Genomic DNA, 55,426 nt, shown 5'->3' with positions numbered 1-55,426 from the left:
AAAGAAGGAGAGCGCTTCTTTAGGCTGATTTTCACTTATGCGAGAAGGGCTGAGCAAGGTGTCTCCGCTTTTCCATTCGTAAGAAAGTTTTAATAGAATTGATATAGCACTGAAACTTATTCAGGGGATGTTTCGTATATAATAGATAATAGGGGGAGATGTAGGTTTGGCTAAGAAGAAAACGACGTTCGTCTGTCAGGAATGCGGCAATGAATCTCCGAAATGGATGGGGAAGTGCCCGGCCTGCGGGCGATGGAACACTCTCGTAGAAGAAGTGGCGATTACCGGGAAGAGCAGCCGCCACACTTTCCAGACAACTAACGAAACGAAATCGAAACCGGAAAAGATCTCTTCCATCGAATTGAAAGAAGAATCGCGGATAGAAACAGCAATGCCTGAACTGAACAGGGTGCTTGGGGGCGGTATTGTCGGAGGGTCGCTGGTTTTGATAGGCGGCGATCCGGGTATTGGGAAGTCAACTCTATTGTTGCAAGTTTCCTCTCAATTAGCAGACAAAGACCTTCCTGTGCTGTATATCTCCGGAGAAGAATCAGCGAAACAGACGAAACTGCGTGCAGATCGTCTTGGCATAACCTCGGACCAGCTTTATATTCTTCCAGAGACGAATCTCGCCCACATTGTCACGCATATAGAAAGTGTAGAGCCGAAATTTCTGGTCGTGGATTCCATCCAGACTGTTTATAAAGAAGAGGTGACTTCCGCACCCGGAAGTGTGTCTCAAGTACGTGAATGTACGAGTGAATTGATGAGAATCGCCAAAACGAAAGGGATCCCTGTATTCATCGTCGGCCACGTTACGAAAGAAGGGTCGATTGCCGGTCCTCGCCTCCTGGAACATATGGTGGATGCTGTCCTTTATTTCGAGGGGGAACAGCATAATACGTTTCGTATTGTGAGAAGTGTGAAAAACCGCTTCGGGGGCACCCACGAAATGGGGATTTTCGAAATGAAAGAAGCGGGGCTGGAGGAGGTGCTGAATCCTTCAGAAATATTTTTAGAAGAACGGTCGAAAGGCACGGCGGGGTCTACTGTTGTTGCTTCCATGGAAGGAACAAGACCTGTGCTCGTAGAGATTCAGGCATTGATTTCACCCACTGCTTTCGGTAACCCGAGGCGAATGGCGACAGGCCTTGATCATAGCCGGGTACCGCTGCTTATGGCTGTTTTAGAGAAGAGAGCCGGATTACTTCTGCAAAACTATGATGCTTATGTGAAAGTAGCCGGAGGCGTGAAGCTGGATGAGCCGGCAATCGATTTAGGTGTGGCTATCAGTATTGCTTCAAGTTTCAGAGATCAGGTGCCAAAGGCGTCGGATGTATTGATAGGAGAAGTAGGGCTGACCGGAGAGATAAGACGTGTCTCACGTATCGAACAGCGCGTTCAGGAGGCTGCGAAACTCGGATTTTCCCGTGCCGTCATCCCTTCAAAGAATCTGGAAGGATGGACAGCACCTGAAGGGATCGAAGTGATCGGTGTGGAAACGATCAAGGAAGCGATGCAGATTACATTGGAAAACTGAAATGAGGGTACTGGTGACTTTCCGGTGCCGCTCCTTTTGGAATATAGATGTCCTATCGGGAATTGATAGGGAAATTTCAAAAAGAAGTATGGATGATTTTTTATTAGGGTCATAATGATTAGAGGAGGTGAGAAAAGTGTTAAGACGTGTAGTGCAATTATGTCTTATTATTACGGGGGGTACTGTAGGTTATTTATACCTTCCGGAAATTTTCACGATGTTCGGGTGGGCTTTTGAGCCATGGCTACAGGAAATAATCGGAGCTGTTGTCGGTGCACTCATATTGTTCTTATTAACTTTTTGGCTTGTGTCTCCGATTGTGAGACTTTTGAAATGGGCGGAAGATTCCCTAGTGGGAGCGCCAGTCGGCGAATTATTGTTCGGAAGCCTTGGTCTTATCGTCGGTTTGCTGGTAGCTTATTTGATCAATACGCTCTTACTTGATATCGAGATTCGTATCATCAGTCAGTTGCTTCCGATTTTCGTAACGATTCTTCTCGGGTATTTCGGATTCCAGGTAGGATTCAAACGGAAAGATGAATTCATCAACCTTCTAACAGTGACGCGTCGGGAAAAAGAAGAAGATTTGAAGCAAGCGACACGTCAGGAAGAAGAGAAGGAGACTTCTGCTCTGATTCCGAAGAAAAAGATACTGGATACAAGTGTCATCATCGACGGGAGAATCGCAGATATCTGCGACACCAATTTTTTGGAGGGAACGATTGTCATTCCGCATTTCGTGCTCGAAGAATTGCAGCATATTGCTGATTCTTCCGATGGACTGAAACGGAACCGTGGTCGACGGGGACTTGATATTCTTAACCGTCTGCAACGGGAAGTTCCTGTGAACGTCGAGATGTATGACGGAGACTTCGAGGATATCCAGGAAGTGGATAGCAAGCTGGTCAAACTTGCAAAGGTCATGGATGGGATTGTGGTGACGAATGATTTCAACCTCAACAAAGTCTGTGAATTCCAGGGAGTGCAGGTGCTGAACATCAATGACCTCGCCAATGCTGTGAAACCGGTCGTACTTCCGGGAGAAGAGATGAGGGTGCAGGTCATCAAAGACGGGAAAGAACAGAATCAAGGTGTCGCTTATCTGGATGACGGCACAATGATCGTCGTCGAAGAAGGAAAAGGGTTTATCGGGGATACGATTGATGTCATCGTCACAAGTGTCTTGCAGACCTCTGCCGGTCGTATGATCTTCGCAAAACCGAAATCCCTTGAAAAAGCACTATAAAAAAGGTATAAACGAATAAGAGAACTATAAAAGTGATAACATCAGGTTATCGCTTTTATTTTGTGAAAGAAGCTAAGAAAACATAAGTGATAGAGTATCAACTATGTCCAGTTCCAACGTTTCTTAGAATCGATGCTCGGGGGAGACAGATGACGAATTATACAGTAGTGATAGTAGCAGCAGGTCAGGGCAAACGAATGAACGCAGGGCGCAACAAACAGTTCCTCATGATAGGGGAGCGTCCTTTGATTGTACATACCCTCCAGGCTTTTACGAAAGATAAGGAGTGCCGGGAGATTATCCTTGTGACCAATGAGTCGGACGAAGAGGATATGAGAGGGTTGATGAACCGGTATAAGTTGCCGAAGATAAAGCTTGTACACGGAGGAAAGGAACGCCAGGATAGTGTCTATCAGGGGCTGCTGGCAGTATCGGATCCTCATCTCCCTGTACTTATTCACGACGGAGCACGGCCTTTCGTCAAAAAGGAGAACGTACACGAGCTCGTGAAGAGGATTCAGGAAGATCAGGCGGCACTTTTAGCGGTTCCGGTAACCGATACGGTGAAACAGATGAAAGACGGCAAATTGCAAACACTGAATCGTGATCAGCTATGGGCGGCTCAGACACCTCAGGGGTTTTCCTATGATTTAATTAAAAGAGCCCATGAAAAAGCCCAGAAAGACGGGTTTTATGCAACCGATGACGCCGCTTTAGCTGAAAGTTTCGGGTACGATGTATCGATTGTGCACGGTAGCTATGACAATATAAAAATAACGACACCGGAAGATTTACAGAAAGCGACGGCTTACGTGAATAAGTAATACGGGAGGTGCTGATTCAGGATGAGAATCGGTCAAGGATTCGACGTACACCAGCTCACAGAAGGAAGAAAATGTATCATCGGAGGAGTGGACATTCCTTATGAAAAAGGGCTGGCCGGCCACTCGGATGCAGATGTGCTACTGCATGCTATCACCGATGCGATACTCGGCGCGATAGGGGAAGGGGACATAGGGAAACATTTTCCTGATACGGACCGTGCCTTCAAAGATGCGGATTCCAGGAAATTGCTCCAGGAAGCATGGAAGATAGTAGAAGAGAAAGGATTCACTCTTGGCAACCTCGATGCGACAGTGATCGCCCAGGCGCCTAAGATGGCTCCTTATATCTCGGAGATGAGAGAAACGATAGCCGGACTCTTGAACGTAGAAGTGTCCCAGGTGAATGTGAAAGCGACAACGACGGAGAAACTCGGTTTTCCGGGACGCTCCGAAGGAATAGCTTCCCAGGCCGTTGTCCTATTGCAAAACGGTCCACAATAGGGAAGAAAACGTGGTAGAATATAAGAAAAGCGGAATCACCCCGCTTAGAAACCTTAGTCATAAGTAGCCTCGGCTTCTTTTGGGTGGGGTTTCCCAAAAAAGGCGTGGCTACTTATGGCTCCGGTTTCTGGGTGAAGCAGCTGGATCTGATGAAGAGCCAGAAAGCCCACTTATGTTATGGACTTCCGGGCTTCATAACTGGACCTGAAAAAAGGCGAGGCTAAGTACGACTCCGGTCCCCGGGCTTCTGGTAAAGAATGGACAAGCCCGTGGATGCAAACCAAGCAATACCGATAGTGAATTCATATATTTCTTTTAAATAGACGCACGGAAACTGAGGAAGGGGAATAAGCATGACTAATGAAGTAAGAGTACGGTATGCGCCGAGTCCTACCGGCTACCTGCATATCGGAAACGCAAGAACAGCTCTGTTCAATTACCTATATGCCAAACACAACAACGGCACATTCATCATCCGCATCGAAGACACGGATGCCAAAAGAAACGTCGAAGGTGGAGAACAAAGTCAGCTGGACTATCTCCAGTGGCTCGGCATCGAATGGGATGAAGGAGCCGGACGCGGCGGCGATTACGGCCCGTATCACCAGATGCAACGCCTTCATATTTACGAAGAATATGTGGAAGAGTTACTTAAGAAAGATCTCGCGTACAAATGCTATATGACAACAGAGGAACTCGAAGAAGAGCGGGAAGCACAAAGAGCCCGCGGGGAAGTTCCTAAATACTCAGGAGCGCACAGCAATCTGACGAAAGAAGAACAGGAACAGTTCGAAGCCGAAGGCAGAGAGCCGAGCATCCGTATTCGTGTACCAGAGAACAAGACGTATACATTTACGGACATTGTCCGCGGAGATATCTCCTTCGATGCCAGCGACTTCGGAGACTGGGTCATTGTGAAGAAGAATGGCACGCCGACGTATAACTTTGCTGCGGCCATCGATGATTACCTTATGAAAATTTCCCACGTCCTGCGCGGGGAAGAGCACATCTCCAATACACCGAAACAGATGATGGTGTATGAAGCGTTCGGATGGACGCCTCCACAGTTCGGACACATGACACTTATCCTGAACGAAGATCGGAAAAAGCTCAGTAAGCGTGACAACCATATCCTGCAGTTCATCAGTCAGTATCATGAGCGCGGCTATTTACCGGAATCGTTGTTCAACTTCATCACGTTGCTCGGATGGTCGCCGGTAGGGGAAGAAGAACTCTTCTCCAAAGCGGAACTGATCGATATTTTCGACCAGGATCGTCTATCTACATCTCCGGCAGTATTCGACCCTGCTAAACTGAAGTGGATGAACAATCAGTACATCAAAGAGCTGACATTCGAGGAAATTCTCGATATGACTATTCCTCACCTGGAGAAAGCGGGAAGAATATCAGAGAAGCGCTCCGAAGAAGAACAGAAATGGGCGGAAGAGCTTATCCGTCTGTATCAGCCGCAGTTGAATTACGGAGCGGAGATCGTAGAGCTTACGGAACTTTTCTTCAAAGAGACCATCGACTACGACGAAGAAGCGATGGAAGTTCTGAGCGGGGAACAAGTACCGGAAGTGCTCGAAGCATTCAAGCGTAATCTTGATCAGCTTGAAGACTTCACGCCGGAGAACATCAAACCGCAGATGAAAGCCGTCCAAAAAGAAACAGGACACAAAGGCAAGAAATTGTTCATGCCGATCCGCGTTGCGACGACGGGCCAGACGCATGGACCGGAACTTCCGAATGCGATTCACCTGCTCGGATACGAAACGGTTTCTGCTCGCCTGGAGAATGTACTGGATAAATTGAAATAAAGCAAAGCGAGGACGGGGAGAAGTAGGAAGCAGTTTTTCACACAGAGAGAACCGGAGTGGCTGAGACCGGTTTTGAGAAACGTTTCTGAAATGCACCCCGGAGCCTTCCGTCGAAGTGAGTAGACGAAGCGGTCACTTCCCGTTATCGAAGAAAGAGAGAAAGAAGATCGTTTCTTTCAAACAGAGTGGAACCACGTGGGAGCGTCTCTGTGCTTAGGGCACAGAGGCGCTTTTTTTACTAAGTCAGGTAAAAGGAGGAAGTATCATGGGGATGTTCAAAATGTTCAAAGAAGATGTAGACGTCGTCTTCGACCAGGACCCGGCTGCCCGCTCCTATCTGGAAGTGATTCTTACGTATGCCGGCCTGCATGCGATCTGGTCCCATAGAATCGCTCATGGATTTTATAAGCGTAAATTCTTTTTCATCGCAAGAGTCATATCCCAGATCAGCCGTTTTTTCACCGGTATCGAAATCCATCCGGGTGCCACCATCGGCAGACGGTTCTTCATTGATCACGGGATGGGAGTAGTGGTTGGAGAAACGTGTGAAATCGGCGATAACGTCACGATCTTCCAGGGGGTCACACTCGGCGGTACAGGAAAAGAAAAAGGGAAACGTCACCCTACCCTTGATGATAACGTGCTGGTAGCGACGGGAGCGAAAGTGCTCGGTTCTATTACGATCGGAGAGAATTCCAAAGTAGGAGCCGGTTCTGTCGTACTGCATGAAGTACCGGAAAATTCGACAGTAGTCGGTATCCCTGGGCGTGTGGTTGTCCAGAACGGAAAGAAAGTGGAGAAAGCGAGAGAAGACCTGGACCATCACAAATTGCCGGACCCTGTTTACGACAGGCTTAATGAAATGGAAGAGGAAATCAAACAGATGTGCGAAGAGCTGAATATCGAAAGAAAAAGGAGTGACGATCATGAGCATACAAATTTATAATACCCTGACGAGACAAAAGGAAGCATTCACCCCCATCGAAGAAGGCAAGGTGAAGATGTATGTGTGCGGGCCTACCGTATACAACTATATTCACATCGGAAACGCAAGACCCGCGATCGTATTTGATACCGTACGACGTTACTTCGAGTATAGAGGGTACGAAGTGGTATATGTCCTGAACTTCACGGATGTAGATGACAAACTGATCAAAGCTGCCAATGAACTGGGAGAAGAAGTGCCACAGATTGCGGACCGTTTCATCGAAGCTTACAAGGAAGACGTGGGGGCTTTCGGTGTCAAAGAAGCCGTCTATCATCCCCGCGTCACAGAGAACATGGATGAGATCATCGCTTTCATCAAAAGCCTGATCGATAAGGGATATGCGTATGAAGAAGGCGGAGATGTATATTTCCGGACGCGCAAGTTCAATAACTACGGGAAATTGTCGCACCAGTCCGTCGATGAACTCCAGTCCGGATCGCGGATTGAAGTCGGAGAAAAGAAAGAAGACCCGCTCGACTTCACGCTGTGGAAAGAAGCGAAAGATGGAGAAATCCGCTGGGAAAGCCCCTGGGGAGAAGGACGCCCGGGCTGGCATATCGAGTGCTCGACGATGGCGAAAAAATATCTCGGCGATACGATTGATATCCATGCGGGCGGTCAGGATCTCACGTTTCCTCACCACGAAAATGAAATCGCCCAATCCGAAGCGCATAATGAGACAGACTTCGCGCGTTATTGGATGCATAATGGGTATATCAATATAGAGAACGAGAAGATGTCGAAATCGCTCGGAAACTTCGTTCTTGCTCATGATCTTATCAAGCAGCATGACCCTCAGATGATCCGCTTTTTCATGTTGAGTGTACAGTATCGTCATCCGATCAACTTCAGTGCGAGTCTTCTGGAGAGCGCGAAAAATGGGTTTGAGCGGATCAGGAATGCTTATGAAAATGCGAAGCATCGCAAGGATACCAGTATGAATCTCACGCAGGATAAAGACGAATGGCTCGAGGAGATCCGGGGTCTGAAGCGGCGATTCATCAAAGAGATGGATGATGATTTCAATACAGCTAACGCCATCGCGGTTCTTTTCGACATAGCGAAATCAGCGAATCTTTACCTGCAGAAGGATCAGACGGATGAAGAAGTTCTGGATGCCTATGCAGAACTATTGAAGGAATTGACCGGGGTGCTCGGTCTCGAAATAGAAACGACGGAAGAACTGCTGGATGAGGAGATCGAAGCGAAGATCAAAGAAAGGGAGCAGGCAAGGAAAGATCGTAACTTCCAAAAAGCCGACCAGATTCGCGACGATCTGAAAGACCGAGGGATCGTTCTCGAAGATACGTCTCAGGGCACCAGGTGGAAACGGGCATGACAAAGGTGGAAAATGCTCATCAAATGAAAAGCCTTGCTCTCGCCTACATGGGAGATACGATCCACGACCTGTACGTCCGCGAACATCTTCTGGTGAAAGGGACGATTCAACCGCAGAAGCTTCACCAGTCCGCTGTCCGGTTCGTATCAGCAGAAGCCCAGTCCTTCGTAGCGAAAGAATGGGCGGCCCAGGAGATACTTGGGGAACGTGAGAGTTCTGTATTCCGGCGAGGGAAAAATGCGAAGTCCGGATCCATTCCGAAGAACACAGATGTGCTCACCTATCGTTATGCGACGGCTTTCGAAGCGGTTCTCGGGTATTTGTATCTTGCCGGAGAAGAGGAAAGGCTTTCCGAGCTGGCCCACGGAGCCATCAGAAGCATAGAAGAAAAGGAGGGAGAAGCATGAGCAGTGAGTGGATAATAGGAAAAAATGCAGTACAGGAAGCGATCACAGCAGGAAGGCCCATCAATAAAGTGTTCGTCTCGGAACAATTGCAGCAGCAGGCGATCAAGAAGATCGAAGCGACCGCGAAGAAGCATAATATTCTTGTGCAACGGGTGCCGAAGCAAAAAATCGATCAGCTGGTGGAAGGGAATCACCAGGGCGTGGCGGCTGCTGTAGCAGCTTATGAATACAGTGACCTTGAAGACTTGTTCACACGTGCCGAAGAAAAAGGGGAGGCTCCTTTTTTCATGATTCTTGATGAACTCGAAGATCCGCATAACCTCGGTTCTATTCTGCGTACCGCTGATGCCGCGGGGGCTCACGGAGTCATCATTCCGAAACGTCGATCTGTAGGATTGACGGGAACGGTCGCAAAGACATCTGTCGGAGCTATCGAACATGTGCCTGTCGTCCGGGTGACCAACCTGGCCAGGACGATCGATGAACTGAAAGAAAGGTTCGTATGGGTCGTCGGTACGGCAGCGGATGGAGAGGAAGATTACCGTCAGCTGGACGGCACACTTCCTCTCGCACTGGTCATCGGCAACGAGGGAAAAGGAATGAGCAGGCTGACCAAAGAGAAATGCGACTGGCTCATCCGTCTCCCTATGACCGGCCACGTGGAATCCCTGAATGCTTCTGTCACGGCTTCGCTATTGATGTATGAAGTGTTCAGGAAACGTCATCCGGTAGGTGGATGACGATGAATGTCCTGTTGGTCGACGGCTATAATATGATCGGCGCCTGGCCGGAGCTGAAAAAGCTGAAGGATAGTGATCTATCCCAGGCCCGTGATCTTCTGGTGGAGATGCTGGCGGAGTATCAATCTTACAAAGGGGACAGGGTCATCGTCGTATTCGACGCTTATCACGTCCGGGCGCTTGAGAGAAAACAGAAGAATTACAAAGTCGAAGTCATTTACACGAAGGAAAATGAAACGGCGGACGAGCGGATCGAGAAGCTCGCCGGCTCGCTCAATGATGTAAGGACACAAGTGTACGTAGCGACTTCGGACTATGCGCAGCAGCGGGTGATTTTCGCCCAGGGAGCATACCGGATCTCTGCGAGAGAACTTTATATCGAAATGAAGAATGTGCAGAAGTCGATTGAAGAAGACGTAGCGGAAAGAACGACAGAAACGTACACTCCCAAGATTCCTCTGAACAAAGACGTACGGGAAGCTTTTGAAAAATGGCGACGCGGAGATAAGTGAACAGTGTGTTGACGGTAAGGAAGCGCTTACTATATAATGTTTCTATATTTAGGAAGTTCGGTTTTGGAAATCCTGATTCAACTTAGGAGGCATAGGGACGGGCATGAAAACACTTCAATTGCAGGATTTGGATGACGAGCAGGTACTTGCTCGCATCAATAGGGGAGACAGTGACGCTTTGAATTATCTGATCCAAAAATATAGAGGGTTTGTCCGTGCGAAAGCGAGGACGTACTTTCTCATAGGGGCGGACCGCGAGGACATCGTCCAGGAAGGCATGATCGGGTTGTACAAGGCCATCCGCGATTACCAGGGGGACAAGCTTTCCTCCTTCAAAGCATTCGCAGAGCTTTGTATTACCAGGCAAATCATCACAGCGATCAAAGCTGCTACCCGTCAAAAACATATTCCGCTTAATTCTTATGTGTCACTGGATAAACCTATTTATGATGAAGAATCCGACCGCACACTCCTTGATGTCGTCATGGGTTCAGAAACGATCAACCCGGAAGAGATGATGATCCACAAAGAGCGCTTTGTGAATATCGAAGGAAAAATGGAAGAATTGCTGAGCAATCTCGAGAAAGAAGTGCTTGCCTTGTATCTGGACGGAGACTCTTATCAGGAGATCTCTGAAAAAATGAACCGTCACGTGAAATCGATCGACAATGCTCTGCAGCGGGTGAAGAAGAAGATGGAGAAGCATTTGGAGGCAGAAGAAATGGCGGTCAAAGGGTAATTGACACTCCATTGTAACCGTGCTACATTAGGAGAAGTGACTAAAACCTCTGCACAAGGGGACGTTGATGTTGAGAAAAAAGGTTATTCTGGCTTGTACTAAATGCTCCAGTCGAAATTATTCCACCCATAAGAAAGCAGAAAGTACGAACGACCGGTTAGAAGTGAAGAAGTTCTGCAAACGTTGCGGAGAGCACACACTTCACCGGGAGACGAAGTAAGAGGGAGTTTGGGGGTGTCACAGAATGATTACATTTTTGAAAAACGTATCCCGTGAAATGAAGAAAGTCAGTTGGCCTACGGGTAACGAGCTGACACGGTACACGATTACCGTTGTTGTGACGGTGGCTTTCGTCGCGATATTCTTCGGAATTGTAGACCTTGGGATTTCCCAGGCGCTAGAACTCATAACGGGTTAAGCAAGTTGTGCTGTTCTTTAGATTTGAAGATAGAAGATGCATGGAAAACCCGTTCGGCGGGTTTTTTCCAGTTCAAACAAGATAAATAAGGGAGGGAAGGACAAAGCGTTTGTCCCCACCACATGGAAAAAAGATGGTATGTTGTCCACACTTACTCAGGATATGAAAATAAAGTTCGGACGAATTTAGAGAAACGCGTTGAGTCTATGGGGATGGAAGATAAGATCTTCCGCGTCATTGTTCCTGAAGAAGACGAAACAGAAATCAAAAACGGGAAGCGGAAAGTTTCAAAGAAGAAAGTATTCCCGGGTTACGTACTTGCAGAAATGGTCATGACAGATGATTCCTGGTACGTAGTACGTAACACTCCCGGCGTTACAGGATTCGTCGGCTCGACAGGTTCGGGGTCAAAACCTATCCCTCTTCTACCAGAAGAAGCAGAACGTGAATTGAAGCGTATGGGTATGAGTGAAAAACAGAACGTGGATATCGATTTCGAAGTGAAAGAACACGTCAAAGTGACCGATGGACCGTTCGCCAATTTCACAGGTACGATTGAAAACATCGATCTGGATAAACAGAAAGTGAAAGTCCATGTGAACATGTTTGGACGGGAAACACCGGTGGAACTCGAGTTTTCCCAAATCGACAAATTATAAAGAAGTTACATTCTCTACTTGCAAATGTTCAAGTTAGATGATAGAATTTCTATGTTATTTGCACGTCTCAAATGAATGAGATGATTGCATAAGAGTGGGAGGGGAAAACCCCTATTACCACATCACGGACTTTAAGGAGGTGTGTCTCGTGGCTAAAAAAGTAATTGATGTAGTTAAGCTTCAAATTCCTGCAGGTAAAGCGAACCCAGCACCGCCAGTAGGTCCTGCTCTAGGTCAGGCTGGTATCAACATCATGGGATTCTGTAAGGAGTTCAACGCTCGTACGCAAGACGAAGCGGGCATGATTATTCCGGTAGAAATTACGGTATTTGAAGACCGTTCATTTACATTCGTAACGAAAACCCCGCCAGCTGCCGTTCTTTTGAAGAAAGCAGCAGGGATTGAGTCTGGTTCCGGAGAGCCGAACCGCAATAAAGTAGGTTCTGTTAAACGTGAACAGGTTCGCGAAATTGCAGAAACGAAAATGCCTGATTTGAACGCTGCTGATGTCGAAGCTGCAATGCGTATGGTAGAAGGTACTGCGCGCAGCATGGGACTTACAGTCGAAGACTGAGTAAGCAGCTCTTAAGGATGCAAAGGTTGCGAGTGAGGATAACCCTTCTTTCGCAACCTTTATCGTGTTACAGGCCAAAATGCTTCCCTTGATGGGAAGCATGGAACTTTCCCCGTAGGGACTGCGGGGAAAGCCTGTTTCGTGCCCGGCGTATGCCTGGCAGTCACAGGGACCTTTCGCCATGTGGCGTAAGGTGTGCAATCGTGGGAGGTCCAACCGCTAAAACCACAACGAGGAGGAAAAGAAATGGCTAACAATAAATCAAAAAGACAACAAGAGATCGAAAAGCTTGTTGATCGTTCTAAAGCATATGAAGCAAGTGAAGCTGTAAGCCTTGCAAAGCAAACGGCTAAAGCGAACTTTGATGAAACAGTAGAAGCTGCTTTTCGTCTGGGAGTAGATCCTAAGAAAGCAGACCAGCAAATCCGTGGTGCAATGGTATTGCCACACGGTACAGGTAAAACACAGCGCGTTCTCGTTTTCGCTAAAGGTGACAAAGCGAAAGAAGCAGAAGCAGCAGGCGCTGATTTTGTAGGAGAGCAGGACCTTATCAATCAGATCAACCAGGGATGGTTCGACTTTGATGTGGTAGTTGCCACTCCTGACATGATGGCTGAAGTAGGGAAACTTGGACGTGTCCTTGGACCGAAAGGCCTTATGCCGAACCCTAAAACTGGAACGGTTACTTTCGAAATCGAAAAAGCTGTCCAGGAAATCAAAGCTGGTAAAGTTGAATATCGCGTAGACAAATCTGCGAACATCCACGTTCCGATCGGAAAAGCTTCTTTCGATGAGCAAACATTGAAAGAAAACTTCGATGCTCTTACAGAAGAACTTCTTAAAGTGAAGCCTCAGGCTACAAAAGGCATTTACATGAAGAACGCTGCTGTATCAGCAACGATGGGACCTGGAATCAAAGTAGATATCGCAGGCTACGTTAAAAAATAAATTCTTGACTTCCTAGATAAGATTAGATATAATCAATCGTGTTGTATAAATGAATACGTTGTACCGTAGACAGCAGGCGCACAGAAGTGCTTAATTTCCTGCCGAGGTGTTCGCTTATAAAGGAATGGTTTTCCGTTCCGTGGTGATCCTCCGTGTCTCGGTGCATGGAGGATTTTTCTTTGCACCAAACGGTATGATGTCAGTCTATAGGAGGTGGAACGATGAGCAAAGTAATCGAGCAAAAGCAACAGGTCGTCTCTGAAATTGCTGATAAGTTCCGCAATAGCAAATCTGCAGTGCTTGTAGATTACCGCGGGTTGAACGTCGCGGAATCGACAGAGCTTCGTAACCAATTGCGCGAAGCTGGTGTTGAATTCAAGATCTACAAAAACACGATGGTTCGTCGTGCGACTGCAGAAACGGAACTGACAGGACTTGATGAAGTTCTCGTCGGACCGACTGCTCTTGCGTTCAGTAACGAAGACGTTGTAGCTCCTGCAAAAGTGTTGAACAACTTCGCGAAAGACCACGAAGCTTTGGAAATCAAAGGCGGCGTAGTCGAAGGTGAAGTAGCGACACTTGAGCAGATCAAAGAACTTGCAGAGCTTCCAAATTACGAAGGTCTTGTATCTATGTTCTTGAGCGTGTTGCAGGCTCCAATCCGCAACTTCGCGTATGCTACTCAAGCTGTAGCTGATCAAAAAGAAGAAGAAAGTGCGTAAGCATAAAATTTAACCCCTTGAAGGAGGAAATATCATGAGTAACGAACAAATCATCGAAGCGATCAAAGAAATGTCCGTTCTTGAACTTAACGATCTTGTAAAAGCAATCGAAGAAGAATTTGGTGTATCCGCAGCAGCTCCAGTAGCAGCAGCAGGTGCAGGTGCTGCAGAAGCAGCAGAAGAAGAGCAATCTGAATTCGACGTAGTACTCGAAAACCCAGGAAGCTCTAAAATCAAGGTTGTTAAAGCGGTTCGCGAAGCAACTGGACTTGGACTTAAAGAAGCTAAGGACCTTGTTGACAACGCTCCGAAACCTGTTAAAGAAGGCCTTTCTAAAGAAGACGCTGAAGAACTTAAATCTCAGCTCGAAGAAGCAGGCGCTACAATCGAACTTAAGTAATTGTCAGACTTGCAATAAAAGCCCGCTGTTTCCGGCGGGCTTTTATTTGTCTTTAGAATTTTACGAAGAGGGGTCTGACTTATGACAGAGCACTATTATTCTAAGAAGACAAAGAAGGCAAGTGAACGGAAAGTATGGGGAGCCTCATTAAGAGGACGGGAGTTTACGTTCTTCTCCGATCATGCCGTTTTCTCCAAAGATGGAGTGGATTTCGGTTCGCGTGCGCTCATTGAAACGTTCGAGTTTCCACCGATTGAAGGTGATTTGTTGGATGTCGGCTGTGGTTATGGACCGATCGGCTTATCACTGGCAAAAGAAACGACCACCCGCAGAGTAGTGATGGTGGATGTGAATGAGAGGGCCCTTGAATTGGCGGAGGCGAATGCTGAGGAGAATGATGTGACGAACGTCGAGGTTATTGAAAGTGACGGGGCGGCTGCTGTAAGAGAGCGTTCTTTCGCTGCAGTGTTGACCAATCCTCCGATCCGTGCGGGGAAAGAAGTTGTGCACCGGATCTTCGAAGATGCCGCAGGAGTTCTGAAAGAAGGTGGAGAGCTATGGGTGGTCATCCAGAAGAAACAGGGGGCACCTTCTGCCGAGAGAAAAATGAAAGAACTTTTTGAAGACGTACGTTTAATCAAGAAAGTCAAGGGTTATTATATTTTCAAAGCAAAAAAGGTTTGACCCGCAATTTTGTATGTGGTAATATAATAAAATGCCGGTAGAAAAAACAGGTGTCAAGCACTTTTTTTGGTTCTGGCTTAATTACAATTGAAGATGTTTGTAAGATATGAGGTTTTCGAGAAAAGTAGAGGAGGCAATTTACTTAATAGTAAAAGTACGTAGACTTTCAATGAATTATACGTATGTCACCTTTCTTGAAGGAAAGCCTTTTTTTCTTTTTTGTCTAACGTTAGAGAGAAATGAAGAAGAATCATTCGCAAAATAGCGAATGTTTACTATATATTTACTTGCCAAAGTTTTAAGTAAGCAAGTTTTTTCGGCATGTATGTGCCGTGAGATTTGTTAATATCATGCTTGTTTGAGGGGTGAATCTGTTGACAGGTCAACTAGTTCAATATGGACGACACCGCCAGCGTAGAAGTTACGCGCGTATTAGTGAAGTTTTAGAGTTGCCGAATCTTATTGAGATTCAAACGGCTTCTTATGATTGGTTCCTGGAAGAAGGTTTGAAGGAAATGTTCCAGGATATCTCTCCTGTAGAGGATTTTACGGGGAATCTATCCCTGGAATTCGTAGATTACAGTCTCGGAGAGCCGAAGTATCCGGTAGAAGAATCGAAGGATCGTGACGTTACGTATAACGCGCCTCTTCGTGTGAAGGTTCGTCTTCACAATAAAGAAACCGGCGAAGTGAAAGAACAGGAAGTCTTCATGGGAGATTTCCCTCTGATGACAGATACAGGGACATTCGTAATCAACGGTGCGGAACGTGTCATCGTTTCCCAGCTTGTGCGTTCTCCTAGTGTATACTTCAACGATAAAGTGGATAAGAACGGGAAGCGTGGTTATACAGCGACTGTCATTCCGAACCGCGGCGCTTGGCTCGAGTTTGAAACAGATGCCAAAGATGTAGTCCACGTACGTATCGATCGTACCCGTAAGCTTCCGATCACTGTTCTGCTTCGTGCGTTAGGTTTCGGAAGCGATCAGGAAATCATTGACCTGCTAGGGGACAATGAATACTTGAGAAATACGCTTGAGAAAGACAACACGGAAAATAGCGAAAAAGCTTTGCTTGAAATATATGAAAGATTGCGTCCGGGTGAGCCGCCTACGGTCGAGAACGCAAGGAATCTTCTTATTTCCAGATTCTTCGATCCGAAGCGCTATGATTCCGCTCGTGTCGGTCGTTACAAAATGAATAAGAAACTTCATATCAAAGATCGTCTTTTCAACCAGGTTCTTGCAGAGCCGCTTGTAGATGAAGAGACAGGTGAAGTGCTTGCTGAAAAAGGGGACAAGATCGACCGTCGCCTTCTTAATAAACTCATTCCTTACTTCGATCAGGAGGAAGGCGCACTTGCAGAAGATGAGCTGCACCCTTCCGATGGCGTAATGGATGAAGGAGTAAATGTACAGACGGTAAAAATCGTCGATCCTACCGATCCGGAAGGTGAGAAATCGATCAATGTCATCGGTAACGCGAACATCGATAAAGATGTGAAGCATATTACACCGGCTGACATCGTTTCGTCCGTCAGTTACTTTTTCAACCTTCTTCATAAGGTAGGGAATACGGATGACATCGACCACCTTGGTAACCGTCGTCTCCGTAGTGTAGGAGAATTGCTTCAGAACCAGTTCCGTATCGGTCTATCCCGTATGGAACGTGTGATTCGGGAACGTATGTCTATCCAGGACACATCTTCGATCACGCCGCAACAGCTGATCAACATCCGACCAGTGATTGCGTCGATCAAAGAGTTCTTCGGTAGTTCCCAGCTTTCTCAGTTCATGGACCAGACGAACCCGCTTGCCGAGCTTACGCATAAGCGCCGTCTTTCAGCTCTCGGACCCGGTGGTCTGACGCGTGAACGTGCCGGCTTTGAAGTACGTGACGTACACTATTCCCACTACGGGCGTATGTGTCCGATCGAAACGCCGGAAGGTCCGAACATCGGTCTGATCAACTCCCTTTCCAGTTACGCGAAAGTGAACGAATTCGGCTTCATCGAAACGCCGTATCGCCGCGTAGACCATGAAACGGGACGTGTTACGGAGTTTATCGACTATCTGACTGCAGATGAAGAGGATAACTACGTAGTTGCTCAGGCAAACGCGAAGCTTGAAGAAGACGGTTCTTTCACAGACCCTGAAGTTATCGCCCGTTTCCGCGGGGAAAACACAGCGGTCAGCCGTGATCGTCTCGATTACATGGACGTATCGCCGAAGCAGGTCGTATCTGCTGCGACAGCATGTATTCCATTCCTTGAGAATGATGACTCCAACCGTTCTCTTATGGGTGCGAACATGCAACGTCAGGCGGTACCTTTGATCCAGCCGGATGCTCCTATCGTAGGAACCGGGATGGAATACGTATCCGGCAAGGATTCCGGTGCTGCTGTCATCAACCGCCATCCTGGTGTCGTAGAGCGGGTGGAAGCGAAAGAAGTCCACGTGCGCCGCATCTCTGAAGTGGACGGAAAAGAAGTCGAAGGCGACCTTGATAAATACCGTCTTCAGAAATTCATCCGTTCCAACCAGGGAAGCTGTTACAACCAGCGTCCGATCGTTTCTAAAGGAGACAGAGTCGACAAAGGGGAAATCCTTGCTGATGGTCCTTCCATGGACATGGGAGAACTGGCGCTTGGCCAGAACCCTCTCGTCGCCTTTATGACATGGGATGGTTATAACTATGAGGATGCCGTCATCATGAGCGAACGTCTCGTGAAAGATGATGTGTACACATCCATTCATATTGAAGAATATGAGTCCGAAGCTCGTGATACGAAGCTTGGACCGGAAGAAATCACTCGCGATATTCCGAACGTCGGTGAGGACGCCCTTCGTGACCTCGACGACCGCGGTATCATCCGTGTGGGTGCTGAAGTGAGCGATGGAGATCTTCTTGTAGGTAAGGTTACTCCAAAAGGGGTGACGGAACTTTCAGCTGAAGAACGTCTTCTCCATGCTATTTTCGGTGAGAAAGCCCGTGAAGTGAGAGATACGTCTCTTCGCGTGCCTCACGGTGCAGGTGGTATCGTACTGGATGTGAAGATCTTCAACCGTGAAGACGGAGACGAACTTCCTCCTGGTGTCAACCAGCTCATCCGTGTCTATATCGCCCAGAAACGTAAGATTTCAGAAGGGGATAAAATGGCCGGACGTCACGGAAACAAAGGTGTCATTTCGAAGATTCTTCCTGAAGAAGACATGCCTTTCCTTCCTGATGGTACACCGGTAGACATCATGCTTAACCCGCTTGGTGTTCCTTCCCGTATGAACATCGGACAGGTGCTTGAACTGCACCTCGGAATGGCGGCACGACAGCTCGGGGAACGCGTTGCGACCCCTGTATTTGATGGTGCCCGTGAAGAAGACGTCTGGGAAACGCTCGGGGAGGCAGGACTTCCTCGTGATGCGAAGACCATCCTATACGATGGCCGTACAGGGGAACCGTTCGATAATCGGATCTCTGTAGGTGTCATGTATATGATCAAGCTTTCCCACATGGTAGACGACAAGCTTCACGCTCGTTCTACAGGTCCTTATTCCCTTGTAACGCAACAACCGCTTGGTGGTAAGGCTCAATTCGGTGGACAGCGTTTCGGTGAAATGGAAGTATGGGCACTGGAAGCTTATGGTGCCGCTTATACACTCCAGGAAATTCTGACCGTTAAATCTGATGACGTTGTCGGACGTGTGAAAACGTACGAAGCGATCGTCAAAGGAGACAACGTTCCGGAGCCGGGTGTTCCTGAGTCCTTCAAGGTATTGATCAAAGAACTTCAGAGCCTTGGTATGGACGTGAAGATTCTGGCTGCCGATGAATCCGAAATTGAAATGCGTGATCTTGAAGAAGACCAGATCAATGAAACTGAAAAGTTGAATATGGAAAGCTAATTTAGGCGACTAATAGCTTAGGGAAAACCTGGAGACTTTAAGGGAGGTAAGCCCTTTGATAGATGTAAATAATTTTGAATATATGAAGATAGGTTTAGCTTCATCCGATAAGATCCGTTCCTGGTCTTACGGGGAAGTGAAAAAGCCGGAAACAATCAACTATCGAACATTGAAACCGGAAAAAGACGGGTTGTTCTGCGAACGCATCTTCGGTCCTCAAAAGGACTGGGAGTGTCACTGTGGAAAATACAAACGTGTCCGCTATAAGGGTATCGTTTGTGACCGTTGTGGAGTAGAAGTGACGAAATCTAAAGTACGCCGTGAGCGTATGGGGCACCTGGAATTGGCTGCCCCGGTTTCCCACATCTGGTACTTCAAGGGTATTCCGAGCCGTATGGGACTTGTGCTTGATATGTCCCCTCGTGCTCTTGAAGAAGTCATCTACTTCGCTTCCTATATCGTGACGGACCCTGGTGATACAGGTCTTGAGAAGAAACAACTTCTATCCGAAAAAGAATACCGTTCGTACCGTGAGAAGTATGGCAAGAGCTTCCATGCTGACATGGGGGCGGAAGCTATTCGTCTACTACTTTACGATATCGACCTTGACGATGAAGTTACTACACTTAAAGAAGAGTTGAAAACGGCTCAGGGGCAAAGACGTACAAGAGCGATCAAGCGCCTTGAGGTACTGGAGTCGTTCCGTAACTCAGGGAATGATCCTGCGTGGATGGTTCTCGACGTACTTCCGGTTATTCCTCCGGAACTTCGTCCGATGGTTCAGCTTGATGGAGGACGTTTTGCGACGTCTGACTTGAACGACCTTTACCGCCGAGTCATCAACCGTAACAACCGTCTGAAGCGTCTTCTCGATCTCGGTGCTCCGACGATCATCGTACAGAACGAAAAACGTATGCTTCAGGAAGCGGTAGATGCATTGATTGATAACGGACGCCGCGGACGCCCGGTCACAGGACCAGGGAACCGTCCTCTTAAATCCTTGTCCCACATGCTTAAAGGGAAACAGGGACGTTTCCGTCAGAACCTTCTGGGTAAACGTGTCGACTATTCCGGTCGTTCTGTTATCATCGTAGGTCCTAGTCTGAAGATGTATCAGTGCGGACTTCCGAGAGAGATGGCACTGGAACTGTTCAAACCGTTCGTAATGAAAGAGCTTGTATCAAGAGGGCTCGCTCATAACATCAAATCAGCGAAACGGAAAATCGAACGTGTGCACGATGACGTATGGGATGTCCTTGAAGACGTCATCAAAGAGCACCCGGTTCTCCTAAACCGTGCTCCTACCTTGCACCGTCTGGGTATCCAGGCTTTCGAACCTACGCTTGTAGAAGGAAGAGCGATCCGCCTTCACCCGCTCGTTTGTACGGCTTACAACGCTGACTTTGACGGGGACCAGATGGCGGTACACGTACCACTTTCCTCTGAAGCTCAGGCGGAAGCGCGTATCCTTATGCTTGCAGCGCAGAACATTCTTAACCCGAAAGACGGGAAGCCGGTTGTTACGCCGTCTCAGGACATGGTACTGGGTAACTACTACCTTACACTTGAGAGAACGGGTGCAGTCGGAGAAGGAATGGTATTCAAAGACTTGAATGAAGCGCTTATGGCTTATCAGAACGGGTACGTTCACCTGCATACGCGTGTAGCTGTTCAAGCAAGCTCCCTTAAGAACGAAACGTTCACCAAAGAACAGGGAGACCAGCTGCTCTTGACTACGGTCGGGAAATTGATTTTCAACGATATGCTTCCGGCTTCGTTCCCTTATATGAATGAACCGACACAGGATAACCTGGAAATCAAAACACCGGAGAAGTACTTCATCGAAAAAGGTACTAACGTAAAAGAAGAGATAAAACAGCGTGAAATCGTCGATCCATTCAAGAAAGGTATTCTCGGGGATATCATTGCGGAAGTGTTCAAACGCTTCTCCATCAGTGAAACATCCAGAATGCTTGACGAAATGAAGGACCTAGGATTCAAATACTCTACGAAGGCAGGTATCACTGTCGGTGTATCTGACGTCGTAGTACTTGGAGATAAGCAGGAAATCCTTGATGATGGCCAGGAGAAAGTGGATAAAGTTCTGAAGCAGTTCCGTCGCGGACTGATCACAGAAGAAGAACGCTATAACCGTGTCATCGAAGTGTGGTCCCAGGCGAAAGACGTCATCCAGGAACGTCTGATGGAATCCCTTGACCCGACAAACCCGATTTACATGATGAGTGACTCCGGAGCACGTGGTAACGCGTCCAACTTCACTCAGCTTGCGGGTATGCGCGGACTCATGGCTAACCCATCCGGCCGGATCATCGAACTTCCGATCAAGTCCAGTTTCCGTGAAGGTCTGACGGTACTCGAATACTTCATCTCTACACACGGTGCGCGTAAAGGTCTTGCCGATACAGCACTTAAGACGGCCGACTCGGGTTATCTTACCCGTCGTCTTGTCGACGTTGCACAGGATGTCATCGTACGTGAAGACGACTGCGGTACGGATCGCGGCCTGAATGTTGCTGCTCTCACAGAGGGTACGGAAGTAATCGAACCGCTTGTGGACCGTCTTGTCGGACGTACGTCGTTCCAGACAGTGACACATCCGGAAACAGGAGAAGTACTTGCTACCCGTAATGAAATCATTTCGGAAGAAGCAGCGAAAACGATCGAAGATTCCGGTGTCGAGAACGTAACCATCCGTTCTGCCTTCACTTGTAACACGAAACACGGAGTGTGTAAGAAGTGTTATGGTCGTAACCTGGCAACAGGGGACGAAGTGGAAGTCGGAGAAGCTGTCGGAATCATCGCGGCTCAGTCCATCGGTGAACCGGGTACACAGCTTACTATGCGTACCTTCCACACAGGCGGTGTTGCCGGAGACGATATCACGCAAGGTCTGCCTCGTATCCAGGAAATCGTGGAAGCACGTAATCCGAAAGGTCAGGCAGTCATTTCTGAAATCGACGGTACCGTCTATGACGTAAAAGAAGTGAAAGAGAAACTTGAAATCACTGTGCAGGGTGCCGTGGAATCCCGCAGTTATACAGCCCCTTATGGAGCTCGTATGAAACTGAACATCGGAGATGAAGTGAAAGCCGGTAACCCACTGACAGAAGGTTCCATCGATCCGAAAGAATTGCTGCAGGTTACAGGACTCGAAGGGGTAGAAGCCTATCTCCTGAAAGAAGTCCAGAAAGTATACCGTATGCAAGGGGTGGAAATCTCCGATAAACACGTAGAGGTAATGGTTCGCCAGATGCTTCGTAAAGTACGTGTGCTTGATTCCGGAGATACAGATGTTCTTCCGGGAACACTCATGGAAATCCACCAGTTCAAAGAAGCCAACCAGCGTGTGCTGATGGAAGGCGGTCAACCTGCCGTAGGTCGTCCGGTTATCCTCGGTATTACGAAAGCTTCTCTTGAAACGGATAGTTTCCTTTCTGCCGCATCGTTCCAGGAAACGACGCGAGTGCTTACGGATGCAGCGATCAAAGGGAAGCGCGATGAACTTCTCGGCCTGAAAGAGAACGTAATCATCGGTAAGCTTGTCCCTGCTGGTACAGGAATGAACCGTTACCGTACAATCCAATCCGAGCACGAAAACAAAGACAAACAAGAGCCGGTCGTAGAAGAAACCACTCAAGCTTAAACACAAGGGAAAAAGTAGAAGCACCTTGAGAAAACTTTTGAATAGTGTTGACACGTATTCAGGAGAGTGATAATATAATCAAGGTGCTTCCACAACCTTGTTACTTTGGAGGATATGGAAATGTCTTATGAAAAAGTAGCACAGGCTAAATCGAATTTAGTGATTGGAACAAAGCAGACCATCAAAGCGATCAAAGCCGGAACTGTGAAAGAAGTGATCATTGCATCTGATGCTGATCCCGTCGTCACAGGGAAAGTGAAGAGAATCGCCCAGCAATTTTCCGTCGACTATCATGAAGTTCCATCAATGCAAGAACTCGGGAATGCGTGTGGTATTGATGTTGGTGCTGCGACAGTGGCTATTAAATAATGGAGTTTTGGCGCAACCGAAGCGCGAAAGCTTTGTTTTTTGCCTTATTACGAACCACCTGGATGTGTGGTATTAAAAAATGAAGGGAGGACAACCACATGCCAACAATTAATCAGCTTGTACGTAAAGGCCGTGTGAGTAAAAGCAGAAAGTCTGACTCTCCTGCGCTTAACAAAGGATACAACAGCTACAAGAAGCGTATGACAGATCAGTCCGCTCCACAAAAACGTGGTGTTTGCACACGTGTCGGTACTATGACTCCGAAGAAGCCGAACTCCGCGCTTCGTAAATACGCACGTGTCCGTCTAACTAACCAGATTGAAGTGAATGCTTACATTCCTGGAATCGGACACAACCTTCAGGAGCACAGTGTTGTACTTATCCGTGGCGGTCGTGTTAAAGACTTGCCAGGTGTACGTTATCACGTAGTACGTGGTGCGCTTGATACAGCAGCTGTACAAGGCCGTATGCAAGGACGTTCCAAGTACGGTACGAAGAAACCTAAAAAATAAGTAATATAATCGACATTTGAAGAAAGGAGGGGGACATATGCCACGTAAAGGTCCAGTAGCTAAGCGTGATGTGTTACCAGATCCGATTTATCAATCCAAGCTTGTAACTCGCCTGATCAACCAGATCATGGTAGACGGTAAGCGAGGAAAAGCCCAGACCATTCTTTACAAAGCATTTGAACTCGTTCAGGAACGCAGTGGGAATGAAGCGATGGAGACTTTTGATGAAGCTATGAAGAACGTAATGCCAGTACTTGAAGTACGCGCTCGTCGTGTAGGTGGTTCCAACTACCAGGTACCGGTTGAGGTTCGTCCAGAGCGTCGTCAAGCACTAGGTCTTCGTTTCATCGTCAACTATGCGCGTCTTCGCGGCGAGAAAACAATGCAAGAGCGTTTGGCTAACGAAATTCTTGATGCAGCAAACAACACTGGTGCTTCCGTGAAGCGTCGTGAAGAAATGCACAAGATGGCTGAAGCGAACAAAGCTTTCGCTCACTATCGTTGGTAATTATCCGCAACACAAATTCTTAATTAGGGAGGAGAAGGATTCATGCCTAGAGAGTTCTCCTTGGAAAAAACTCGTAACATTGGCATCATGGCTCACATCGATGCCGGTAAGACGACAGCAACGGAACGTATTCTTTTCTATACGGGACGTATCCACAAAATCGGTGAAACGCACGAAGGTGCTTCTCAGATGGACTGGATGTCTCAAGAGCAGGAGCGTGGAATCACGATCACTTCTGCAGCGACAACAGCTCAGTGGAAAGGTCACCGTATCAACATCATCGATACACCAGGGCACGTAGACTTCACAGTTGAAGTTGAACGTTCCCTTCGTGTGTTGGACGGATCCATTGCTGTACTCGATGCGCAGTCTGGAGTTGAGCCACAGACAGAAACAGTGTGGCGCCAGGCGACAACATACGGTGTTCCGCGTATCGTATTCATCAACAAGATGGACAAAGTAGGAGCAGACTTCATTTACTCCCTTGGAACGCTTCAAGAGCGCCTGGGTGCTAACGCTGCCGCTGTTCAGCTTCCAATCGGTGCGGAAGATGACTTCGAAGGAATCATCGACCTCATTACAATGGAAGCCTACTACTACCTTGATGATCTTGGAACTCGTGCCGAAGCGCGCGAAATCCCGGATGATTACAAGGCGCAGGCGGAAGAATACCGCGGGAAGCTGATCGAATCCGTAGCAGAACTTGACGAAGAACTTATGATGAAGTACCTCGAAGGTGAAGAAATCACTAACGAAGAGCTTCGCTCAGCTATTCGTCAGGGAACTCTTAATGTCGAGTTCTATCCTGTATATTGCGGATCAGCTTTCAAAAACAAAGGTGTTCAGCTTCTTGTAGACGGTGTCATCGACTACCTTCCATCTCCATTGGACGTACCTGCAATCGAAGGTCACGTACCGGAAACGGAAGAAGAAGTAGTTCGTAAAGCCGACGACAACGAGCCTTTCTCTGCACTTGCGTTTAAAGTAGCAACGGACCCTTATGTAGGTAAGCTTACATTCTTCCGTGTCTACTCCGGTACACTGAAATCCGGTTCATACGTGAAGAACTCCACGAAGGACAAACGTGAGCGTGTAGGTCGTATCCTGCAAATGCACGCAAACTCCCGTCAGGAGATTTCTGAAGTATATGCCGGTGACATTGCCGGAGGTGTAGGTCTTAAAGATACAGGGACAGGAGATACTCTGTGTGATGAGAAGAATCTCGTTATTCTTGAATCCATGGAATTCCCTGAACCGGTAATCGACGTAGCGATCGAGCCGCAATCCAAAGCAGACCAGGACAAAATGTCCATCGCCCTTGGTAAGCTGGCTGAAGAAGATCCTACTTTCCGTACGGAAACGAACGAAGAAACAGGACAGACGATCATCTCTGGTATGGGTGAGCTTCACCTGGATATCATCGTTGACCGTTTGAAACGTGAGTTCAAAGTTGACGCTCATATCGGTGCTCCACAGGTTGCCTACCGTGAAACGTTCCGCGGATCCGCGAACGTAGAAGGTAAGTTCGTACGCCAGTCCGGTGGACGCGGTCAGTTCGGACACGTTTGGGTCACTTTCGAGCCGAACGAAGAAGGTGCCGGTTTCGAATTCGAAAACAAAATCGTCGGTGGTGTCGTTCCTCGTGAATATATCCCTTCTGTTGAGCAGGGAATCAGAGAATCGATGGAAAACGGCGTACTAGCCGGTTACCCACTGATCGATGTGAAAGCTACACTTTTCGATGGATCTTACCACGATGTAGACTCCAACGAAATGGCCTTTAAAGTAGCTGCATCCATGGCGCTTAAAGAAGCGAAAAACAAGTGTCAGCCAGTACTTCTTGAGCCGATGATGAAAGTTGAAGTAGTCATCCCTGAAGAATACATGGGAGACATTATGGGTGATGTCACTTCCCGTCGTGGACGTGTCGAAGGTATGGAAGCCCGCGGACCTGCTCAGGTCGTCAACGCGTTCGTTCCACTTTCCGAAATGTTCGGTTATGCTACTGCCCTGCGTTCTAATACGCAAGGTCGCGGAGCATACACGATGCACTTCGATCACTACGCAGAAGTACCGAAGAGTATTTCTGAAGAGATCATCAAGAAAAACGCTGGTGAATAATTAATTTCATTGACGTTTAAAAGGATTAATTGTATGGTAAGCTTAGAAGAATTTGCTTTCTTCTAAGCTCCATATAAAACCTTTAAAAATACACTTTTATTTACTTAAAGGAGGAACTATAAAATGGCTAAAGAAAAATTCGACCGTTCGAAGTCCCACGTTAACATTGGTACTATCGGACACGTTGACCATGGTAAAACAACTCTAACTGCAGCAATCACTACTGTACTTCACAAAACTTCCGGTAGCGGGGAAGCTCGCGCGTATGACTCCATCGACGGAGCTCCGGAAGAGCGTGAGCGTGGAATCACAATCTCCACTGCACACGTTGAGTACGAAACTGAAAACCGTCACTATGCACACGTTGACTGCCCAGGCCACGCTGACTATGTTAAAAACATGATCACTGGTGCTGCACAAATGGACGGTGCGATCCTAGTTGTATCCGCAGCTGACGGTCCAATGCCACAAACTCGTGAGCACATCCTACTTTCCCGTCAGGTTGGTGTTCCAGCTATCGTGGTATTCCTTAACAAAACAGACATGGTAGACGACGAAGAGCTTCTTGAGCTTGTAGAAATGGAAGTTCGCGACCTACTATCCGAGTATGACTTCGACGGAGACGAAACTCCAGTCGTTAAAGGTTCTGCTCTTAAAGCTATCGAAGGAGATGCTGACCACGAGCAAGCAATCATGGATCTTATGGCTGAAGTTGACGCGTTCATCCCAACTCCAGACCGCGACACTGACAAGCCATTCATGATGCCTATCGAGGACGTATTCTCTATCACTGGCCGTGGTACAGTTGCGACTGGCCGTGTTGAGCGTGGACAGGTTAAAGTAGGCGACGATGTTGAAATCATCGGTCTTGCTCCAGAAGCTAAGAAGACTACTGTAACTGGTGTTGAAATGTTCCGTAAGCTTCTAGACTATGCTGAAGCTGGCGACAACATTGGTGCACTTCTACGTGGTGTAGACCGCGAAGAAATCAACCGTGGACAGGTTCTTGCTAAGCCAGGTTCCATCACTCCACACACGAAGTTCCATGCGGAAGTTTATGTACTATCCAAAGATGAAGGTGGACGTCACACTCCATTCTTCGACAACTACCGCCCACAATTCTACTTCCGTACTACGGACGTAACTGGTGTTATCCAGCTTCCTGAAGGAGTAGAAATGGTTATGCCTGGCGATAACGTTGAGATGACTGTTGAGCTTATCTCTCCAATCGCTATCGAAGACGGTACGAAGTTCTCCATCCGTGAAGGTGGACGTACTGTAGGCGCTGGCGTTGTTGCTCGTATCGAAGAGTAATATACAGACAGTTTAAGAAGATCAGGGGGTTCGCCCTCTGGTCTTTTTTAATGGAAAGAAACAGAAACTCCTGCCATAGAATAGGAAGATCATCGTTCATTTTTTCTTTTCTGCCCGATTGGGGTTGCGTTTTACCGGAAAAGTCGTTAAACTATTTTAGGATGATCAATAAAAGTTGTCGTATCCCCTTGCATTCCGAGTGGGAATTCTTTATAATGTTTAATGTTGGTCATAAAAGACGATGATGCGAAAGGTTGTTGACACACCCGGCCCCTTTGCCATGGCGAGTGCGTCAAGGAATTTTCGTGGAGCCAGTCTGTTTAAAAAAATAGGCGATAAAGGAGGGAAAATAATGGCAAAAGAGAAAATTCGTATTCGTTTAAAAGCGTATGATCACAGAGTTCTGGATCAGTCCGCTGAAAAAATCGTAGACACAGCGAATCGTTCAGGAGCAGAAGTGTCCGGTCCGATCCCGCTTCCGACGGAGAGATCCATCTATACCATTCTACGTGCGACTCATAAATTCAAAGATTCTCGTGAACAGTTCGAAATGCGCACACACAAGCGCCTGATCGACATTGTTAATCCAACGCCACAAACGGTAGATGCATTGATGCGTCTTGACTTGCCGTCTGGTGTAGATATCGAAATTAAACTATAAAAATATATTGTATTATTAGGAGGTGTAACGGATGACGAAAAGTATCTTAGGACGTAAAGTCGGTATGACTCAGATCTTCTCTGAAAACGGAGAGCTTGTACCTGTAACAGTAATCCAGGCTGAGCCGAACGTAGTTCTTCAGAAGAAGACTATCGAAAACGACGGTTACGAATCCATTCAATTAGGTTTCGCTGATCAAAAAGCGAATAACGTGAAAAAGCCAGAAGTAGGCCATGCCGAAAAAGCTAACACAACACCTAAGCGCTACGTTCGTGAAGTCCGTAACGTAAATTTTGACGAGTATGAACTCGGTCAAGAGGTGAAAGTTGATACTTTCGCAGAAGGTGACGCAATCGATGTAACAGGAACTTCCAAAGGGAAAGGGTTCCAGGGAACGATCAAACGTTTCAACCACTCCCGCGGACCTGAAACACACGGTTCCCGCTATCACCGTCGCCCGGGTACTCTTGGGGATATCAACTCCATGCACGTATTCAAAGGTAAAGACCTTCCAGGTCAAATGGGTGGCAACCAGGTAACAATCCAGAACCTTGAAGTGGTTAAAGTAGATACAGAACGTAACCTGCTTCTCGTTAAAGGAAATGTTCCTGGTGCGAAGAAATCTTATGTACAAGTTCAAAGTGCAGTTAAGGCTAACCAATAATAAACGAAGGGAGGATATGTCATGCCTAAAGTAGCACTATTTAACCAAAGCGGTTCGCAAGTTGGAGATCTAGATTTGAACGATGCGGTATTCGGTATCGAGCCGAACACACACGTGCTTCATGAGTCTGTGCTTATGCAACAAGCTTCCAAGCGTCAAGGAACGCATAAAGTGAAAACTCGCGGTGAAGTAAGTGGCGGTGGAAAGAAACCGTGGCGCCAAAAAGGTACAGGACGTGCCCGTCAAGGTACAATCCGTGCCCCACAATGGGTAGGTGGTGGAACAGTATTCGGTCCGACACCTCGCAGCTACAGCTACAAGCTACCGAAAAAAGTTCGCCGTCTGGCACTTCGTTCTGCTTATTCTTCAAAAGTACAGGAAGAAAACCTTTTTGCAGTAGAAGAGCTTTCTCTTGATGCTCCGAAAACGAAAGAAGTCGTTAACTTCCTTAAAGCACTGGACGTAAACGAAAGTGCACTAATCATCACGGCACAAAAAGAAGAAAATGTCGTACTTTCTTCCAATAACCTGCCAAACGTTGAAACATTGACGTTTGATCAAGTAAGTGTTCTAGACTTGCTTACGCATGACAAAGTTATTGTAACGAAAGATGCGGCTGAAAAAGTAGGGGAGGTGCTCTCATAATGAAAGAACCACGCGATATTATTAAGCGCCCCGTAATCACTGAGAACTCTGCCGATCTTATGGGAGAAAAGAAATACACGTTTGAAGTGGAATCCAAAGCGAACAAAACGGAAATCAAGAAAGCGATCGAAGAGATTTTCGGCGTAGAAGTCGCTAAAGTGAACACAATCAACCGTAAAGGTAAGTTCAAGCGTATGGGCAGATACGGTGGATACCGTTCTGATAAGAAACGTGCGATTGTTCAACTTACTGACAACAGTGAAGAAATCGAATTTTTCGAAGTATAATTAATAGATAAACGAAGGAGGGAAAAAAGATGGCGATTAAAAAATTCCGTCCAACGACTAACGGTCGTCGGCATATGTCAGTATCTGATTTCGCAGAGATCACTACCGATAAACCAGAACGCTCCTTGGTTACCCCGCTACACAAACGCGGTGGACGTAACACCCATGGACGTATCACAGTTCGTCATCAAGGCGGCGGGCATAAGCGTCAGTACCGTATTATCGACTTTAAGCGCGATAAAGATGGAATACCAGGACGCGTTGCTACGATCGAATACGATCCGAACCGTTCCGCTAACATTGCACTAATCAACTATGTAGATGGTGAAAAGCGTTATATCCTTGCACCGAAAGGACTGAAAGTCGGAGCTGAAATCATCTCCGGACAGGACGCAGACATCAAAGCAGGTAACGCAAAACAATTGAAAGACCTTCCTGTAGGTACTACAATTCATAACATTGAATTGAAACCAGGACGCGGTGGTCAACTTGTACGTTCCGCTGGTGCTTCTGCACAAATCCTTGGTCGTGAAGAGAAATACACGCTTGTACGCCTTGCATCAGGTGAAGTTCGACTTATCCTAAGCACTTGCCGCGCAACGGTAGGTCAAGTAGGTAACCTTGAACATGAACTGATCAGCATCGGTAAAGCAGGACGTTCCCGCTGGCAAGGTAAGCGCCCTACAGTACGTGGTTCTGTTATGAACCCTAGTGATCACCCACACGGTGGTGGTGAAGGACGTGCGCCAATCGGTATGCCGTCTCCTGTTACACCTTGGGGTCAGCCGACACTTGGTTACAAGACGCGTAAACGTAACAAACCATCCGACAAATATATTGTTCGCAGAAAAGGCAAAAAATAACGGGATTGAAATGGCGGGATGACTACCCCGTCTCTCAATCGCGAAGGGAGGTTTATCAATGGGCCGCAGTCTGAAAAAGGGACCTTTTGTAGATGACCATTTGATGAAAAAAGTCGAAAGCAACAATGAAGATAACAAGAAACATGTGATCAAAACGTGGTCACGCCGTTCAACTATCTTCCCGAACTTCGTCGGTCAGACAATTGCTGTATATGACGGACGCAAGCATGTGCCTGTATATGTTACAGAAGACATGGTAGGACACAAACTAGGTGAATTCGCACCGACCCGTACGTTCAAGGGACACTCCGGTGACGATAAAAAAACAAAACGCTAAGGTAGAGAGGAGGCACTTCCATGCAAGCTAAAGCAGTTGCTAAAACAGTCCGTATTGCTCCTCGTAAAGCGCGTTTAGTTATCGACTTGATTCGAGGAATGGACACAGGTGAAGCTGTTGCAACACTGCGTAACACAAATCGCAAAGCTTCTCCGATCATTGAGAAAGTACTAAACTCAGCTATCGCAAACGCTGAGCACAACTTCGAGCTAGACCCTGAAAACCTAGTCGTTTCTGAAGCATATGTAGACGAAGGCGTAACGCTTAAACGTTTCCGTCCACGTGCGATGGGACGCGCTAGTCAAATCAACAAACGGACAAGCCACATTACAGTGGTCGTATCAGAAAAGAAGGAGGGATAATCAGTGGGTCAAAAAATTAACCCGGTAGGTCTTCGTGTCGGTGTCATCCGTGACTGGGAGTCCAAATGGTACGCAGACAACGAATATGCAAACCTACTTCACGAAGATATTGAAATCCGTGAATATATCGAAAAACGTCTAAGCGAAGCTTCTGTATCTACGGTTGAAATCGAACGTGCAGCGAACCGTGTGAACGTAACGATCCATACCGCTAAACCAGGAATGGTTATCGGTAAAGGTGGTTCCGAAGTAGAAGCACTTCGTAAAGATTTGAATAATCGCACTGGTAAACGAGTTCACATCAACATCATTGAGGTGAAAAAGCCTGATCTTGATGCAGTACTTGTTGCGGACAGTATCGCGAACCAACTGGAAAACCGCGTATCTTTCCGTCGTGCACAAAAGCAGAGCATCCAACGTTCTATGCGTGCTGGCGCTAAGGGTATCCGTACTCAGGTTTCCGGTCGTCTAGGCGGAGCAGACATCGCTCGTGCTGAATATTACAGTGAAGGAACTGTACCACTACACACATTGCGTGCAGACATCGACTATGGTACTGCTGAAGCAGATACTACGTACGGTAAGCTAGGCGTCAAAGTGTGGATCTATCGTGGAGAGGTTCTTCCAACAAAAGAGAACTAATAAGGAAGGGGGAACAGCATTATGTTAATGCCAAAACGTGTTAAATATCGTCGTCAACATCGTCCAAGTTTGAAAGGCCGCGCGAAAGGCGGAACTTCTGTAGCGTTTGGTGAATACGGACTTCAGGCTGTAGATCCAGCATGGATCACGGCACGTCAAATCGAAGCTGCTCGTATCGCTATGACGCGTTACATGAAGCGTGGCGGTAAAGTATGGATCAAAATCTTCCCTGACAAGCCTTACACAGCGAAACCCCTCGAAGTACGTATGGGTTCCGGTAAAGGTGCCCCAGAAGGGTTCATCGCAGTAGTAAAACCAGGGAAAATCATGTTCGAGATCGCAGGTGTATCTGAGGAAGTCGCTCGCGAAGCATTGCGTCTTGCTTCTCACAAGCTGCCGATCCGTACGAAATTTGTAAAACGTGAAGAAATTGGTGGTGAAATCAATGAAGGCTAATGAAATCCGCGAATTAACCACTGCCGAAATTGAACAAAAAGTTAAATCTCTAAAAGAAGAACTTTTCAATCTACGTTTCCAACTGGCTACAGGTCAGCTAGAGAATACTGCCCGCATTCGCGAGGTTCGTAAATCTATCGCCCGTATGAAAACAGTTGTCCGTGAACGTGAACTAAGCACGAACAATTAATAATTGAGAGGAGGACACCCTCACATGGCTGAACGTAACAATCGTAAAGTATATACTGGTCGCGTAGTATCCGACAAAATGGACAAAACGATCACTGTACTTGTTGAAACGTATAAATTCCACAAGCTTTACGGCAAACGTGTTAAATATTCCAAGAAGTTCAAAACGCATGACGAAAACAACCAAGCGAAACAGGGAGATGTGGTCCGCATCATGGAAACTCGCCCTCAGTCCGCTACGAAGCGTTTCCGTCTGGTAGAAGTAATCGAAGAATCCGTAATTATCTAAATCAGACAACTCGGAAGTATTCCGAAGGGAGGTTACATGTATGATTCAACAGGAATCACGTCTAAAAGTTGCAGACAACTCTGGTGCTCGTGAAATTCAAACCATTAAAGTGTTGGGCGGTTCTGGTCGTAAGACTGCTAACATCGGTGACATCATCACTGCTACGGTGAAACAAGCAACACCAGGGGGCGTTGTTAAAAAAGGTGAAGTCGTAAAGGCGGTTATCGTACGCTCCAAGAGCGGCGCGCGTCGTAAAGACGGTTCTTACATCCGTTTCGATGAGAACGCAGCGGTTATCGTGCGCGAAGACAAAGGTCCACGCGGAACTCGTATTTTCGGACCAGTAGCCCGTGAACTTCGTGAGAACAAATTCATGAAGATCGTTTCACTAGCTCCGGAAGTTCTTTAAAACTATAAATGAAAAGCCGTGGTAAGGAGGTGCGCGAAGTATGCACGTAAAAAAAGGTGACAAAGTCATGGTTATCTCTGGTAAAGATAAAGGAAAGCAAGGTACGGTACTTGAAGCTTACCCTAAGAAGGAACGTGTCCTCGTTGAAGGCGTCAACGAAGTGAAGAAGCACGCTCAACCTTCTCAGGATAACCCTCAAGGCGGTATCCTTACTCAGGAAGCAGCTATCCATGTATCAAACGTTTTGCCGATCGATCCGAAATCCGGTGAACCGACACGCGTTGGTTTCAAGACAGAGGACGGCAAAAAAGTTCGTATCGCGAAAAAATCTGGTGAAGCATTAGATAAATAATCCATCTGGCGAAAGGAGGGCTTACCGATGAACGAACTTCAAACGAAATATCAAAATGAAATTCTTCCATCCCTAATGGAAAAGTTCAATTATGATTCCGTAATGGAAGCACCGAAAGTTGAAAAAATCGTTATTAACATGGGTGTAGGAGATGCTGTTCAGAACGCAAAAGCACTGGACAACGCTGTCGAGGAACTCGAACTTATCTCCGGTCAGAAACCGATGGTAACGAAAGCGAAGAAATCCATTGCAGGTTTCCGTCTTCGTGAAGGAATGCCGATCGGAGCAAAAGTTACCCTGCGCGGAGAGCGCATGTACGAATTCTTTCAGAAGTTGATCGCCGTGTCACTACCACGTGTGCGTGACTTCCGTGGTATCTCCAAGAAAGCATTCGACGGTCGCGGTAACTACACTCTCGGTGTGAAAGAACAATTGATTTTCCCGGAAATCGACTATGATAAAGTGAACAAGGTTCGTGGTATGGATATCGTTATCGTAACCACAGCCGATACAGACGAAGAGTCTCGCGAACTATTAACTCAGTTCGGAATGCCGTTTCAAAACTAAGAACGGACGATAAGGAGGGAAAATAGTGGCTAAAAAATCAATGGTTGCGAAACAGCAGCGCAAACAAAAATACCAAGTACGCGAATATACACGTTGCGAACGTTGTGGACGTCCACATTCCGTACTTCGTAAGTTCAAATTGTGCCGTATTTGTTTCCGTGAACTAGCATATAAAGGACAAATCCCTGGCGTCAAAAAAGCCAGCTGGTAGAACCCGAAGACAGGGAAGGAGGTAACAGTTATGACAATGACAGATCCAATTGCAGATATGCTGACTCGCATTCGTAATGCGAACATGGTACGTCACGAGAAATTAGAGCTCCCTGCTTCTAATTTGAAGAGAGAGATTGCTGATATCCTTAAGCGTGAAGGATTCATCCGTGACTACGAGCAGGTTGAAGATGGAAAACAAGGCGTACTTCGTCTATTCATGAAGTACGGTCAAAAAGACGAAAAAGTAATCTCAGGCATCAAAAAGATTTCTAAGCCGGGTCTTCGCGTTTACGCGCAGGCTGACGAGGTACCTAGAGTTCTTAACGGTCTTGGTATTGCAGTCGTTTCCACTTCTAAAGGTGTATTGACAGATAAAGAAGCACGTGAGCAGGCCATCGGCGGCGAAGTACTAGCTTACGTCTGGTAAGAAACAGAAACGAACAGGAGGTGTAAAGTATGTCACGTGTTGGTGTGTTACCAATTGAAATTCCTGAAGGTGTAGAAATCACTCAGGATAACAATCAAGTTACAGTAAAAGGACCTAAAGGGGAGCTGTCCCGCACAGTCTCCGGCGAGATGATCCTTAAGCAGGAAGAGAACGTTCTTAACGTAGAGCGCCCTTCTGACAGCAAAGATCACAAAGCGCTTCATGGTACAACACGCAGCCTGATCAACAGCATGGTTGAAGGAGTTTCGAAAGGATTCGAAAAAGCTCTTGAAATCCGTGGTGTCGGGTACCGTGCTCAAAAGCAGGGAGAGAAGGTCGTTGTGAACGCAGGTTACTCTCACCCAGTTGAAATCGAAAACCGCGAAGGTATCGATATCGAAGTTCCAACTAACACAAGAATCGTTATCAAGGGTATCGACAAAGAGCTCGTAGGAGCTGTTGCTGCGAATATCCGCGCGATTCGTCCTCCAGAGCCTTACAAAGGCAAAGGAATTCGTTACGAGAACGAAGCTGTCCGTACGAAGGAAGGTAAAACAGCTAAATAAGGTCCTAAGGTAAGAAAGGAGTGACTCAAATGATCTCGAAGGCCGATAAAAACACAATGCGTAAAAAGCGTCATGCCCGCGTCCGTAAGAACGTTACCGGAACAGCAGAACGCCCACGTTTGAACGTATACCGTTCCAACAAGCATATGTACGCACAATTGATCGACGATGTAAGCGAAACGACAGTAGCAAGCGCATCGACGATGGATAACGGATTTGACCTGGAGCAGACAGGCAACGTCGAAGCTGCTCAGCGCGTTGGTCAACTCGTTGCTGAACGTGCAAAAGAAAAAGGTTATGAAAGTGTCGTATTCGACCGCGGTGGTTATCTCTATCACGGACGTGTACAGGCGCTTGCGGATGCAGCTCGTGAAGCTGGACTACAATTTTAATCGTAAAAGGAGGGACATGCATGAGTGCAAATATTGACCCTAACAAACTAGACCTTGAAGAACGCGTTGTTACGATCAATCGCGTTGCGAAAGTAGTAAAAGGTGGACGTCGTTTCCGTTTTGCTGCCCTAGTAGTAGTGGGAGACAAAAACGGTCACGTAGGTTTCGGTACAGCGAAAGCACAGGAGGTACCGGACGCTATCAAGAAAGCTATTGAAGATGCGAAGAAGAACTTGGTCAATGTACCAATCAAAGATACAACGATTCCTCACGAGATTCACGGTCGATTCGGTGCCGGGAACATTCTATTGAAACCAGCTGCAGAAGGTACAGGTATCATCGCAGGTGGCCCTGTTCGTGCGGTACTTGAACTTGCAGGTGTTCAGGATATCCTATCGAAATCCCTTGGCTCCAACACACCAATCAACATGGTTCGTGCTACAATCACAGGCCTAAGTGAATTGAAGCGTGCTGAAGATGTAGCAAGGCTTCGTGGGAAATCCGTAGAAGAACTGTAGGATAGGAGGGAAATACAATGGCTCAAAAGTTAGAAATTACCCTCACGCGCAGTGTCATCGGTCGCCCGCAAGATCAACGCGACACGGTCAAAGCGCTAGGACTAAACAAAATTCGTCAAACAGTGGTCGTGGAAGATAACCCAGCTATGCGCGGCATGGCTAACAAAATTTCACACCTGGTTACTGTAAAAGAAGCATAATCAATTCTATTTAATAAGGAGGTGCTCGCATGAAACTTCATGAACTACATTCCAAAGTAGGTTCCCGTCAAAAACGTAACCGCGTAGGACGTGGGATGGCTTCCGGTAACGGTAAGACATCCGGTCGTGGACACAAAGGACAGGGTCAGCGCTCCGGTAGCAAAACCCGTCCAGGCTTCGAAGGTGGCCAAATGCCACTTTTCCAACGCCTTCCAAAGCGTGGTTTCACTAACATTCACCGTACAGAGTATACAGTTGTGAACTTAGAGACTTTAAACCGTTTCGAAGAAGGAACAGAAGTAACTCCGGAGCTTCTACTTGAGACTGGCGCGATCAGTAAAGTGAAAGCCGGCGTGAAAATCCTTGCAAAAGGCAACATCGAAAAGAAACTTACAGTAAAAGCTCACAAGTTCTCTGCTTCCGCAAAAGAAGCAATCGAAGCAGCGGGCGGTCAAACTGAGGTGATTTAATGTTCCGGACAATCTCCAATTTTATGCGCGTGGGTGATCTCCGGCGAAAAATCATTTTCACCTTGCTCATGCTCATTGTGTTTCGTGTCGGTGCGTTTATTCCCGTGCCGTTTACGAACAGTGAAGCGATCAACTTCATGGATGAACAGAATGCGTTCGGGTTTCTGAACACATTCGGAGGCGGGGCATTACAGAATTTCTCCATCTTCGCGATGGGGATCATGCCTTACATTACAGCCTCCATCATCATGCAGTTGTTGCAGATGGACGTAGTTCCTAAATTTGCAGAATGGAAAAAGCAAGGGGAAGTGGGGCGTCGGAAATTAGCTCAGTTTACCCGCTATGGAACGATTGTCCTTGCCTTTATTCAAGCCATTGGTATGTCCATTGGCTTTAACGCCATGGCAGGAGGTCAACTGATCTCCAATCCGGGTGTTGTTCAGTTTTTAGCAATCGCTATTGTACTGACAGGCGGGACGGCATTCCTGATGTGGCTCGGTGAGCAAATCACGTCCTATGGCGTAGGAAATGGGATCTCAATCTTGATTTTCGCAGGTATCGTCGCCGCAATCCCGAATGGTGTGAACCAGTTATATGATCAGTATATAACAGATGCTGGAGAACAGCTTTTCATCAACTTAGTCATCGTAGCTCTCATCGCTCTAGTGATTCTTGCAGTCATCGTAGGGGTTGTATTCATTCAACAGGCATTGCGTAAGATTCCGATCCAATACGCGAAACGCCTGGTAAACAGATCTCCTGTAGGTGGACATTCCACCCACTTGCCGATCAAAGTGAACGCGGCGGGAGTTATTCCTGTTATCTTTGCGATTTCATTCATTATCGCACCAAGAACGATAGCCGGATTCTTTGAAAATAGTGAGATCGCCTCTATGATCGAATATATTTTCAATTATGAAAACTGGCCGGGTATGATTATTTATGTAGCGCTCATTATCGCGTTTACGTACTTCTATACGTTTGTCCAGGTAAACCCTGAACAAATGGCCGAAAACCTGAAAAAGCAAGGTGGGTATATCCCTGGCATCCGTCCTGGTAAGAATACCGAGACGTATTTGACACGGGTCATGTACCGCTTAACTTTTGTAGGCTCACTCTTTTTAGCAGCTGTATCTGTATTGCCGATCATTCTTGGATCACTTGCGGGTCTTCCGCCAAGTATTCAAATCGGAGGTACCGGTCTCTTGATTGTCGTAGGTGTTGCACTGAATACAATGAAGCAGCTCGAAGGTCAGCTGGTGAAGCGTCACTACAAAGGCTTCATAAAATAAATTAGTGAAATGCTAAGATACGGGAGAGAGGGGAAGAAGTTGAATTTAATTTTGATGGGTCTCCCTGGTGCCGGCAAAGGTACTCAGGCTGAAAAGATAGTCGAAAAATATGACATTCCTCATATCTCTACGGGAGATATGTTCCGCTCAGCTATCAAAGAAGGAACAGAGCTAGGTAAAGAAGCAAAATCATATATGGATGAAGGTGCGCTGGTTCCGGATGAAGTCACAATCGGCATCGTCCGTGAACGGCTCAGCAAGCCGGACTGTGAAAAAGGATTTCTCCTTGATGGTTTCCCGCGCACGCTCGACCAGGCAGAGGCTCTCGAGAATCTGCTCGGGGACTTGGAGACGTCACTTGATCATGTTCTTCACATCAATGTTCCGCAGAGTAAGCTGGTGGAACGTCTGACGGGCCGTAGAGTCTGCCCGGAATGTGGAGCAACATATCATGAACAGTTCAATCCTCCACAAACACCAGGAAAATGCGACCATGATGGTGCTTCTCTTATTCAAAGAGAAGACGATCAGCCGGAAACCGTTAAAAACCGTCTGGAAGTGAATCTCGAGCAGGCGCAACCGCTTCTCGATTTTTACAAAGGAAAAGGGTATCTGGTGACAGTCGAGGGAGACAGAGACATCCATGACGTATTCACGGATATCGATCAATTGCTTCAACGCCTCTCCTAACGGTTAAGAAAGAACTGGCAGGGGAATAGTGTTACCATGAAAGGAACACTCCCCTTCGTACACTTGAAACTTTTCTCTTGAAAATGGAAGTGTTCCTTGTTATGTTCAAGGTTAGTGTCCGAAAATGGTAATGCGAAACGGCGGAAGCTTGTAATTCTTCTCCGACGCGATTGCCGTGTTTATTACTTTAAATGAAGGTGATCGTACTTTGAGTGAATCGGAATCGAGTCCGCGAATAGGTCAAGTTGTTCGTATTGAGCGTGGACGGGAAGCAGGTCAATATGCGGTTATCATCGATTTTGTCGATGATGGTTTCGTGTTACTTGCGGACGGAGAGAAGAGGAAATACGACAGGCCGAAGAAGAAGAATATACAGCATGTATCTTGTACCAGCTTCGTCTCTCCGGAAGTCCAACACAGCCTTCTGGAAACAGGTCGCGTCACAAATGGCAAGCTAAGGTTTGCTGTAGGTAAATATATCAGTGAACAGGTGACTGATTTAGAGAAGGGAGATCAACTCGATGGCGAAAGACGATGTAATTGAAATTGAAGGAACCGTAGTAGAGACATTGCCTAATGCCCAGTTCAAAGTAGAACTCGAGAATGGGCATACAGTACTTGCGCATGTCTCAGGGAAGATTCGCATGAACTTCATCCGGATCTTGCCTGGTGATAAAGTGACGGTAGAACTATCACCATACGATTTGACTAAAGGACGTATTACGTACCGTTATAAATAGAATAAGCTCCGATCTAAGAGGAGGTATGAATGATGAAGGTAAGGGCTTCTGTAAAGAAGATTTGTGAGAAATGCAAAGTTGTTCGCCGTAATGGTAAAGTAATGGTAATTTGTGATAATCCAAAACACAAACAGAAACAAGGTTAATAAAAAAGGAGGTGCACGTTCCCTATGGCACGTATAGCAGGTGTTGATATTCCTCGTGATAAACGAATTTCTATTTCATTGACGTATGTTTACGGAATCGGTAAATCTTTGGCGAGCCAAATCGTCCAGGATGCTGGCGTTTCCGAAACGACTCGCGTTCGTGATCTGACTGAAGACGAGCTTGCGAAAATCCGTACAGAAGTGAACAAATACAATGTTGAAGGTGACCTTCGTCGTGAGACATCCCTTAACATTAAGCGTCTGATCGAAATCGGATCCTACCGTGGTATCCGTCACCGTCGTGGTCTTCCGACTCGCGGTCAAAAGACGAAGAACAACTCCCGTACTCGTAAAGGTCCTCGTCGTACTGTAGCTAACAAACGTAAGTAATCACTGAATAAAGGAGGTATAGTTATGGCACGTAAAAATGTTCGTACTCGTAAAAAACGCGTGAAAAAGAATATAGAGACCGGTGTGGCACACATCCGCTCTACGTTCAACAACACGATCGTAACGATCACAGATGTACAAGGTAACGTAATCAGCTGGAGCTCTGCCGGAACCCTTGGTTTCAAAGGTTCCCGTAAATCCACACCGTTCGCTGCACAAATGGCTGCAGAAACTTCTGCGAAAGAAGCAATGGATAACGGTATGAAAGAGCTTGAAGTAACGGTCAAAGGCCCTGGCGCTGGTCGTGAAGCGGCTATCCGTTCCATTCAGGCTGCAGGTATCGAAATCACTGCGATCAGAGATGTGACTCCAGTTCCACACAATGGTTGCCGTCCACCGAAACGTCGTCGCGTGTAATTTTTTAGTCTGGGATTGTTTTGAACTCTCTCCGGAGGGTTATAATCACTAAGAACAGCCATCCACTAGACCGTAGAGATGCAGTTTACTGTTAGAGGGGCTGCCTGCCTGAGGAATTTCGGTTGGACATATGTCTGACCGGGGTTTCGACGTTTTGAAGGAGGTTTTTGTGTAAATGATCGAAATTGAGAAACCAAACATTGAAACGGTTGAGATCAGCGATGATTCTACATTTGGTAAATTCGTCGTCGAGCCGCTTGAGCGTGGGTATGGTACAACACTAGGGAACTCCTTGCGTCGTATCCTATTATCCTCACTTCCCGGCGCCGCTGTGACATCTGTTCAAATTGACGGTGTGCTTCATGAATTTTCCACGATCGAAGGCGTAATGGAAGATGTGACGACTGTCGTTTTGAATCTGAAGAAACTTGCTTTGAAGATTTATTCTGACGAAGAGAAGACTTTAGAAGTGGATGTCCAGGGAGAAGGGAAAGTCACCGCTGCTGATATTACTCATGACAGTGACGTCGAGGTTCTGAACCCGGACCTACACATTGCTACCCTTGATAGCAATACGACGCTTCGTATGCGTATTACGGCTGAAAGTGGTAGAGGATATCGCCCGGCTGAAGGCAACAATCACGAAGATCTGCCTATTGGAGTTATTCCGGTTGACTCAATCTTCACCCCTGTCTCTCGTGTCACATATCAAGTGGAAAATACCCGTGTCGGGCACATTTCAAACTTTGATAAGCTGACATTGGATGTTTGGACGGATGGAAGCATTCGTCCGGAGGAAGCGATCTCCTTAGGGGCAAAAGTATATATGGAGCATTTGAATATCTTTGTCGGTCTTACCGATGAAGCGAAGAATGCTGAAATCATGGTTGAAAAAGAAGAAGACCAGAAAGAGAAAGTCTTGGAAATGACTATCGAAGAACTGGATCTGTCTGTCCGTTCTTATAACTGCCTGAAGCGTGCCGGTATCAACACGGTGCAGGAACTGGCGAATAAGAGCGAAGATGATATGATGAAAGTTCGTAATCTAGGTCGTAAATCGTTAGAAGAAGTCAAGTACAAGCTCAACGAACTTGGCCTTGGCCTTCGTAAAGAAGACTAACGTTAAATAAGACACCATCGTAAAAGGGAGGGTTATCGATGAGAAAGCTAGGACGTAAAACAGATCACCGCGTGGCTATGATGCGCAACCTCGCAACAGATCTTATTGTTCATGAACGTTTGGAAACGACAGAAGCGAAAGCGAAAGAACTTCGTTCCGTCGTTGAAAAAATGATTACACTTGGAAAGCGTGGCGACTTGCACGCACGCCGCCAGGCAGAGTCGTTCCTTTACAAGCAGGATGCGGATGAAGAAGGAGCTGAGACTGCTCTTCAGAAGCTGTTCTCTGATATCGGTCCACGTTATGCAGACCGTCAGGGTGGTTACACTCGTGTATTGAAACTCGATGCGCGTAAAGGTGACGGTGCAAAAATGGCGATTATCGAACTTGTATAAGTCTGATAATACCGAAAGGGCAGGACGGAATCTCATTCGTGAGATTGACTCCAGCCCTTTTTTTGTGACATCAGAACAAGGAAGACCTGTATTTTCCCGGATGGATGAGGAGGCGAGTCGGAGTGAGCGAACAGGTAGAGTTTCGTAATGTGAGTTTTCGATACCAGGAGGACGCTCCCCGTGTATTGAAAGATGTGGACTTTTCTATAGATCGTGGCGAATGGGTAGCGATCATCGGTCATAATGGTTCCGGTAAGTCGACCATTGCTAAGCTGATGAATGGTCTTCTTTTCGCTGAATCTGGAGAGGTAAGAGTGAGTGGAGAAGTGATTGGAGAAGAGAACGTCTGGGATGTCAGGAAACAGGTAGGCATGGTCTTCCAAAATCCTGACAATCAGTTCGTAGGAACGACTGTAAGGGATGATGTGGCTTTCGGTATGGAGAATAGGGGTATTCCCCGGGAAGATATGCTGCGGAAGGTCCCTGAAAGCCTGAAAGCTGTTCAGATGGAAGCGTATGAAGAGCATGAACCCCATAGGCTCTCCGGAGGGCAGAAGCAGCGTGTAGCTATCGCTGGCGTACTTGCCGTGGCACCTGATTATATGATCCTCGATGAAGCGACGGCGATGCTCGATCCGAAAGGCCGTCAGGAAATATTGGAGACGGTGCGTAATGTCCAGCAGGAATCCGACCTTACGTTGATTACGATCACGCATGATCTGAACGAGATTGTAGCGGCGGATCGTGTCATCGTGATGAATGAAGGAGAAGTGTGGTTCGAAGGAACGCCGAGAGAAGTGTTTTCCCATAAAGAAGCCCTTTCCCGTATTGGGCTGGATGTTCCTTTCGTTGCGAAACTGACGGAGGAACTGAGGAGCCAGGGGGTTCATGTGAAGGAAGAACCGTTAAATCATGAGGAGATGGTGGAGGAGCTATGGAACTTACGTTCAAAGATGTGAATTATATATATAGTCCGGGGACACCGTTCGAGTATAGAGCCCTTGAGAATTTTTCCATGCATGTTCCGTCCGGCTCCTTTGCAGCTGTCATCGGCCATACCGGTTCCGGTAAGTCGACATTGATCCAGCACATCAACGGACTTCTTCAGCCGACAGAGGGAACGGTACAAGTCGGCGGTTTCGTCATCGAAGCCGGCAAGAAGAACAAGCACCTTCGGGATCTACGGGAAAAGACGGGAATCGTTTTCCAATACCCGGAGCATCAGCTCTTTGAGGAAACGGTGGAGAAAGATATCGCCTTCGGTCCGAAGAACTTCGGCGTAGAAGAGGCGGAAATCGAGCAGAGAGTCGCTGATGCCCTTGAGGCGGTTCAATTGTCAGAAGAAATGAAAGACAAGTCCCCTTTCGATCTGAGTGGAGGGCAGATGCGAAGGGTCGCTATCGCAGGAGTGCTTGCGATGAAGCCTGAGGTACTCGTTCTCGATGAACCCACCGCGGGTCTTGACCCGAGAGGCCAGAAGGAAATGATGGAGATGTTCTACCGTCTGCATGAACAGGAAGGACTTACAACGGTTCTCGTCACCCACAGTATGGAAGACGCTCTGACGTATGCGGACAGCGTCGTCATCATGAACGAAGGGAAGAAGTTCATGGAAGGGGAACCTCTCGAAGTGTTCAAGCAAAAAGAACAATTACGTGATGTACAACTCGATGTGCCGGAAGTGCTTGCCTTCCTGGAAAAAGTGGAGAATCGTCTCGGTGTAGCCATCGATTACAGAAAGCAGTCCCTCGCTGAATTAGCAAAGGATTTGACGTCAGAACTCGGAAGGGGAGATGGGCATGAATAACTCGATGATCATCGGCCAGTACGTGCCGGGTCACTCCCTGATTCACCGATTGGATCCAAGGACGAAGATTCTGATCATCTTCTTTTTCGTCATCACCGTATTCTTTGCTAATTCTGTGTGGAGCTACGCGATTCTTACTGCGTTCGCCATAGGAACCGCTCTGGCTACGAGAGTACCCCTCTCATTCGTCGCTAAGGGGTTGAAGCCTGTGTGGTTTCTGATCATTTTCACGTTTCTTCTTCATCTGTTCGTCTCAAGGCAAGGGGACATCCTTTTCACCGTTCTGGGCTTCCCATTTTATGAAGAATCTCTCATTCAGGGAGCGACTCTATCCCTTCGTTTCTTCCTGCTGATCCTGTTCACGTCGTTGCTGACGTTGACGACGTCACCGATCGAGATTACGGATGCGATCGAATCTCTTTTGCATCCCCTGAAAAGAATAAAATTCCCTGTCCATGAACTCGCGCTTATGATGTCGATTTCCCTTCGCTTCATACCGACGTTGATGCAGGAAGCGGAGAAAATATCGAAAGCCCAGGCCTCCCGCGGCGTCGATTTCCGTACAGGCTCTATAAAGGACCGTATGAGTGCGATCATTCCTTTGCTCATCCCTCTGTTCGTCAGTGCGTTCAAACGCGCGGAGGAACTGGCGATGGCGATGGAAGCGAGAGGATACCAGGGAGGAGAGGGGAGAACGAAAATTCGGGAGCTGGTCTTTTACAAGAAGGATTACTCCGCGTTTCTATTCTTCCTTCTGGTTATAGCAGCTACGATAGGAACAAGGATGTGACAAGTGATGGCACGAGTGAAATGCGTTGTAGAATACGATGGAACCGGGTATTCCGGGTATCAGATCCAGCCGAATGGCAAGACTGTTCAGGAAGAGATCGAGAAAGCTTTGACGACCATGCATAAAGGGGAACATATCCGTATCATCTCTTCAGGTCGGACGGATGCCGGGGTGCATGCCAAAGGGCAGGTCTTCCACTTCGACACCCATCTCTCTGTCCCGGAGAATCGCTGGGTCCGGGCACTGGAAACACTGATGCCTGCGGATATTTATGTAAAAAGCGCAAAGTATGTACCGGAAGATTTCCATGCCCAGTTCGATGTGAAAGCGAAGGAGTACCGGTATTACGTGAGGGCGTCCAAGTCGAGGGATGTCTTCCGGAGAAGAACGGTGTTCCACTTCCCCCGTAACCTGGACATCGAAAAAATGGAGAAAGCGGTAAAGTATTTTGAAGGGACCCATGACTTCACGGCTTTCTGCTCAGCGAAAACTACGCTGAAAGGGAATAAGATCCGCACGATTTCCCGGGCGGAACTGCACCGTAACGGGGAAGAACTGGAATTTATCGTCCAGGGAGACGGATTTCTATATAATATGGTTCGTATCATGATGGGGACGCTTCTCGAAATCGGGGAAGGGAAGAAAGAGATCGATACGATCCCCCGCGCCCTCGATGAGCACAACCGTCGTCTTGCCGGTTTTACGACTCCGGGACACGGGTTGTTCTTATGGGAAGTAAACTACTGAAGAAAAAAGCAACGAATCCTGGTGTTCCTATTGACATTTGGTGTAGAATTGTTATATTATATCTTGTGGCATTTTATTTCTGTACCACGATTAGCCCCGGAAACTAATCGTATTGAAATATAAATCGAATCAGACTTAAAGAACTCAACGAAAAACAGGAGGGAAACCGACATGCGTACAACATTCATGGCTAATGAAGCAAACGTGGAACGCAAATGGTATGTTGTGGATGCAGCAGGACAGACACTTGGTCGTCTATCCACTGAAGTTGCTTCAATCCTTCGCGGAAAGCACAAAGCGACATACACTCCACACGTCGACACTGGTGATAACGTAATCATTATCAACGCTGAAAAAATCGAACTTACAGGAAACAAGTGGCAGGATAAGAAATATTATCGTCACTCCAACCACCCAGGTGGACTGAAAGTTCGCTCCGCTAACGAAATGCGCGAGAAATTCCCGGAGCGTATGCTTGAGAAATCAATCAAAGGCATGCTGCCAAAAGGAAGCCTAGGACGTAAAATGGGCAAAAAACTTCATGTCTATGCTGGAGCAGAGCATAAGCACGAAGCACAACAACCAGAAGTTTACGAACTTCGCGGCTAATAATAAAGGAGGTAATCAAGAGTGGCACAAGTACAATACTCCGGTACAGGACGTCGTAAGAAGTCTACGGCTCGCGTACGTCTCGTCCCAGGAACCGGCAAAGTAATCGTAAATAAAACCGATGCACAAGAATATTTCCCACTGGAAACTCTTCGCGTTATTCTGAAGCAGCCTCTAGCTGTAACAGAAACTGAAGGTAACTACGACGTTTACGCAAACGTTGATGGTGGTGGATTCACAGGTCAGGCAGGCGCGATCCGTCACGGTGTCGCACGTGCGCTTCTAGAAGCGGACCCTGAATACCGCACACCACTTAAGCGCGCTGGTCTCTTGACTCGTGACGCACGTATGAAAGAGCGTAAGAAATACGGTCTTAAGAAAGCACGTCGTGCACCACAGTTCTCGAAGCGTTAAGAATCATTACGAAAACCCTTTTCCCCTCACCGGGAAGAGGGTTTTTTTGTATATGAAGCAATGAATGATACAATATTCATAAGTAGCACATATAAACGGAGGAATGAAATTTTCCGCAACAAGATCGATGATACATAGAATGGGAGGGATACGTAATGTGGCTCGATTCCGGATACGGGTTCCGCTGGGATTATCCCACATATCCATCCAAAATCGCTTTCACCCTCATCGATTACCAGGGAACACGACATATACACTTGCAGTACAAGGAAAATGGTCATAAGACCTATCGTGTTGTTCGGCAGAAAGATATTGTTCGTCTTGAAGATTCGGCAAGGTCGTTTCTGATGAGCCTGATCGTGATGATCGACGAGGGAATGTTCGATTTATCGGAGGATATGCGGGATGCCTGTTATCTGAAAAAACGTCTGGCTATTTCCAGGTGATAAAAGCACACCACACCTCGTGAGTGTGCTTCCTCTTTCCTAAGCATGGAAAGAGTTTTTTTATGGCAAAACCGCGGAGTGATTAGATCCGGGTGCGCTTAGAGCTCAGCCGAATAGGGTATGATACGAAAGGGAAAGAATGGTTATTGTTATAGAGGAGGCAGGAATATGAAAATTGTAACGTTTCAAAAAGAAGAAAAATTGGCCCCTGGGGTTCTTACAGATCAGGGAGTTCTCGATGTATCGGCAAAAGTGAAAACGGTTCCGGAATTCCTGGAGTGGTATGGAAAGAAAAAATCAGAAGTGGAGGAATTCCTCACAGAGGCTCCGCTTGTTCAGGATGCTGCATTAGGGCCGTGTGTGGATCGTCCGGAAAAAATCATCTGCAGCGGCTTGAATTATCAGAAACACGCAGACCGCTCAGGGATGGATGCTCCGGACTTTCCGTTATTGTTCAATAAATTCGGCAATGCTCTTACCGGACCGGATACTTCCGTCACTATTCCGGCAGATGCGAAGGAAATGGATTACGAAGCGGAACTTGCGATCGTTATCGGGAAAGAAGCGAAGCACGTGAAGAAAGAAGATGCCCTGAAATACGTAGCGGGCTTCAGTCCTGCCAATGATTTGACGGCGAGAGATCTGCAGTTCCGGACGAAGCAGTGGCTTCTCGGGAAGTCACCGGATGGTTTCTTACCGCTCGGTCCCTATGTGACGACTGCCGATGAAGCGGGGGACCCTGATTCCTTACATATTCAGCTGAAACTGAACGGCGAATTGCGTCAGGATTCGAACACGTCGGATCTTATTTTTGACTGTGCGACGCTGATCAGCTATATTTCTGATTATATGACATTGAAGCCGGGAGACGTCATTTTGACCGGTACGCCTGAAGGAGTCATCATGGAACTCGATGACAAAGAGTGGCTGAAAGATGGAGATGAAGTGGAAGTGTCCATTGAAGGTCTCGGTACGATCAAGAATACGATGAGAAGACTCTAAAGGCGATGAATCCAAGGACAGCAGAGGCGCGGGAGGTATAAGTATGGCATGGGGGTTACGCATTACAGTCGTAGTATATGCACTATTACATTTCTATACGTATTTCTTCCCGCACCCTTTTCTGCTGAACCTATTAGCAGTGACAGGTGGCGGGCTTTTGGTTTCGGCGCTGGTCCGAAGTGGCATACGAACCTTTAAGCTTCCTATCTTATTGTTTGCGGCGGCTATGGGGATTACACTCTTTTTTGGAAACCCGGTGGCAGAAGGGATGCAGAGCGGGTTTCTGCTGATGCGTGATATCATCGGGTTGTTGATCATCATTCCTTTCATCAGCATCGTGCTGAGGGAAGATGATTATCTGTCCGCAATCCTGAGAGCGGTTCCGAGACTGCTCGATTCCAGTCGTAAACTTTACACAGGAATGGTTCTGTTCACCCAGGTGATTTCCCATTTCCTTTTGTTCGGCGTGATCCCTATGCTTTATGAATTCGTAAATGACTTTTTGAAAAACGAACAGGGAGAGGCGTGGGAACGATTCAAGGGCACAGCGCTTCTGCGGGGGTTCGGTTTGTCCACGATGTGGGTCATCAGTATTCCGAGTTTCATATTCGCCGTGGAAACAATGGGGGCATCGCTCTGGCTTGCGATGCTTCAGGGGTTCTTTCTTGCGATGGTGGGGACCGTGATTTCTGTTTTATTCGCTAAGCGCGAGGAGAAGAAATACGGGGTGTCTCTGAATGACGGAGTGAGAGAAGAGCTTTCGAGCATACTGCGCCAGCAGGAAGAAGGAGACAGGAAGAAAGCTGTAGAGTTCGTTGTGCTTTTTGTAACGCTGTTCGGTCCTATCTTTCTTTTGCATGCTTTGTTCCATGCCGAGCTGATGATCACCATTCCCCTTGTGATCATTGTTTGGAGTATTGCTTATTACGCGGTGAAGAAGAAGGGGAAGAAGCTTCTTCAGGAAAGCGGGCGGTATGTGATGAACGACACGCTCGGCAAAGGGTATCAGCTTAGTGTCATGTTAAGCGTAGGGACACTTATTTATGCTTTGAACCAAACGGATTTTGCTGAGAATGCCGTCGTTCTTCTCGAGGTGATCGAAACCCAGGTGCCGGTAGTGAACTTCCTGGGGCTTCTGCCGTTCATTGTAATTTTCCTCGGATTCACCGGTCTCGGCCCATTGACGGTGATGGTACTCGTAGCAGGAATTCTTACGAGTATCGATTTGCCGTACCCACCCGAGCTCATCGTCCTGGCCGTCACGTCGGGGAGTGTCATTTCCATTGTCCTGTCTCCGCTCATCATGCCGACGATTGTGCTGAGCGGTGTCAATGGCATCAATTCATTCAAGAACGGGATTGTATTCAACTGGAAGTTCTCGCTTGCCTTTTACGTGGCGGTCCAGGTATATGTGCAGGGCGTCCGCTTCCTTGTAACGTAGTTTTGGAGGATACATCATGACTAAGATTCTATACTTCATCATCATTGTGACATTCATGGATACGTTCGTGCAGCTGCCGATCATTTCTCCGTTTGCGATAGACCTTGGTGCAAGTGAGGTCATGGCGGGAGTGATCGTTGGGATCTATTCGTTTTCGAATATGTTCGGCAATATCATCGGAGGAATCGGAGTGGACCGCCTTGGGAGAAAAAGGGTTCTTCTGTTTGCGATGGCGGCTGTATTTCTGCTGCTTCTTTGTTATCCGTTAGTGGAAACGGATCTGCAGCTCCTCCTGCTCCGATTTGTGCACGGAGTCTTCGGCGGCATCCTGATTCCGGCTTCTTTTGCGATTGTCGGTGATCTGTCGCGCAGAAAGAATGGCCAGGCTTCTATGGCATACACAGGAGCGGCTATCGGAATTGCTGCGATTGCAGGACCGGCGATTGGAGGGATCATGGCTGCCCGTTCCGAGATTTCTTACGTGTTTCTTTTTGTGGCGGGATTGTTTCTTCTGTCATTCTTCCTTGGATGGAAGTTCGTCCCTCGGACCCTTCCGGAAGAGAAAAGACAGAAGGTGGCACTCAGCGGGTTTCTTCCTATCTTGAAAAACAGACAGGTGTGGCAAGCATCCGTAGCCGCATTTGCACTTATGGTAAGCAACGGTACACTCGCTTTCGCTCTGCCTCTTCAAGTGGAAAGTTTCGGCCTTTCCGCCTCTCTCGCAGGAGCGTTCCTGAGTATATTCGGTATTACGGCATTGATTATTTTCATTACTCCTTTGAACAAGGTGTATCGGAAATATTCTTCGTTGCTGCTTGTCCTTGCTGGACTTCTACTGATCGGGCTTTCTCTGTTGCTGCTTCCGTTCATCGGTGGAGGGACAGGAACAGGAGTGCTGATGGTCGTCTATGGTATAGGGTTCGCTCTTATTTTTCCTTCCATGAATGAAATGGTCGCTCATTCCTCGAAAGAAACGGACCGGGGGAAGGCCTACGGGGTGTTTTATGCCTTCTTCTCCCTCGGTGTCGTCGCAGGTTCATCAGGAGCGGGCGCCATGGAGCAGTGGATGAGTTCACCGTTTCTTGGAAGCGGGGGCTTTATGCTGCTTATCGCTATGGTTCTGTGGAGGAGTGGACATGTTTCGGGCGCGCTTTTCATACGATAAGTAAAGAAAGGCGGCGATCGAAATGAATAAACGGACATATACCGGTTTGGCTATCCTTGTTGCACTTCTGGCGGCATGCCTGATCGAACCTATATTTGCAGCGCAGGAAACCTTTTCTTCTCCTTCCCTTTCAGGTGTCACGATCGTTCTTGATCCTGGTCATGGCGGTCCTGACGGAGGTGCAGTCGGGGAAGGGGTGGAAGAGAAAGAAGTTTCCCTGAAGTTAGCTGAGCATGTCAGAGAATACCTCGAAGGGGCAGGAGCGTCAGTGTGGCTGACGCGGGAATCGGATAAAGATCTCGCCTCCCCGGAAGAGAAGATGTTATCGAGAAGGAAAACGGAAGATATCAAGAATCGAGTCCGGTTCATTGAGGATAAACAGGCGGATTTGTTCATCAGTATTCATATGAACGCCATAGGTTCTTCGCGCTGGCGCGGGGCCCAGGTGTTTTTCAATCCGAAAGATGAGAGAAGTGAAAAGATGGCTGTTGCAGTCCAGAGCGAATTGAGAGAACAGCTTGGTAACACAAACAGAGAGGCTCTCGGACTTCCGCATGTCTATTTGCTGAATCGCCCGAAGGCTCCGGGTATTCTCGTCGAAGCCGGTTTTCTTTCGAATGACGAGGAACGGAAACTTCTGACCCAGAATGTCTATCAGAAGCGGATGGCTGCTGCAATTTATGTAGGGGTGCTCCGCTATCTGGAAGAAAATGAAGAAGAGATATAAGCAAATCACTTAGAAAGCGTTTCACATATGTTATACTACGACTAGGATATTGAAAGGTTGGTGAAAGCGTTGGTAACAAAAGAAAGAATTCAGGAAATCCTTGAGTCCATCGAGGACCCGTTTTTACATAAAACGTTCAAAGAAACAGAAGGAATAGAAGAAATCAAGGTGAAAGAAGAGAAAGAGCACGTCAGTGTCAAACTTCTCATCGGAAAGACGAATACTGCGGAACAGATGGAGCTTCAACAGCACATCGTGAACACGCTGAAAAGTGAAGGAGCGGCTACGGTAGGCCTTCGCTTCGATCAGCTTCCGGAAGAAACACTTGCGAAATTCCAGCCGGAAGCGGAGCAGGAACAGGAAGCGAACCTTCTCGGACAGACAGGAACGAAATTCCTCACCATCGCCAGCGGTAAAGGGGGCGTGGGTAAATCCACCGTCACGGTGAACCTTGCCATCGCTCTCGCCCGCCTCGGCAAAAAAGTGGGAATCATCGACGCCGATATCTATGGTTTCAGCGTCCCTGACATGATGGGTGTAGAAAAACGTCCGGTCGTTCGCGGAGAGAAGATCATTCCGGTAGAACGATTCGACGTGAAGCTCATCTCTATGGGCTTCTTCGTAGAGGATAACTCTCCGATCATTTGGCGCGGGCCGATGCTCGGAAAAATGCTGACGAGCTTTTTCAAAGAAGTGGAGTGGGGCGACCTCGATTACCTGCTTCTTGACTTACCACCGGGAACGGGGGACGTAGCTCTCGACGTACATTCGATGCTGCCGTCTTCGAAAGAGATCATTGTGACTACGCCTCACCCGACAGCTGCATTCGTCGCAGCACGTGCCGGGCAGATGGCGCTTCAGACGGAACATGAAATTCTCGGTATCATCGAGAACATGGCTTACTTCGAAAGCAAGGAAACAGGAAACAAAGAGTTCGTATTCGGCCGTGGCGGCGGTTCGAAGCTTGCTGAGCAGTTGCAAACAGAAGTGCTCGGGCACATTCCGCTTCAGCAGCCTTATGAGGAAGAAGACATTTTCGCTCCTTCTGTCTACCAGGAGGATCATCCGACAGGTGTCATCTACCGGAATATCGCAGCCAAAGTCATCGATCGTTACGAAGACTGAAAATAAAACGCATGCCGGCAGAAGAAAATCTCTGCCGGCATGCGTTTTTTGATGTGGTCGTGGCTCTTTTGCGACGGTTTGTGCCGATGATAGAAGAGAAACGCCGCATAACTTTTTTATGCGACGAATTGTCTTCTTTTTATCGTATAAATCAATGATAACAGCAGTTATAAGTCATTTTTGTGTTCAACTTCCTTGAACTTATCTCATAACCGTATCCAGCTGTATCAACCGGAAACTTCTGTTTATGCGAACCTTTAAACGGGATCGTTAAGCTTTTCTACTGTGCGGACTGGCTATCCTGGTTCTGGTTCTGTTGTTGTTCTCCGTCCCCGCCGCTATCACCGCCACCGTTTTCCTGTTGCTGCATCTCATCTGCCGCTTTTAACAGCTCTTCTGTCATGTCAGCTTTGAACGACGGATTGTTAAGTGTTTCTTTGATAGTGGTTTCCAAGTGCTCCCTGAATTTTTGCCCTTTGAGCACGGTAACGAATTGTTCCGTCATTTCGGGGTTTTTATATAAATCGATCATCATTTTCTGGTACTCCGCGTCTTTCATCAATCCTTTCAGTAATTTTGTCTGCTCCTCTTTGAGTACAGGGGTGAATTCCTGGATGAACGAAGAATCCGTGAATAACTTCGTCCAGAACTCCTTCCCTTTTTCCGAAAACAGGGATTCCTGGACGGCACTTGATACGGTAGGGGCATCAAGCGTCATCATTTGTTGCATCGAAGGGTCCTGCATCACTTCACGGATCGCTGTTTTTCCATCATCTGTCTTTAATATATCAACAAGCATCTTTTTAGTTTCTTCGTAATCGGCCTGTTCTGCTTCAGGGCTGTTGACTGTACAACCGGCCAACAGAAAGAACAGCAAGAGGAGGCAAAGCACATACCAACCTTTAATCATTAATAAAACACCTTCCTCCACACTCTTTTTAAATATTTTGTGCCAACGACCAAAAATCATGCACTTCATGATAAAATACGTGGAGGTGAGGAACATATAGTTAGGGAGGAACAGATGTGAATACTCGTAAATGGGTACGGATGTTTATGACTACGCTGGTACTGGGCGGTTTGGTCGTGCTTTTTGCCAGCTTTTTCTTTCGACCTGATGCCTATAAAGAAGCGATGGACCCTTTCAGGCTCGGAGAGTTTTTCGGGGTGCTGCTCTTTTTCCTCGGGTACGGATTGATATTCAGTGTAATCAGCCAAATGGGTTTTTTCGCTTATTTGATGATCAATCAGTTTGCGCTTGGAATGTTTCGTGGATTTTGGCGTCCTTTGCAGGCGTTTTTGATAGTGTTTACATTATTCGACCTCGTATACTTTCGATATCTGGCGGACAATGATGGAAGTATCCTGGGGTATCTTGCAGTGGCTGTAGGGTTGTTTCTGCTTTCCTATGTAGTGGCGAAACGGAAGGCTTATGAAACGAACGATTATGCGTTTTTACCGGCACTTTTTTTCATGGTAGTGATCACTACGGTAGAATGGCTGCCCGGACTTTATCTCGATGACAGTGCTTATACGTGGCTGATGATCATCGGGCTATTCGTATGTAATGCTTATCAATTATTGTTGCTCCATCGACTGACAGGAACCGTAAGAGAAGCTTGAATTTCTCTTACGGTTTTTTGATTTCTATGTCCATCCCGGAAGCCAGGGAGGAGATGGTGTGGAATTCATACCCCTGTTCCTTTAGTACGGGCACAGCGATATTCAAAGCTTTCGGAAGGCCTTTGGATTCATCGGTGGCATTCAAATGTATAATATCTCCATTATCAGCGTGGAAGAGAATATGTTCGGCCATCGCAGATCCAGTTCCGAGCGGAGGATGAATGCTTCCATAGACTGTATTCAAATTCTCGCCGTCGGCAATTTTCAGCACTTCCGCATTGAAAGCTCCCTTTGGCGGGTAAAGGTAAGCCGGAGCGGCGAAGTCCAGTTTCTCAAAGACCTTTATGGTATTCTTTAAACTTTCCTGGATTTCGTAATTTTCCATGGAAGAGAAACGGTGTCCCTTGTAACCAAGGATGCCGAGCTCATGATTTTTTTCATGAATGGCTTCCAATAGGTTGGGGTGACGCTCTGCCCACTCTCCACTTACGAAAAAAGTAGCGCTGATTTCATAATCATCAAGAGTTTCGAGGGTCTCCGTAATGATATCCTCCCCCCATTCCACATTAAAAGTCAGCGCCAGGTGGGGTTCTTGTGTATTCACCCTGAGAAGGGCTCGTGGCTCATCCTCTTCATTGGCGAAGGCGGGCACAGAAGGGGGACGGGACCAGTAAAGGAGGGGGAAGGTCAATAAAACCAGAAAGGTAAGGATTATATATACTTTCCATTTGCGCCAAGTTATTGTCATCAATGCTTGTATCACTCCTTTGTAAGAAGTTATTCAATGAAAAGCGGGGGTAGACGAAAAAACTTTAAAAAATATATAAAAAAGTATTGCATTATAAAATAAAACCGTGCTATATTATTAATCGTTGTCGGGAAAGACATCGACAGCAACAAACAAAAACGCTGACAAAATTAAAAAAAGTGTTGACGGGAAAACGGCAGCATGATATATTAATTCTTGTCGCGAAAAAAGACATCATTGATCTTTGAAAACTGAACAATGTTTTATGCCATGCGTCAATTTTTTAAAATTATTATTGAGCTAATCAATACTCTTATGGAGAGTTTGATCCTGGCTCAGGACGAACGCTGGCGGCGTGCCTAATACATGCAAGTCGAGCGCGGGAAGCGAGCTGAAGCCCTTCGGGGCGGACGCTCGTGGAACGAGCGGCGGACGGGTGAGTAACACGTGGGCAACCTACCTGTAAGACCGGAATAACCCCGGGAAACCGGGGCTAATGCCGGGTAACCGTTCGGTTCTCCTGAACCGAACGTAAAAGGATGGCTTCTTGCTATCGCTTACAGATGGGCCCGCGGCGCATTAGCTAGTTGGTAAGGTAACGGCTTACCAAGGCGACGATGCGTAGCCGACCT

The 55,426-nt window shown here is 47.2% G+C and carries 70 protein-coding genes, 1 rRNA gene, 1 pseudogene and 2 other annotated features; of the genes and pseudogenes, 70 read left to right on the top strand and 2 right to left on the bottom strand.

The window, feature by feature from the left end:
* Nucleotides 1-166 precede the first annotated feature (166 nt).
* The 68 genes and pseudogenes from radA (at nt 167) to BLQ44_RS14225 (ending at nt 52,423) form a co-directional block, all read left to right on the top strand.
* Nucleotides 167-1,540, top strand: coding sequence for a DNA repair protein RadA (gene radA, locus BLQ44_RS14560; protein ID WP_093194628.1), 1,374 nt, complete (start codon nt 167-169; stop codon nt 1,538-1,540).
* A 136-nt stretch (nt 1,541-1,676) separates the two neighbouring features.
* On the top strand, nt 1,677-2,786 hold the full coding sequence (locus BLQ44_RS14555; RefSeq protein ID WP_093194627.1) for a PIN/TRAM domain-containing protein: 1,110 nt from the start codon (nt 1,677-1,679) through the stop codon (nt 2,784-2,786).
* Between the two features lie 149 nt (nt 2,787-2,935).
* Entirely contained in the window at nt 2,936-3,610 is a 675-nt protein-coding gene (gene ispD / locus BLQ44_RS14550) for a 2-C-methyl-D-erythritol 4-phosphate cytidylyltransferase (protein WP_093194626.1), read from the top strand.
* A gap of 21 nt (nt 3,611-3,631) precedes the next feature.
* The gene (gene ispF, locus BLQ44_RS14545) at nt 3,632-4,111 is read left to right on the top strand and encodes a 2-C-methyl-D-erythritol 2,4-cyclodiphosphate synthase (RefSeq protein WP_093194625.1); all 480 of its coding nucleotides are present in this window, start codon (nt 3,632-3,634) and stop codon (nt 4,109-4,111) included.
* A gap of 353 nt (nt 4,112-4,464) precedes the next feature.
* Complete coding sequence (gene gltX / locus BLQ44_RS14540) at nt 4,465-5,931, top strand: glutamate--tRNA ligase (protein ID WP_093194624.1); 1,467 nt, start codon at nt 4,465-4,467, stop codon at nt 5,929-5,931.
* Nucleotides 5,932-6,143, top strand: a binding site (T-box leader).
* A gap of 53 nt (nt 6,144-6,196) precedes the next feature.
* A complete protein-coding gene (gene cysE / locus BLQ44_RS14535; RefSeq protein ID WP_093194623.1) occupies nt 6,197-6,877 on the top strand; it encodes a serine O-acetyltransferase in 681 nt (226 codons plus the stop codon).
* A complete protein-coding gene (gene cysS, locus BLQ44_RS14530) occupies nt 6,858-8,258 on the top strand; it encodes a cysteine--tRNA ligase (protein ID WP_093194622.1) in 1,401 nt (466 codons plus the stop codon). Before cysE ends, cysS begins: the two co-directional genes overlap by 20 nt.
* Nucleotides 8,255-8,665, top strand: a complete 411-nt coding sequence (locus tag BLQ44_RS14525; RefSeq protein ID WP_093194621.1) for a Mini-ribonuclease 3 — start codon at nt 8,255-8,257, stop codon at nt 8,663-8,665. The genes cysS and BLQ44_RS14525 overlap by 4 nt, the downstream gene beginning before the upstream one ends.
* Complete coding sequence (gene rlmB, locus BLQ44_RS14520; protein ID WP_093194620.1) at nt 8,662-9,405, top strand: 23S rRNA (guanosine(2251)-2'-O)-methyltransferase RlmB; 744 nt, start codon at nt 8,662-8,664, stop codon at nt 9,403-9,405. The genes BLQ44_RS14525 and rlmB overlap by 4 nt, the downstream gene beginning before the upstream one ends.
* Nucleotides 9,406-9,407: 2 nt before the next feature.
* A complete protein-coding gene (locus BLQ44_RS14515) occupies nt 9,408-9,917 on the top strand; it encodes an NYN domain-containing protein (protein WP_093194619.1) in 510 nt (169 codons plus the stop codon).
* Between the two features lie 103 nt (nt 9,918-10,020).
* Nucleotides 10,021-10,656: an RNA polymerase sporulation sigma factor SigH gene (gene sigH, locus BLQ44_RS14510; protein WP_093194618.1), complete on the top strand. Its 636-nt coding sequence runs from the start codon at nt 10,021-10,023 to the stop codon at nt 10,654-10,656.
* A 70-nt stretch (nt 10,657-10,726) separates the two neighbouring features.
* A complete protein-coding gene (gene rpmG, locus BLQ44_RS14505) occupies nt 10,727-10,876 on the top strand; it encodes a 50S ribosomal protein L33 (RefSeq protein WP_093194636.1) in 150 nt (49 codons plus the stop codon).
* Between the two features lie 24 nt (nt 10,877-10,900).
* A complete protein-coding gene (secE, locus tag BLQ44_RS14500; RefSeq protein ID WP_093194617.1) occupies nt 10,901-11,074 on the top strand; it encodes a preprotein translocase subunit SecE in 174 nt (57 codons plus the stop codon).
* A 122-nt stretch (nt 11,075-11,196) separates the two neighbouring features.
* On the top strand, nt 11,197-11,733 hold the full coding sequence (nusG, locus tag BLQ44_RS14495) for a transcription termination/antitermination protein NusG (RefSeq protein WP_093194616.1): 537 nt from the start codon (nt 11,197-11,199) through the stop codon (nt 11,731-11,733).
* A gap of 148 nt (nt 11,734-11,881) precedes the next feature.
* Complete coding sequence (gene rplK / locus BLQ44_RS14490; protein WP_093194615.1) at nt 11,882-12,307, top strand: 50S ribosomal protein L11; 426 nt, start codon at nt 11,882-11,884, stop codon at nt 12,305-12,307.
* A gap of 246 nt (nt 12,308-12,553) precedes the next feature.
* Nucleotides 12,554-13,255: a 50S ribosomal protein L1 gene (gene rplA / locus BLQ44_RS14485; protein ID WP_093194614.1), complete on the top strand. Its 702-nt coding sequence runs from the start codon at nt 12,554-12,556 to the stop codon at nt 13,253-13,255.
* A 45-nt stretch (nt 13,256-13,300) separates the two neighbouring features.
* Nucleotides 13,301-13,442 (top strand) — a sequence feature (ribosomal protein L10 leader region).
* Nucleotides 13,443-13,476: 34 nt separating this feature from the next.
* Nucleotides 13,477-13,977 carry a 50S ribosomal protein L10 gene (gene rplJ, locus BLQ44_RS14480; protein WP_093194613.1) on the top strand — a complete coding sequence of 167 codons (501 nt, stop codon included), beginning with the start codon at nt 13,477-13,479 and terminating at the stop codon, nt 13,975-13,977.
* A gap of 34 nt (nt 13,978-14,011) precedes the next feature.
* Nucleotides 14,012-14,377 carry a 50S ribosomal protein L7/L12 gene (gene rplL, locus BLQ44_RS14475; protein ID WP_093194612.1) on the top strand — a complete coding sequence of 122 codons (366 nt, stop codon included), beginning with the start codon at nt 14,012-14,014 and terminating at the stop codon, nt 14,375-14,377.
* Between the two features lie 81 nt (nt 14,378-14,458).
* On the top strand, nt 14,459-15,061 hold the full coding sequence (locus BLQ44_RS14470; RefSeq protein WP_093194611.1) for a class I SAM-dependent methyltransferase: 603 nt from the start codon (nt 14,459-14,461) through the stop codon (nt 15,059-15,061).
* A gap of 374 nt (nt 15,062-15,435) precedes the next feature.
* Nucleotides 15,436-18,963 carry a DNA-directed RNA polymerase subunit beta gene (rpoB, locus tag BLQ44_RS14465; RefSeq protein WP_093194610.1) on the top strand — a complete coding sequence of 1,176 codons (3,528 nt, stop codon included), beginning with the start codon at nt 15,436-15,438 and terminating at the stop codon, nt 18,961-18,963.
* A gap of 55 nt (nt 18,964-19,018) precedes the next feature.
* A complete protein-coding gene (rpoC, locus tag BLQ44_RS14460; protein WP_093194609.1) occupies nt 19,019-22,627 on the top strand; it encodes a DNA-directed RNA polymerase subunit beta' in 3,609 nt (1,202 codons plus the stop codon).
* A 120-nt stretch (nt 22,628-22,747) separates the two neighbouring features.
* A complete protein-coding gene (locus BLQ44_RS14455; RefSeq protein WP_093194608.1) occupies nt 22,748-22,996 on the top strand; it encodes a ribosomal L7Ae/L30e/S12e/Gadd45 family protein in 249 nt (82 codons plus the stop codon).
* 98 nt (nt 22,997-23,094) lie between these two features.
* On the top strand, nt 23,095-23,508 hold the full coding sequence (gene rpsL, locus BLQ44_RS14450; RefSeq protein WP_093194607.1) for a 30S ribosomal protein S12: 414 nt from the start codon (nt 23,095-23,097) through the stop codon (nt 23,506-23,508).
* Between the two features lie 37 nt (nt 23,509-23,545).
* Nucleotides 23,546-24,016 (top strand): 30S ribosomal protein S7, encoded by a 471-nt coding sequence (gene rpsG / locus BLQ44_RS14445; protein ID WP_093194606.1) that lies wholly within the window; start codon nt 23,546-23,548, stop codon nt 24,014-24,016.
* A 42-nt stretch (nt 24,017-24,058) separates the two neighbouring features.
* The gene (fusA, locus tag BLQ44_RS14440; protein ID WP_093194605.1) at nt 24,059-26,137 is read left to right on the top strand and encodes an elongation factor G; all 2,079 of its coding nucleotides are present in this window, start codon (nt 24,059-24,061) and stop codon (nt 26,135-26,137) included.
* 123 nt (nt 26,138-26,260) lie between these two features.
* On the top strand, nt 26,261-27,451 hold the full coding sequence (gene tuf / locus BLQ44_RS14435; RefSeq protein WP_093194604.1) for an elongation factor Tu: 1,191 nt from the start codon (nt 26,261-26,263) through the stop codon (nt 27,449-27,451).
* A gap of 352 nt (nt 27,452-27,803) precedes the next feature.
* Nucleotides 27,804-28,112, top strand: a complete 309-nt coding sequence (gene rpsJ, locus BLQ44_RS14430; RefSeq protein ID WP_093194603.1) for a 30S ribosomal protein S10 — start codon at nt 27,804-27,806, stop codon at nt 28,110-28,112.
* Nucleotides 28,113-28,143: 31 nt separating this feature from the next.
* Nucleotides 28,144-28,776, top strand: coding sequence for a 50S ribosomal protein L3 (rplC, locus tag BLQ44_RS14425; protein WP_093194602.1), 633 nt, complete (start codon nt 28,144-28,146; stop codon nt 28,774-28,776).
* A gap of 21 nt (nt 28,777-28,797) precedes the next feature.
* Nucleotides 28,798-29,421: a 50S ribosomal protein L4 gene (gene rplD, locus BLQ44_RS14420; protein WP_093194601.1), complete on the top strand. Its 624-nt coding sequence runs from the start codon at nt 28,798-28,800 to the stop codon at nt 29,419-29,421.
* Nucleotides 29,421-29,708 carry a 50S ribosomal protein L23 gene (rplW, locus tag BLQ44_RS14415; protein WP_093194600.1) on the top strand — a complete coding sequence of 96 codons (288 nt, stop codon included), beginning with the start codon at nt 29,421-29,423 and terminating at the stop codon, nt 29,706-29,708. The genes rplD and rplW overlap by 1 nt, the downstream gene beginning before the upstream one ends.
* Nucleotides 29,709-29,737: 29 nt before the next feature.
* Nucleotides 29,738-30,571 (top strand): 50S ribosomal protein L2, encoded by an 834-nt coding sequence (gene rplB, locus BLQ44_RS14410; RefSeq protein WP_093194599.1) that lies wholly within the window; start codon nt 29,738-29,740, stop codon nt 30,569-30,571.
* Between the two features lie 58 nt (nt 30,572-30,629).
* Nucleotides 30,630-30,908 (top strand): 30S ribosomal protein S19, encoded by a 279-nt coding sequence (gene rpsS / locus BLQ44_RS14405; protein WP_093194598.1) that lies wholly within the window; start codon nt 30,630-30,632, stop codon nt 30,906-30,908.
* Nucleotides 30,909-30,928: 20 nt separating this feature from the next.
* Nucleotides 30,929-31,270 (top strand): 50S ribosomal protein L22, encoded by a 342-nt coding sequence (gene rplV / locus BLQ44_RS14400; RefSeq protein WP_093194597.1) that lies wholly within the window; start codon nt 30,929-30,931, stop codon nt 31,268-31,270.
* Between the two features lie 3 nt (nt 31,271-31,273).
* A pseudogene (gene rpsC / locus BLQ44_RS14395) lies at nt 31,274-31,940 on the top strand (30S ribosomal protein S3).
* The gene (gene rplP / locus BLQ44_RS14390) at nt 31,934-32,368 is read left to right on the top strand and encodes a 50S ribosomal protein L16 (RefSeq protein WP_093194595.1); all 435 of its coding nucleotides are present in this window, start codon (nt 31,934-31,936) and stop codon (nt 32,366-32,368) included. The pseudogene rpsC and the gene rplP overlap by 7 nt, the downstream one beginning before the upstream one ends.
* The gene (gene rpmC / locus BLQ44_RS14385) at nt 32,358-32,558 is read left to right on the top strand and encodes a 50S ribosomal protein L29 (protein ID WP_076560416.1); all 201 of its coding nucleotides are present in this window, start codon (nt 32,358-32,360) and stop codon (nt 32,556-32,558) included. Before rplP ends, rpmC begins: the two co-directional genes overlap by 11 nt.
* A 24-nt stretch (nt 32,559-32,582) precedes the next feature.
* On the top strand, nt 32,583-32,846 hold the full coding sequence (gene rpsQ, locus BLQ44_RS14380) for a 30S ribosomal protein S17 (protein WP_093194594.1): 264 nt from the start codon (nt 32,583-32,585) through the stop codon (nt 32,844-32,846).
* Nucleotides 32,847-32,886: 40 nt separating this feature from the next.
* Nucleotides 32,887-33,255 carry a 50S ribosomal protein L14 gene (gene rplN / locus BLQ44_RS14375; protein ID WP_093194593.1) on the top strand — a complete coding sequence of 123 codons (369 nt, stop codon included), beginning with the start codon at nt 32,887-32,889 and terminating at the stop codon, nt 33,253-33,255.
* A 40-nt stretch (nt 33,256-33,295) separates the two neighbouring features.
* Nucleotides 33,296-33,607: a 50S ribosomal protein L24 gene (rplX, locus tag BLQ44_RS14370; protein ID WP_093194592.1), complete on the top strand. Its 312-nt coding sequence runs from the start codon at nt 33,296-33,298 to the stop codon at nt 33,605-33,607.
* Between the two features lie 27 nt (nt 33,608-33,634).
* On the top strand, nt 33,635-34,174 hold the full coding sequence (gene rplE / locus BLQ44_RS14365; protein ID WP_093194591.1) for a 50S ribosomal protein L5: 540 nt from the start codon (nt 33,635-33,637) through the stop codon (nt 34,172-34,174).
* 25 nt (nt 34,175-34,199) lie between these two features.
* The gene (locus tag BLQ44_RS14360) at nt 34,200-34,385 is read left to right on the top strand and encodes a type Z 30S ribosomal protein S14 (RefSeq protein ID WP_035511674.1); all 186 of its coding nucleotides are present in this window, start codon (nt 34,200-34,202) and stop codon (nt 34,383-34,385) included.
* Nucleotides 34,386-34,415: 30 nt separating this feature from the next.
* Nucleotides 34,416-34,814, top strand: a complete 399-nt coding sequence (rpsH, locus tag BLQ44_RS14355) for a 30S ribosomal protein S8 (protein WP_093194590.1) — start codon at nt 34,416-34,418, stop codon at nt 34,812-34,814.
* Nucleotides 34,815-34,843: 29 nt separating this feature from the next.
* Complete coding sequence (rplF, locus tag BLQ44_RS14350; RefSeq protein ID WP_093194589.1) at nt 34,844-35,380, top strand: 50S ribosomal protein L6; 537 nt, start codon at nt 34,844-34,846, stop codon at nt 35,378-35,380.
* Nucleotides 35,381-35,409: 29 nt separating this feature from the next.
* On the top strand, nt 35,410-35,772 hold the full coding sequence (gene rplR / locus BLQ44_RS14345) for a 50S ribosomal protein L18 (RefSeq protein ID WP_093194588.1): 363 nt from the start codon (nt 35,410-35,412) through the stop codon (nt 35,770-35,772).
* A 20-nt stretch (nt 35,773-35,792) separates the two neighbouring features.
* Nucleotides 35,793-36,290 carry a 30S ribosomal protein S5 gene (gene rpsE, locus BLQ44_RS14340; protein ID WP_093194587.1) on the top strand — a complete coding sequence of 166 codons (498 nt, stop codon included), beginning with the start codon at nt 35,793-35,795 and terminating at the stop codon, nt 36,288-36,290.
* 17 nt (nt 36,291-36,307) lie between these two features.
* On the top strand, nt 36,308-36,490 hold the full coding sequence (gene rpmD, locus BLQ44_RS14335; RefSeq protein WP_093194586.1) for a 50S ribosomal protein L30: 183 nt from the start codon (nt 36,308-36,310) through the stop codon (nt 36,488-36,490).
* A 29-nt stretch (nt 36,491-36,519) separates the two neighbouring features.
* Complete coding sequence (gene rplO / locus BLQ44_RS14330) at nt 36,520-36,960, top strand: 50S ribosomal protein L15 (RefSeq protein ID WP_093194585.1); 441 nt, start codon at nt 36,520-36,522, stop codon at nt 36,958-36,960.
* Nucleotides 36,960-38,252, top strand: coding sequence for a preprotein translocase subunit SecY (gene secY / locus BLQ44_RS14325; protein ID WP_093194584.1), 1,293 nt, complete (start codon nt 36,960-36,962; stop codon nt 38,250-38,252). The genes rplO and secY overlap by 1 nt, the downstream gene beginning before the upstream one ends.
* Nucleotides 38,253-38,291: 39 nt before the next feature.
* Nucleotides 38,292-38,942 (top strand): adenylate kinase, encoded by a 651-nt coding sequence (locus tag BLQ44_RS14320; RefSeq protein WP_093194583.1) that lies wholly within the window; start codon nt 38,292-38,294, stop codon nt 38,940-38,942.
* A gap of 208 nt (nt 38,943-39,150) precedes the next feature.
* On the top strand, nt 39,151-39,486 hold the full coding sequence (locus tag BLQ44_RS14315; RefSeq protein ID WP_093194582.1) for a KOW domain-containing RNA-binding protein: 336 nt from the start codon (nt 39,151-39,153) through the stop codon (nt 39,484-39,486).
* Nucleotides 39,464-39,682, top strand: coding sequence for a translation initiation factor IF-1 (infA, locus tag BLQ44_RS14310; protein WP_093194581.1), 219 nt, complete (start codon nt 39,464-39,466; stop codon nt 39,680-39,682). Before BLQ44_RS14315 ends, infA begins: the two co-directional genes overlap by 23 nt.
* 32 nt (nt 39,683-39,714) lie before the next feature.
* The gene (gene rpmJ / locus BLQ44_RS14305) at nt 39,715-39,828 is read left to right on the top strand and encodes a 50S ribosomal protein L36 (protein ID WP_093194580.1); all 114 of its coding nucleotides are present in this window, start codon (nt 39,715-39,717) and stop codon (nt 39,826-39,828) included.
* 24 nt (nt 39,829-39,852) lie between these two features.
* Nucleotides 39,853-40,218, top strand: a complete 366-nt coding sequence (gene rpsM / locus BLQ44_RS14300; protein ID WP_093194579.1) for a 30S ribosomal protein S13 — start codon at nt 39,853-39,855, stop codon at nt 40,216-40,218.
* A gap of 24 nt (nt 40,219-40,242) precedes the next feature.
* Nucleotides 40,243-40,635, top strand: coding sequence for a 30S ribosomal protein S11 (rpsK, locus tag BLQ44_RS14295; RefSeq protein ID WP_093194578.1), 393 nt, complete (start codon nt 40,243-40,245; stop codon nt 40,633-40,635).
* 175 nt (nt 40,636-40,810) lie between these two features.
* Nucleotides 40,811-41,755, top strand: a complete 945-nt coding sequence (locus tag BLQ44_RS14290; protein ID WP_093194577.1) for a DNA-directed RNA polymerase subunit alpha — start codon at nt 40,811-40,813, stop codon at nt 41,753-41,755.
* A 38-nt stretch (nt 41,756-41,793) separates the two neighbouring features.
* Nucleotides 41,794-42,150 carry a 50S ribosomal protein L17 gene (rplQ, locus tag BLQ44_RS14285; RefSeq protein ID WP_076560377.1) on the top strand — a complete coding sequence of 119 codons (357 nt, stop codon included), beginning with the start codon at nt 41,794-41,796 and terminating at the stop codon, nt 42,148-42,150.
* Between the two features lie 104 nt (nt 42,151-42,254).
* Complete coding sequence (locus BLQ44_RS14280; RefSeq protein WP_093194576.1) at nt 42,255-43,109, top strand: energy-coupling factor ABC transporter ATP-binding protein; 855 nt, start codon at nt 42,255-42,257, stop codon at nt 43,107-43,109.
* Nucleotides 43,085-43,957 (top strand): energy-coupling factor ABC transporter ATP-binding protein, encoded by an 873-nt coding sequence (locus BLQ44_RS14275; RefSeq protein ID WP_093194575.1) that lies wholly within the window; start codon nt 43,085-43,087, stop codon nt 43,955-43,957. The genes BLQ44_RS14280 and BLQ44_RS14275 overlap by 25 nt, the downstream gene beginning before the upstream one ends.
* Nucleotides 43,950-44,747, top strand: a complete 798-nt coding sequence (locus BLQ44_RS14270; RefSeq protein WP_093194574.1) for an energy-coupling factor transporter transmembrane component T family protein — start codon at nt 43,950-43,952, stop codon at nt 44,745-44,747. The genes BLQ44_RS14275 and BLQ44_RS14270 overlap by 8 nt, the downstream gene beginning before the upstream one ends.
* A gap of 6 nt (nt 44,748-44,753) precedes the next feature.
* Entirely contained in the window at nt 44,754-45,494 is a 741-nt protein-coding gene (gene truA / locus BLQ44_RS14265) for a tRNA pseudouridine(38-40) synthase TruA (protein WP_093194573.1), read from the top strand.
* A gap of 171 nt (nt 45,495-45,665) precedes the next feature.
* On the top strand, nt 45,666-46,103 hold the full coding sequence (rplM, locus tag BLQ44_RS14260) for a 50S ribosomal protein L13 (protein WP_093194572.1): 438 nt from the start codon (nt 45,666-45,668) through the stop codon (nt 46,101-46,103).
* Nucleotides 46,104-46,124: 21 nt separating this feature from the next.
* Nucleotides 46,125-46,517, top strand: coding sequence for a 30S ribosomal protein S9 (gene rpsI, locus BLQ44_RS14255; RefSeq protein ID WP_093194571.1), 393 nt, complete (start codon nt 46,125-46,127; stop codon nt 46,515-46,517).
* A gap of 155 nt (nt 46,518-46,672) precedes the next feature.
* The gene (locus BLQ44_RS14250) at nt 46,673-46,963 is read left to right on the top strand and encodes a hypothetical protein (RefSeq protein ID WP_093194570.1); all 291 of its coding nucleotides are present in this window, start codon (nt 46,673-46,675) and stop codon (nt 46,961-46,963) included.
* Between the two features lie 168 nt (nt 46,964-47,131).
* Nucleotides 47,132-47,965 carry a fumarylacetoacetate hydrolase family protein gene (locus tag BLQ44_RS14245; RefSeq protein ID WP_093194569.1) on the top strand — a complete coding sequence of 278 codons (834 nt, stop codon included), beginning with the start codon at nt 47,132-47,134 and terminating at the stop codon, nt 47,963-47,965.
* Nucleotides 47,966-48,008: 43 nt separating this feature from the next.
* Entirely contained in the window at nt 48,009-49,406 is a 1,398-nt protein-coding gene (locus BLQ44_RS14240; protein WP_093194568.1) for a hypothetical protein, read from the top strand.
* Between the two features lie 16 nt (nt 49,407-49,422).
* Nucleotides 49,423-50,571, top strand: coding sequence for an MFS transporter (locus BLQ44_RS14235; RefSeq protein WP_093194567.1), 1,149 nt, complete (start codon nt 49,423-49,425; stop codon nt 50,569-50,571).
* Between the two features lie 22 nt (nt 50,572-50,593).
* Nucleotides 50,594-51,298: an N-acetylmuramoyl-L-alanine amidase CwlD gene (gene cwlD / locus BLQ44_RS14230; RefSeq protein WP_093194566.1), complete on the top strand. Its 705-nt coding sequence runs from the start codon at nt 50,594-50,596 to the stop codon at nt 51,296-51,298.
* A 69-nt stretch (nt 51,299-51,367) separates the two neighbouring features.
* Nucleotides 51,368-52,423: an Mrp/NBP35 family ATP-binding protein gene (locus tag BLQ44_RS14225; protein ID WP_093194635.1), complete on the top strand. Its 1,056-nt coding sequence runs from the start codon at nt 51,368-51,370 to the stop codon at nt 52,421-52,423.
* A 280-nt stretch (nt 52,424-52,703) separates the two neighbouring features.
* Here BLQ44_RS14225 and gerD read toward each other — a convergent pair whose 3' ends face one another.
* Nucleotides 52,704-53,333, bottom strand: a complete 630-nt coding sequence (gene gerD, locus BLQ44_RS14220; RefSeq protein WP_093194565.1) for a spore germination lipoprotein GerD — start codon at nt 53,331-53,333, stop codon at nt 52,704-52,706.
* Nucleotides 53,334-53,449: 116 nt separating this feature from the next.
* Here gerD and BLQ44_RS14215 point away from each other — a divergent pair, with 116 nt between their 5' ends.
* Entirely contained in the window at nt 53,450-54,046 is a 597-nt protein-coding gene (locus BLQ44_RS14215; RefSeq protein WP_093194564.1) for a KinB-signaling pathway activation protein, read from the top strand.
* Between the two features lie 7 nt (nt 54,047-54,053).
* Here BLQ44_RS14215 and BLQ44_RS14210 read toward each other — a convergent pair whose 3' ends face one another.
* Complete coding sequence (locus BLQ44_RS14210; protein ID WP_093194563.1) at nt 54,054-54,794, bottom strand: polysaccharide deacetylase family protein; 741 nt, start codon at nt 54,792-54,794, stop codon at nt 54,054-54,056.
* A gap of 312 nt (nt 54,795-55,106) precedes the next feature.
* On the opposite strand from BLQ44_RS14210, the gene BLQ44_RS14205 reads away from it, so the two are divergent.
* Nucleotides 55,107-55,426 (top strand): 16S ribosomal RNA (locus BLQ44_RS14205); the annotation flags it as partial.

It is taken from the genome of Salimicrobium halophilum (assembly GCF_900100295.1).
Lineage (GTDB): Bacteria > Bacillota > Bacilli > Bacillales > Halobacillaceae > Salimicrobium > Salimicrobium halophilum.
This window is presented reverse-complemented; position numbering and strand designations above follow the sequence as displayed.

Bases quoted from the DNA above. Each gene is read 5' to 3' on its own strand.
- ispD (WP_093194626.1), top strand. From the start codon at position 2,936: ATGACGAATTATACAGTAGTGATAGTAGCAGCAGGTCAGGGCAAACGA.
- ispF (WP_093194625.1), top strand. From the start codon at position 3,632: ATGAGAATCGGTCAAGGATTCGACGTACACCAGCTCACAGAAGGAAGA.
- gltX (WP_093194624.1), top strand. From the start codon at position 4,465: ATGACTAATGAAGTAAGAGTACGGTATGCGCCGAGTCCTACCGGCTAC.
- cysE (WP_093194623.1), top strand. From the start codon at position 6,197: ATGGGGATGTTCAAAATGTTCAAAGAAGATGTAGACGTCGTCTTCGAC.
- cysS (WP_093194622.1), top strand. From the start codon at position 6,858: ATGAGCATACAAATTTATAATACCCTGACGAGACAAAAGGAAGCATTC.
- BLQ44_RS14525 (WP_093194621.1), top strand. From the start codon at position 8,255: ATGACAAAGGTGGAAAATGCTCATCAAATGAAAAGCCTTGCTCTCGCC.
- rlmB (WP_093194620.1), top strand. From the start codon at position 8,662: ATGAGCAGTGAGTGGATAATAGGAAAAAATGCAGTACAGGAAGCGATC.
- BLQ44_RS14515 (WP_093194619.1), top strand. From the start codon at position 9,408: ATGAATGTCCTGTTGGTCGACGGCTATAATATGATCGGCGCCTGGCCG.
- sigH (WP_093194618.1), top strand. From the start codon at position 10,021: ATGAAAACACTTCAATTGCAGGATTTGGATGACGAGCAGGTACTTGCT.
- secE (WP_093194617.1), top strand. From the start codon at position 10,901: ATGATTACATTTTTGAAAAACGTATCCCGTGAAATGAAGAAAGTCAGT.
- nusG (WP_093194616.1), top strand. From the start codon at position 11,197: ATGGAAAAAAGATGGTATGTTGTCCACACTTACTCAGGATATGAAAAT.
- rplA (WP_093194614.1), top strand. From the start codon at position 12,554: ATGGCTAACAATAAATCAAAAAGACAACAAGAGATCGAAAAGCTTGTT.
- rplJ (WP_093194613.1), top strand. From the start codon at position 13,477: ATGAGCAAAGTAATCGAGCAAAAGCAACAGGTCGTCTCTGAAATTGCT.
- rplL (WP_093194612.1), top strand. From the start codon at position 14,012: ATGAGTAACGAACAAATCATCGAAGCGATCAAAGAAATGTCCGTTCTT.
- BLQ44_RS14470 (WP_093194611.1), top strand. From the start codon at position 14,459: ATGACAGAGCACTATTATTCTAAGAAGACAAAGAAGGCAAGTGAACGG.
- BLQ44_RS14455 (WP_093194608.1), top strand. From the start codon at position 22,748: ATGTCTTATGAAAAAGTAGCACAGGCTAAATCGAATTTAGTGATTGGA.
- rpsL (WP_093194607.1), top strand. From the start codon at position 23,095: ATGCCAACAATTAATCAGCTTGTACGTAAAGGCCGTGTGAGTAAAAGC.
- rpsG (WP_093194606.1), top strand. From the start codon at position 23,546: ATGCCACGTAAAGGTCCAGTAGCTAAGCGTGATGTGTTACCAGATCCG.
- fusA (WP_093194605.1), top strand. From the start codon at position 24,059: ATGCCTAGAGAGTTCTCCTTGGAAAAAACTCGTAACATTGGCATCATG.
- tuf (WP_093194604.1), top strand. From the start codon at position 26,261: ATGGCTAAAGAAAAATTCGACCGTTCGAAGTCCCACGTTAACATTGGT.
- rpsJ (WP_093194603.1), top strand. From the start codon at position 27,804: ATGGCAAAAGAGAAAATTCGTATTCGTTTAAAAGCGTATGATCACAGA.
- rplC (WP_093194602.1), top strand. From the start codon at position 28,144: ATGACGAAAAGTATCTTAGGACGTAAAGTCGGTATGACTCAGATCTTC.
- rplD (WP_093194601.1), top strand. From the start codon at position 28,798: ATGCCTAAAGTAGCACTATTTAACCAAAGCGGTTCGCAAGTTGGAGAT.
- rplW (WP_093194600.1), top strand. From the start codon at position 29,421: ATGAAAGAACCACGCGATATTATTAAGCGCCCCGTAATCACTGAGAAC.
- rplB (WP_093194599.1), top strand. From the start codon at position 29,738: ATGGCGATTAAAAAATTCCGTCCAACGACTAACGGTCGTCGGCATATG.
- rpsS (WP_093194598.1), top strand. From the start codon at position 30,630: ATGGGCCGCAGTCTGAAAAAGGGACCTTTTGTAGATGACCATTTGATG.
- rplV (WP_093194597.1), top strand. From the start codon at position 30,929: ATGCAAGCTAAAGCAGTTGCTAAAACAGTCCGTATTGCTCCTCGTAAA.
- rplP (WP_093194595.1), top strand. From the start codon at position 31,934: ATGTTAATGCCAAAACGTGTTAAATATCGTCGTCAACATCGTCCAAGT.
- rpmC (WP_076560416.1), top strand. From the start codon at position 32,358: ATGAAGGCTAATGAAATCCGCGAATTAACCACTGCCGAAATTGAACAA.
- rpsQ (WP_093194594.1), top strand. From the start codon at position 32,583: ATGGCTGAACGTAACAATCGTAAAGTATATACTGGTCGCGTAGTATCC.
- rplN (WP_093194593.1), top strand. From the start codon at position 32,887: ATGATTCAACAGGAATCACGTCTAAAAGTTGCAGACAACTCTGGTGCT.
- rplX (WP_093194592.1), top strand. From the start codon at position 33,296: ATGCACGTAAAAAAAGGTGACAAAGTCATGGTTATCTCTGGTAAAGAT.
- rplE (WP_093194591.1), top strand. From the start codon at position 33,635: ATGAACGAACTTCAAACGAAATATCAAAATGAAATTCTTCCATCCCTA.
- rpsH (WP_093194590.1), top strand. From the start codon at position 34,416: ATGACAATGACAGATCCAATTGCAGATATGCTGACTCGCATTCGTAAT.
- rplF (WP_093194589.1), top strand. From the start codon at position 34,844: ATGTCACGTGTTGGTGTGTTACCAATTGAAATTCCTGAAGGTGTAGAA.
- rplR (WP_093194588.1), top strand. From the start codon at position 35,410: ATGATCTCGAAGGCCGATAAAAACACAATGCGTAAAAAGCGTCATGCC.
- rpsE (WP_093194587.1), top strand. From the start codon at position 35,793: ATGAGTGCAAATATTGACCCTAACAAACTAGACCTTGAAGAACGCGTT.
- rpmD (WP_093194586.1), top strand. From the start codon at position 36,308: ATGGCTCAAAAGTTAGAAATTACCCTCACGCGCAGTGTCATCGGTCGC.
- rplO (WP_093194585.1), top strand. From the start codon at position 36,520: ATGAAACTTCATGAACTACATTCCAAAGTAGGTTCCCGTCAAAAACGT.
- secY (WP_093194584.1), top strand. From the start codon at position 36,960: ATGTTCCGGACAATCTCCAATTTTATGCGCGTGGGTGATCTCCGGCGA.
- infA (WP_093194581.1), top strand. From the start codon at position 39,464: ATGGCGAAAGACGATGTAATTGAAATTGAAGGAACCGTAGTAGAGACA.
- rpmJ (WP_093194580.1), top strand. From the start codon at position 39,715: ATGAAGGTAAGGGCTTCTGTAAAGAAGATTTGTGAGAAATGCAAAGTT.
- rpsM (WP_093194579.1), top strand. From the start codon at position 39,853: ATGGCACGTATAGCAGGTGTTGATATTCCTCGTGATAAACGAATTTCT.
- rpsK (WP_093194578.1), top strand. From the start codon at position 40,243: ATGGCACGTAAAAATGTTCGTACTCGTAAAAAACGCGTGAAAAAGAAT.
- BLQ44_RS14290 (WP_093194577.1), top strand. From the start codon at position 40,811: ATGATCGAAATTGAGAAACCAAACATTGAAACGGTTGAGATCAGCGAT.
- rplQ (WP_076560377.1), top strand. From the start codon at position 41,794: ATGAGAAAGCTAGGACGTAAAACAGATCACCGCGTGGCTATGATGCGC.
- BLQ44_RS14280 (WP_093194576.1), top strand. From the start codon at position 42,255: ATGAGGAGGCGAGTCGGAGTGAGCGAACAGGTAGAGTTTCGTAATGTG.
- BLQ44_RS14275 (WP_093194575.1), top strand. From the start codon at position 43,085: ATGGAACTTACGTTCAAAGATGTGAATTATATATATAGTCCGGGGACA.
- BLQ44_RS14270 (WP_093194574.1), top strand. From the start codon at position 43,950: ATGAATAACTCGATGATCATCGGCCAGTACGTGCCGGGTCACTCCCTG.
- truA (WP_093194573.1), top strand. From the start codon at position 44,754: ATGGCACGAGTGAAATGCGTTGTAGAATACGATGGAACCGGGTATTCC.
- rplM (WP_093194572.1), top strand. From the start codon at position 45,666: ATGCGTACAACATTCATGGCTAATGAAGCAAACGTGGAACGCAAATGG.
- BLQ44_RS14250 (WP_093194570.1), top strand. From the start codon at position 46,673: ATGTGGCTCGATTCCGGATACGGGTTCCGCTGGGATTATCCCACATAT.
- BLQ44_RS14245 (WP_093194569.1), top strand. From the start codon at position 47,132: ATGAAAATTGTAACGTTTCAAAAAGAAGAAAAATTGGCCCCTGGGGTT.
- BLQ44_RS14240 (WP_093194568.1), top strand. From the start codon at position 48,009: ATGGCATGGGGGTTACGCATTACAGTCGTAGTATATGCACTATTACAT.
- BLQ44_RS14235 (WP_093194567.1), top strand. From the start codon at position 49,423: ATGACTAAGATTCTATACTTCATCATCATTGTGACATTCATGGATACG.
- cwlD (WP_093194566.1), top strand. From the start codon at position 50,594: ATGAATAAACGGACATATACCGGTTTGGCTATCCTTGTTGCACTTCTG.
- gerD (WP_093194565.1), bottom strand. From the start codon at position 53,333: ATGATTAAAGGTTGGTATGTGCTTTGCCTCCTCTTGCTGTTCTTTCTG.
- BLQ44_RS14210 (WP_093194563.1), bottom strand. From the start codon at position 54,794: ATGACAATAACTTGGCGCAAATGGAAAGTATATATAATCCTTACCTTT.